The sequence below is a fragment of the Vibrio sp. D401a genome, from assembly GCF_030248515.1.
Classification (GTDB): Bacteria; Pseudomonadota; Gammaproteobacteria; order Enterobacterales; family Vibrionaceae; genus Vibrio; species Vibrio rotiferianus.
In genome coordinates, this window is sequence record NZ_JAHGAI010000043.1 from 173,014 (window position 1) to 230,684 (window position 57,671).

General features: G+C 45.3%; 41 protein-coding genes and 1 pseudogene (2 of these 42 only partly in view). 19 read left to right on the top strand and 23 right to left on the bottom strand.

The window, feature by feature from the left end:
• Together KIV41_RS18190 and KIV41_RS18195 are read right to left on the bottom strand one after the other, a co-directional pair.
• Positions 1 to 1,619 carry the 5' portion of a multiheme c-type cytochrome gene (locus KIV41_RS18190; protein WP_285337282.1) on the bottom strand. It extends 688 nt beyond the left edge of the window, so the window shows 1,619 of its 2,307 coding nt (coding positions 1-1,619); its start codon is at positions 1,617 to 1,619; the stop codon falls past the left edge of the window.
• A gap of 147 nt (positions 1,620 to 1,766) precedes the next feature.
• Positions 1,767 to 3,314: an arylsulfatase gene (locus KIV41_RS18195; protein ID WP_114320983.1), complete on the bottom strand. Its 1,548-nt coding sequence runs from the start codon at positions 3,312 to 3,314 to the stop codon at positions 1,767 to 1,769.
• A gap of 345 nt (positions 3,315 to 3,659) precedes the next feature.
• Between KIV41_RS18195 and KIV41_RS18200 the strand changes: the two genes are divergently transcribed.
• The 4 genes from KIV41_RS18200 to KIV41_RS18215 all read left to right on the top strand — a co-directional run bounded on the left by KIV41_RS18200 (position 3,660) and on the right by KIV41_RS18215 (position 9,620).
• On the top strand, positions 3,660 to 5,225 hold the full coding sequence (locus KIV41_RS18200) for an arylsulfatase (RefSeq protein ID WP_285337283.1): 1,566 nt from the start codon (positions 3,660 to 3,662) through the stop codon (positions 5,223 to 5,225).
• A gap of 265 nt (positions 5,226 to 5,490) precedes the next feature.
• Positions 5,491 to 6,249, top strand: a complete 759-nt coding sequence (locus tag KIV41_RS18205) for a response regulator transcription factor (RefSeq protein WP_285337285.1) — start codon at positions 5,491 to 5,493, stop codon at positions 6,247 to 6,249.
• Positions 6,246 to 7,586, top strand: coding sequence for a sensor histidine kinase (locus KIV41_RS18210; RefSeq protein WP_285337286.1), 1,341 nt, complete (start codon positions 6,246 to 6,248; stop codon positions 7,584 to 7,586). The genes KIV41_RS18205 and KIV41_RS18210 overlap by 4 nt, the downstream gene beginning before the upstream one ends.
• Positions 7,587 to 7,694: 108 nt before the next feature.
• Entirely contained in the window at positions 7,695 to 9,620 is a 1,926-nt protein-coding gene (locus tag KIV41_RS18215) for a TonB-dependent receptor domain-containing protein (protein ID WP_285337288.1), read from the top strand.
• Positions 9,621 to 9,779: 159 nt separating this feature from the next.
• Here KIV41_RS18215 and KIV41_RS18220 read toward each other — a convergent pair whose 3' ends face one another.
• Positions 9,780 to 11,021, bottom strand: a complete 1,242-nt coding sequence (locus KIV41_RS18220; RefSeq protein ID WP_045386969.1) for a HAMP domain-containing sensor histidine kinase — start codon at positions 11,019 to 11,021, stop codon at positions 9,780 to 9,782.
• Positions 10,993 to 11,661 (bottom strand): response regulator transcription factor, encoded by a 669-nt coding sequence (locus KIV41_RS18225; RefSeq protein ID WP_038886411.1) that lies wholly within the window; start codon positions 11,659 to 11,661, stop codon positions 10,993 to 10,995. Before KIV41_RS18225 ends, KIV41_RS18220 begins: the two co-directional genes overlap by 29 nt.
• Before the next feature lie 90 nt (positions 11,662 to 11,751).
• Here KIV41_RS18225 and KIV41_RS18230 point away from each other — a divergent pair, with 90 nt between their 5' ends.
• A complete protein-coding gene (locus KIV41_RS18230) occupies positions 11,752 to 12,975 on the top strand; it encodes a DUF5666 domain-containing protein (protein ID WP_045386967.1) in 1,224 nt (407 codons plus the stop codon).
• Positions 12,976 to 13,099: 124 nt separating this feature from the next.
• Positions 13,100 to 13,435 (top strand): hypothetical protein, encoded by a 336-nt coding sequence (locus tag KIV41_RS18235; RefSeq protein WP_010452232.1) that lies wholly within the window; start codon positions 13,100 to 13,102, stop codon positions 13,433 to 13,435.
• 157 nt (positions 13,436 to 13,592) lie between these two features.
• Here KIV41_RS18235 and KIV41_RS18240 read toward each other — a convergent pair whose 3' ends face one another.
• The 6 genes from KIV41_RS18240 to KIV41_RS18265 form a co-directional block, all read right to left on the bottom strand.
• Positions 13,593 to 14,633, bottom strand: a complete 1,041-nt coding sequence (locus tag KIV41_RS18240) for a hypothetical protein (RefSeq protein ID WP_045386964.1) — start codon at positions 14,631 to 14,633, stop codon at positions 13,593 to 13,595.
• A gap of 270 nt (positions 14,634 to 14,903) precedes the next feature.
• Positions 14,904 to 16,256 carry a molecular chaperone gene (gene yegD, locus KIV41_RS18245; RefSeq protein ID WP_010452234.1) on the bottom strand — a complete coding sequence of 451 codons (1,353 nt, stop codon included), beginning with the start codon at positions 16,254 to 16,256 and terminating at the stop codon, positions 14,904 to 14,906.
• Positions 16,257 to 16,372: 116 nt separating this feature from the next.
• Positions 16,373 to 16,993 carry a hypothetical protein gene (locus KIV41_RS18250; protein ID WP_038886420.1) on the bottom strand — a complete coding sequence of 207 codons (621 nt, stop codon included), beginning with the start codon at positions 16,991 to 16,993 and terminating at the stop codon, positions 16,373 to 16,375.
• Positions 16,994 to 17,207: 214 nt separating this feature from the next.
• The gene (locus tag KIV41_RS18255) at positions 17,208 to 17,528 is read right to left on the bottom strand and encodes a DOPA 4,5-dioxygenase family protein (RefSeq protein WP_010452236.1); all 321 of its coding nucleotides are present in this window, start codon (positions 17,526 to 17,528) and stop codon (positions 17,208 to 17,210) included.
• Positions 17,529 to 17,680: 152 nt separating this feature from the next.
• On the bottom strand, positions 17,681 to 18,886 hold the full coding sequence (locus KIV41_RS18260) for a NupC/NupG family nucleoside CNT transporter (RefSeq protein ID WP_038886423.1): 1,206 nt from the start codon (positions 18,884 to 18,886) through the stop codon (positions 17,681 to 17,683).
• A gap of 6 nt (positions 18,887 to 18,892) precedes the next feature.
• The gene (locus KIV41_RS18265) at positions 18,893 to 19,435 is read right to left on the bottom strand and encodes an NAD(P)H-dependent oxidoreductase (RefSeq protein ID WP_010452238.1); all 543 of its coding nucleotides are present in this window, start codon (positions 19,433 to 19,435) and stop codon (positions 18,893 to 18,895) included.
• A 637-nt stretch (positions 19,436 to 20,072) separates the two neighbouring features.
• Between KIV41_RS18265 and pdhA the strand changes: the two genes are divergently transcribed.
• The 3 genes from pdhA to KIV41_RS18280 are packed head-to-tail and all read left to right on the top strand — an operon-like array spanning position 20,073 to position 23,282.
• Positions 20,073 to 21,167 (top strand): pyruvate dehydrogenase (acetyl-transferring) E1 component subunit alpha, encoded by a 1,095-nt coding sequence (gene pdhA, locus KIV41_RS18270; RefSeq protein ID WP_285337291.1) that lies wholly within the window; start codon positions 20,073 to 20,075, stop codon positions 21,165 to 21,167.
• Positions 21,160 to 22,143 carry an alpha-ketoacid dehydrogenase subunit beta gene (locus tag KIV41_RS18275; RefSeq protein WP_009696326.1) on the top strand — a complete coding sequence of 328 codons (984 nt, stop codon included), beginning with the start codon at positions 21,160 to 21,162 and terminating at the stop codon, positions 22,141 to 22,143. The genes pdhA and KIV41_RS18275 overlap by 8 nt, the downstream gene beginning before the upstream one ends.
• Complete coding sequence (locus tag KIV41_RS18280) at positions 22,140 to 23,282, top strand: dihydrolipoamide acetyltransferase family protein (RefSeq protein ID WP_252042929.1); 1,143 nt, start codon at positions 22,140 to 22,142, stop codon at positions 23,280 to 23,282. The genes KIV41_RS18275 and KIV41_RS18280 overlap by 4 nt, the downstream gene beginning before the upstream one ends.
• A gap of 128 nt (positions 23,283 to 23,410) precedes the next feature.
• On the opposite strand, the gene KIV41_RS18285 is transcribed toward KIV41_RS18280, so the two are convergent.
• Positions 23,411 to 24,376 (bottom strand): electron transfer flavoprotein subunit alpha/FixB family protein, encoded by a 966-nt coding sequence (locus KIV41_RS18285; RefSeq protein WP_285337293.1) that lies wholly within the window; start codon positions 24,374 to 24,376, stop codon positions 23,411 to 23,413.
• An 11-nt stretch (positions 24,377 to 24,387) separates the two neighbouring features.
• Complete coding sequence (locus tag KIV41_RS18290) at positions 24,388 to 25,137, bottom strand: electron transfer flavoprotein subunit beta/FixA family protein (protein WP_132697406.1); 750 nt, start codon at positions 25,135 to 25,137, stop codon at positions 24,388 to 24,390.
• Between the two features lie 278 nt (positions 25,138 to 25,415).
• Here KIV41_RS18290 and KIV41_RS18295 point away from each other — a divergent pair, with 278 nt between their 5' ends.
• Positions 25,416 to 27,077 carry an electron transfer flavoprotein-ubiquinone oxidoreductase gene (locus tag KIV41_RS18295; RefSeq protein ID WP_285337296.1) on the top strand — a complete coding sequence of 554 codons (1,662 nt, stop codon included), beginning with the start codon at positions 25,416 to 25,418 and terminating at the stop codon, positions 27,075 to 27,077.
• A 59-nt stretch (positions 27,078 to 27,136) separates the two neighbouring features.
• Here the strand turns inward: KIV41_RS18295 and KIV41_RS18300 are convergent, their stop codons facing one another.
• The gene (locus KIV41_RS18300; protein ID WP_285337298.1) at positions 27,137 to 28,021 is read right to left on the bottom strand and encodes a LysR family transcriptional regulator; all 885 of its coding nucleotides are present in this window, start codon (positions 28,019 to 28,021) and stop codon (positions 27,137 to 27,139) included.
• 117 nt (positions 28,022 to 28,138) lie between these two features.
• On the opposite strand from KIV41_RS18300, the gene KIV41_RS18305 reads away from it, so the two are divergent.
• The 3 genes from KIV41_RS18305 to KIV41_RS18315 all read left to right on the top strand — a co-directional run bounded on the left by KIV41_RS18305 (position 28,139) and on the right by KIV41_RS18315 (position 30,174).
• On the top strand, positions 28,139 to 28,810 hold the full coding sequence (locus KIV41_RS18305) for a type 1 glutamine amidotransferase domain-containing protein (protein WP_285337299.1): 672 nt from the start codon (positions 28,139 to 28,141) through the stop codon (positions 28,808 to 28,810).
• Positions 28,811 to 29,064: 254 nt separating this feature from the next.
• Positions 29,065 to 29,940 carry an alpha/beta fold hydrolase gene (locus KIV41_RS18310; protein WP_285337301.1) on the top strand — a complete coding sequence of 292 codons (876 nt, stop codon included), beginning with the start codon at positions 29,065 to 29,067 and terminating at the stop codon, positions 29,938 to 29,940.
• A 66-nt stretch (positions 29,941 to 30,006) separates the two neighbouring features.
• Positions 30,007 to 30,174 (top strand): hypothetical protein, encoded by a 168-nt coding sequence (locus KIV41_RS18315; RefSeq protein ID WP_153303268.1) that lies wholly within the window; start codon positions 30,007 to 30,009, stop codon positions 30,172 to 30,174.
• A 52-nt stretch (positions 30,175 to 30,226) separates the two neighbouring features.
• Here the strand turns inward: KIV41_RS18315 and KIV41_RS18320 are convergent, their stop codons facing one another.
• The 3 genes from KIV41_RS18320 to KIV41_RS18330 all read right to left on the bottom strand — a co-directional run bounded on the left by KIV41_RS18320 (position 30,227) and on the right by KIV41_RS18330 (position 42,824).
• Positions 30,227 to 31,198, bottom strand: a complete 972-nt coding sequence (locus KIV41_RS18320; protein WP_285337303.1) for an FAD:protein FMN transferase — start codon at positions 31,196 to 31,198, stop codon at positions 30,227 to 30,229.
• A gap of 95 nt (positions 31,199 to 31,293) precedes the next feature.
• Positions 31,294 to 34,308 (bottom strand): flavocytochrome c, encoded by a 3,015-nt coding sequence (locus KIV41_RS18325; protein ID WP_285337304.1) that lies wholly within the window; start codon positions 34,306 to 34,308, stop codon positions 31,294 to 31,296.
• A 458-nt stretch (positions 34,309 to 34,766) separates the two neighbouring features.
• Positions 34,767 to 42,824 (bottom strand): VCBS domain-containing protein, encoded by an 8,058-nt coding sequence (locus KIV41_RS18330; RefSeq protein WP_285337306.1) that lies wholly within the window; start codon positions 42,822 to 42,824, stop codon positions 34,767 to 34,769.
• 372 nt (positions 42,825 to 43,196) lie between these two features.
• Between KIV41_RS18330 and KIV41_RS18335 the strand changes: the two genes are divergently transcribed.
• The 3 genes from KIV41_RS18335 to KIV41_RS18345 all read left to right on the top strand — a co-directional run bounded on the left by KIV41_RS18335 (position 43,197) and on the right by KIV41_RS18345 (position 47,169).
• Entirely contained in the window at positions 43,197 to 44,504 is a 1,308-nt protein-coding gene (locus KIV41_RS18335; RefSeq protein WP_252042940.1) for a TolC family outer membrane protein, read from the top strand.
• Positions 44,505 to 44,509: 5 nt separating this feature from the next.
• Positions 44,510 to 45,127, top strand: a complete 618-nt coding sequence (locus KIV41_RS18340) for an OmpA family protein (RefSeq protein ID WP_071234357.1) — start codon at positions 44,510 to 44,512, stop codon at positions 45,125 to 45,127.
• 386 nt (positions 45,128 to 45,513) lie between these two features.
• A complete protein-coding gene (locus KIV41_RS18345) occupies positions 45,514 to 47,169 on the top strand; it encodes an ABC transporter substrate-binding protein (RefSeq protein ID WP_045386917.1) in 1,656 nt (551 codons plus the stop codon).
• A gap of 92 nt (positions 47,170 to 47,261) precedes the next feature.
• Here the strand turns inward: KIV41_RS18345 and KIV41_RS18350 are convergent, their stop codons facing one another.
• Positions 47,262 to 47,909 carry a glutathione S-transferase family protein gene (locus KIV41_RS18350; RefSeq protein WP_252042942.1) on the bottom strand — a complete coding sequence of 216 codons (648 nt, stop codon included), beginning with the start codon at positions 47,907 to 47,909 and terminating at the stop codon, positions 47,262 to 47,264.
• A gap of 118 nt (positions 47,910 to 48,027) precedes the next feature.
• Here KIV41_RS18350 and KIV41_RS18355 point away from each other — a divergent pair, with 118 nt between their 5' ends.
• Positions 48,028 to 48,858: a LysR family transcriptional regulator gene (locus KIV41_RS18355; RefSeq protein ID WP_285337310.1), complete on the top strand. Its 831-nt coding sequence runs from the start codon at positions 48,028 to 48,030 to the stop codon at positions 48,856 to 48,858.
• 9 nt (positions 48,859 to 48,867) lie between these two features.
• On the opposite strand, the gene KIV41_RS18360 is transcribed toward KIV41_RS18355, so the two are convergent.
• The 6 genes from KIV41_RS18360 to KIV41_RS18385 all read right to left on the bottom strand — a co-directional run bounded on the left by KIV41_RS18360 (position 48,868) and on the right by KIV41_RS18385 (position 54,647).
• Positions 48,868 to 49,440, bottom strand: a complete 573-nt coding sequence (locus KIV41_RS18360) for a protocatechuate 3,4-dioxygenase (protein WP_285337312.1) — start codon at positions 49,438 to 49,440, stop codon at positions 48,868 to 48,870.
• Positions 49,441 to 49,572: 132 nt separating this feature from the next.
• Positions 49,573 to 50,241: an arginine ABC transporter permease ArtM gene (artM, locus tag KIV41_RS18365; RefSeq protein ID WP_010451575.1), complete on the bottom strand. Its 669-nt coding sequence runs from the start codon at positions 50,239 to 50,241 to the stop codon at positions 49,573 to 49,575.
• Positions 50,238 to 50,927: an arginine ABC transporter permease ArtQ gene (gene artQ, locus KIV41_RS18370; RefSeq protein WP_005431570.1), complete on the bottom strand. Its 690-nt coding sequence runs from the start codon at positions 50,925 to 50,927 to the stop codon at positions 50,238 to 50,240. The genes artM and artQ overlap by 4 nt, the downstream gene beginning before the upstream one ends.
• A gap of 1 nt (position 50,928) precedes the next feature.
• On the bottom strand, positions 50,929 to 51,672 hold the full coding sequence (locus KIV41_RS18375) for an arginine ABC transporter substrate-binding protein (RefSeq protein ID WP_252042946.1): 744 nt from the start codon (positions 51,670 to 51,672) through the stop codon (positions 50,929 to 50,931).
• An 88-nt stretch (positions 51,673 to 51,760) separates the two neighbouring features.
• Positions 51,761 to 52,489 (bottom strand): arginine ABC transporter ATP-binding protein ArtP, encoded by a 729-nt coding sequence (gene artP / locus KIV41_RS18380; protein WP_285337329.1) that lies wholly within the window; start codon positions 52,487 to 52,489, stop codon positions 51,761 to 51,763.
• Between the two features lie 265 nt (positions 52,490 to 52,754).
• A complete protein-coding gene (locus KIV41_RS18385; protein ID WP_285337317.1) occupies positions 52,755 to 54,647 on the bottom strand; it encodes a methyl-accepting chemotaxis protein in 1,893 nt (630 codons plus the stop codon).
• A gap of 624 nt (positions 54,648 to 55,271) precedes the next feature.
• Between KIV41_RS18385 and KIV41_RS18390 the strand changes: the two genes are divergently transcribed.
• Together KIV41_RS18390 and KIV41_RS18395 are read left to right on the top strand one after the other, a co-directional pair.
• Positions 55,272 to 57,500 (top strand): hypothetical protein, encoded by a 2,229-nt coding sequence (locus KIV41_RS18390; RefSeq protein WP_285337318.1) that lies wholly within the window; start codon positions 55,272 to 55,274, stop codon positions 57,498 to 57,500.
• Positions 57,501 to 57,524: 24 nt separating this feature from the next.
• Positions 57,525 to 57,671 (top strand): annotated as a pseudogene (locus KIV41_RS18395) (glycine betaine ABC transporter substrate-binding protein) (its annotated part continues 414 nt past the right edge of the window); the annotation flags it as partial.

The window sequence follows — 57,671 nt, forward strand, 5'->3', positions numbered from 1 at the left end:
TCGCTCAATAATGGTTCGAGGATTTGCCAGCGGTCACTGAACTCATAACCAGAAGACCCAGCAACAGCCCCGAGGCGAATCATGTCACTTTCATGCTTCACCGCGCGAGCCAGAGATACCAAGGTATTTTGACCGGTATTGCCACCCATACGCTCCAGTGCGGAGGCACGAATAATGTCACTCAACGATGAGTCTTGAGCGGAATACGCTAACGCATCAGGCGCACCACGATGACCAATAGAATCCGCGTAAAATGCGACCGCGAAGTGTTGTTGATTTCGGTATTTTGAATTCGGGAACCATTCGCCTATTTTCGTATCTGCCCATTGATTGGTTTCGTCTTCATGACAAGACGTACAGACGTTTGGCGTATTAATATGCATACTCAAATCTGGGCGCGGCACATGCCAACTGTGATCACGACGCGGGTCCACTTGCATGTAAGTCGTTTCTGGCATGTGACAAGTTGTGCATTGCGATGCCTCAGTATTTGCCTCATGGAAAGTGTGATTTTCCGGCATGTAGTCAGACGCAATATGGCACTGAGCACAAACCGCTTCTTCTGGGATCTTCAATTCTGCGGTATGCGGATCATGGCAGTTAGTACAAGTAACGCCTTTTTCTGCCATGGCAGATTGCAAAAATGAACCGTAGACGTAATCTTCGTCATAGATTTGACCATCGTGATAATAGAGCTCTGGTGTGATTAAGCTAAGACGATATTTATCTAGGAACGAACCTTTTGCGTGATCTTCAGTTTCATTGAGCTGCGTACGACGACTATGGCACTGCGCGCACGTTTGAACTTGGTGCGTCATCGCTATTTCTTTTGGCTGGAGCGTACTGCGCCCTTCTTCGTAGACCCATTCTTTTACAGCCAGACCTAAATCTCGATCAAAACCATAGTGATTCGCTGAGACGATGGTATTTCCAGATTTTTCCGCTTGTTTGGCAAGCTCTACATGTTCGCTGGCAGGACCATGGCACGCTTCACAACCCACATTGATCTCAGACCACGTGGTTGAATACGTATTAGTTTTGGCGTCGTAGTTCTTTTCTAGATTCGTTGAGTGGCAATCGGCACACATGAAGTTCCAATTTTGCCCCGTATTCGTCCAGTAGAATTCATCTTTTGGCGTGGTATCTGGATATAGGTGAAACCAGCGCTGACCACCTTGTTGCTTGGTTCTCGAATCCCAAGCAAAAGGAATGAGTTGGACTCGCCCATCTTCAAACTCCACCATGTATTGTTGAAGCGGTTCCCATGCAAAGGTGTAGCTAATTTTGTAGTCGTGCCACTCTCCATCTGGACCTTGGATATTGACCCAATACTCGTCCCCTTTTCGATAAAAACGGTTTGGCTTTCCTTCGAATGTAAATGTGTGCTCGTTAAAGTCACCCAATATGGACTGTGCATCAGCATGCCTCATCGCCATATCATGATGAGATCCTTGCCACGCTTTGGTTTCTTTTTGGTGACAATCTACGCAAGCTTCACTGCCTACGTAAGTGAGCGTTGATGATGCGGTTGATTGCGGTGTTTCCTGTGCAAACAGAGAAAAACTGACGAGCGCTGCAAGACCAATTAAGGTCTGCTTCCAACTTGCCCACTGAGTCATAACTGTCCTTGTGTGATTCTTTTTATTCTCTGATCAAAGATAGAAGTGTTTTTTTTTTAGACAAGCAATTACATATGTTTTAAGAAAAACTCAAACGAGGCGCAAAAAAAGAGGCTCCGAAGAGCCCCACATTTGGTTGCAATCAATCTATTTATTGTGACTTTCTTGCAGTTTCTCCATCACCTGATCAAGTGAGAAGCTCGCAGCTTTCTGCCTTGGAGGGAATTCTTGGAATGTTTCTAAGAACTTGCCCACATAAGCCTGTGCAGGAACAAGCATGTACGCATGGTCGATCAACCAATCGTAATACGTGTTCGACGTAATATCTGCGACTTCGTATGGGTCCATGCGTAGATTGAAGATCTTAGGCACACGCAACGGTGTAAACGGTTCAGCCCAAATTTGCAACGTACCTTTCGCGCGCTGCTCTAGGAATACGATCTTCCAGTTGCGGAAACGCAGTGAGCTCAAATCACCATCGTCTGTAAAGTAGAAGATTTCTTCACGTGGTCCTTTGTCCTCTTTACCAGTTAGGTAAGGCAGGAAGTTGTAACCATCAAGATGGTTTTTGAACGTCTTATCTCCTGCTTTATAGCCTTTTAGGAGTTTCTCTTTGATTTGATCATCGCCTGCTGCCGCTAGGAATGTTGGCATCCAGTCCATATGATGCATGATCTCGTTAGACACGCTTCCCGGCTCAATTTTACCCGGCCAACGAACCATCGCGGGAACGCGGAATGCGCCTTCCCAGTTAGTGTTTTTCTCACCACGGAATGGCGTTGTACCTGCATCTGGCCAGGAGTTCATGTGTGGACCGTTATCAGTGGAGTAAAATACGATGGTGTTATCTTGAATGCCAAGATCATCCACTTTCTTCAATAGCTGACCAACATGGTTATCGTGCTCAACCATGCCGTCGGCATAAAAACTGATGCCAGTTTTGCCCAAGTTGTCTTCTTTGACGTGAGTGCGGAAATGCATGCGTGTGGCATTCCACCAAACGAAGAACGGTTTGTCGGCTTTCACCGCCCGATCTATAAAATCAAGTGCCGCATCTAGCGTTTCTTCATCTACGGTTTCCATTCGCTTACGAGTGAGCGGTCCCGTATCTTCAATTTTGCCATCAGCAAAGGATTTAATGACACCACGAGGACCAAATTTCTTACGGAATTCTGGGTCTTTCGGGTAATCAACATTTTCCGGTTCTTCCTCGGCGTTCAAGTGATAAAGGTTGCCAAAAAATTCGTCGAAGCCATGATTTGTTGGAAGATGTTCGTCTTTATCGCCTAAGTGGTTTTTACCAAATTGCCCCGTCATATAACCTAAAGGTTTAAGCATTTCTGCAATCGTTGCATCTTCTGCTTGCAAGCCTAGGTCAGCCCCCGGAAGACCAACTTTACTCAAGCCGGTTCGCAGCACTGTTTGACCCGTAATAAAGGTGGAGCGACCTGCGGTACATGATTGTTCGCCATAGTAGTCGGTGAACATCATACCTTCTTTTGCGATTCTATCGATGTTTGGGGTTTTGTAGCCCATGAGGCCGAACGTATAGGCGCTGATATTCGACTGACCAATATCATCACCCCAGATAACCAGAATGTTCGGTTTTTCTGCTGCGATACTGCTACTTGTCGCGCCGATAAAAGCAGCGGCAAGAATCGCTAATCGGCGTTTAACGCCATAATTCGCTGTCATATAAACCTCTGTCTGTATTAGAAAAGTGCATCCTGCACACAAACATATAGTTCACAAATTAGACTAATGCGAATCCAATGGCATAAATAAACTTTGGCTAAAACTAAGGTCGATAGACACTCATTGTAAACAAGATTAACGTGACCCAAGTCTCGCTTCAGTTTTCCATACAAAGAGCAAGGTTTGAATATTAAACTTATAAAACAATGAGTTAATTACCTGCATAACTTATGGTTATAAACACTATAAAGCGACATTCTTCAATTGCATCATTAACTTAATAGCCAACGAAGCGTAGGTAGTACCTGTGCTTCTCTTCCAACTTTCAACCAATTTGGAGTTATTATGGCTAACCAAATGAGCAAGCTGGCTGTCGGTCTCGGCGTACTGGCAACCTCAAGCGCAGCAGTGGCGGCAGACAAACCAAACATCCTTGCGATTTTTGGTGATGACGTTGGTTACTGGAACATCAGTGCGTACAACCAAGGTATGATGGGTTACGAAACCCCGAATATCGACCGTATCGCAAACGAAGGTGCACTATTTACTGATCACTACGGTCAGCAATCTTGTACTGCCGGCCGTGCAGCATTCATCACAGGCCAAGAACCGTTCCGTACTGGCTTGCTTACAATCGGTATGCCAGGCTCAACTCATGGTATCCCAGATTGGGCACCAACCATTGCCGACCTTCTAAAAGGACAAGGCTACATGACGGCTCAGTTCGGTAAGAACCACTTGGGTGACCAAGACCAGCACTTACCAACTAATCATGGTTTCGACGAGTTCTTTGGTAACCTTTACCACCTAAACGCTGAAGAAGAGCCAGAAACATATTACTACCCGAAAGACCCTGAATTCCGTAAAAACTACGGCCCTCGCGGTGTAATCAAGTCATTTGCTGACGGTAAGATCGAAGACACAGGTCCTATGACGCGTAAGCGTATGGAGCATGCCGATGAAGAATTCCTAGAAACGTCATTGGCGTTCATGGAAAAAGCCGTAAAAGCGGACAAGCCTTTCTTCATCTGGCATAACACAACACGCATGCACGTATGGACTCGCCTTCAAGAGAAATACCAAGGTAAATCTGGCATCAGTATCTACGCTGACGGCATGCTTGAGCATGATGATCAAGTGGGTATTCTACTGGACAAATTGGATGAGCTAGGCGTCGCAGACAACACCATCGTTATCTACTCAACCGATAACGGTGCAGAGACTGTATCGTGGCCTGACGGCGGTGCAACACCATTCCACGGTGAAAAAGGCACGACATGGGAAGGCGGTATGCGTGTTCCTCAGCTCGTTCGTTGGCCTGGCGTAATCGAACCAGGTACTAAGATCAACGAAATGATGGCGCACCAAGACTGGTTACCAACACTGATGGCAGCAGCAGGCGTTCCTGACGTGAAAGAGAAACTGGCTAAAGGCTACAAAGCAAATGGCAAAGACTGGCGCGTACATATTGATGGCTACAACTTCATGCCTTACTTCCAAGGTAAAGAAGAGAAAGGTCCGCGTGAATCACTACTATACTTCACAGCAAACGGTGAGCTAAACGCAGTTCGCTGGAACGATTGGAAACTGCATTTCGCAACACTAGAAGGTAACATTACGGACGCGGTACGCTTCGCACCAAACTGGCCGAAGATCATCCACCTACGTGCTGACCCATTCGAGAAAGCGCCTCACGAGTCTGGTATGTACTTGCGCTGGATGGCTGACAACATGTGGTTGTTTGTACCTATCCAAGACGTGCTAGGTGAGTTCTTCAAGACACTACCGGATTACCCAATGCAGCAAGGTCAAATGATGAACCCTGCATCAATTAGCTACCAATCTCTTGGTCTACAAGGGAAAATGAAACAGCTAGAACAACTTCAGCAAGAAGTTAAGAAAATGAAATAGTTTCTTTTGCTACTACCGAAAAAACCCGCCAGCCTGGTGGGTTTTCTTTTTTCACTTTTAGCCGTTGGTCGCTTGTTCTTTACTAATTGACCGCCCTATATCACACGTTCGCATCACCTCCCTCTCAGATAACGAAACTTCTAATTAGGTCGCACTTTGACGCTCTATTACTAATAACTGATAGCTTTCTCATTCAGCACATTGATTTTCACCAGTTGATTTTTGATAATAGTTCGCATTATCAAGTAATGAGTAATGCATCAACATGTTCAGTCCAACGTCAGCCACTAGCACTTCTCATCAAAACTGGTCTTCTAGTGCTCCCTCAACTGCTCCTTCTATTTTGTTAGTTGAAGATGATCCCGACCTCAACCTTCAACTCACAGAACTACTCAAAGAGCAAGGTTACAACGTGAGTTCTATGTACAGTGGTGACGATGGAGTAAGCGCATTTCATCAACAAACGTTCGACTTGGTGATTTTAGATGTGAACCTACCTAACCTTGATGGATTTGAAGTGCTCAATGTGATTCGATCGCAGTCGCAAACCCCCGTTGTCATGCTCACCGCTTACGGTGCGGAAGAATATCGGATTCAAGGTCTTAAATGTGGTGCTGATGATTACATTACTAAACCCTGTAACTTCACCGAGGTTAGCTTGCGTGTAGAATCGATACTGCGCCGAACCCAACTGATTCAACAACCTAACTCTGCTACAAAACTCAGTGATAGAGAGCTTCTTCTCAGTAAGCAGACGCATTCCGTTACGCTTCATTACCGCCCAGAAATGGAACCTGTTCAACTCACACCGATTCAGTTCAAGTTACTTTGGACTTTAATCGAACATCGCGGTGAAGTATTAAGTAAACCCTTTCTCTATCAAACCGTTCTAGAGCGTCAGTTCAGCCAATACGACCGTGCTCTTGATATGCACTTAAGCCGAGTACGCAAGCGCCTCATCGCAGAGGGAATGTCTAACGATCGCATCCAAACCGTTCATGGCAAGGGATACATTTTTAAATGAAAAAAATGCTGTTTTGGCGGCTATTTATCGTCTTATCCCTCGGAGTGGTGATCTTTTTCTCTCTGATTCATAGTGCTGCCATCCTCTCTAACGAGAAAATGAGCTATTTAAAGAAGTCTCATCGTCAACAAATTTTAGATTGGGGCAATACCGCACAAACCTTCATTGACCAACAAGATTGGCACGGGCTTGATGTATGGCTAGAAGAGCTTGCTATCAAAGAATCAACTTGGGCAACCGTGTTGCAATCCCATCTTGACGTGAAAGGAGGGAACCCGCTCAACCAACGTTTTTGGCAAGGTTATGGAATTGGTCGAAGTGTAGAGTGGAAGATTCACCTCGATTTCCCAGACAACCCAATTATGGAAGTCCCACTCTCTCCATTCGGATACCACTTTTTGATTCTGCTACCAGATCGAATGCGACCGGGAACCTACATGTCTCACGCGTTTTGGTTGTTTCGCTTTGTGATTCCCTTTCTTTCTCTACTAGCACTTACTGTGTATTTGTACCGCTATGTTATGCGCCCCTTACAGCAGTTTCATCGTGCCAGCCAAGCCTTCAGTCAGGGCGATTACTCTGCTCGTATTGGGCATACAATGAAACTAGGCAGCGACGAGATTAGCCAAGTCGCTCGTACTTTCGACAAAATGGCGGAACGAACGTCAGATGTGATTCAGCACAACCGCAACCTTATTGCGGACATGTCACATGAGATACGTACCCCACTCGCTCGAATTGAGATGGCAATTGACTGCGTAGATAAAAATATCGAACGCGAGCAAATGCTAGAACGAATCAAAAGCGATACTCAAAAAATGCGAGCGACCGCCGAAGACACACTGACCCTTGCGTGGATTGAAAATGAGCAACCAAACTTAAGAACCGAGTCGTTTGATCTCGCCGAGCTAATTGAAATCATCGTAGAAGATGCGCGTTTTGAATACCCGGATAAACAGGTTTCATTGCTGCAAGATCATTCTCTTCCTCTACAAGATTCGAACCAAATGGCGCTCAGCCAATCTTTGGAGAACATCATTCGTAACGGTCTGCGATACACACAAACAAAAGAAACGTTAGACATTCGTGTTCTCACCAAATCCAATCATTATCAAATCTTGATTACTGATTCAGGTCTGGGTATCGACCCTAGTCTGTATCGACAAATCTTCAAACCCTTCTTTAAAGCAAATAACCAAGTCACATCCCGAAAAGGCTTTGGTGTAGGTCTTGCGCTCGCCAAGCGCCACATCGAAGCAGTAGGCGGCAAGATCACCGCTTACAACGCAGAACCAAAGGGATTGACGATGGATATTTCATTACCTAAACGACGCTAACTCCAGCTCACTGCAAGGATTGTAACAGTTGTAAAAGTCGTTTACTCAGAGTGTAAGAATCACCAAAATCTCACTCGATAATAATTCTCATTAACAATGGAGGTTACGGTGTCTGCTTCAACCGTATTTAAGCTAAGCCCACTTACCATCGCGCTTTTGGTTGCATCACAAGCGACATACGCCAAGGATGATATCGAAATTGTCGAAGTTACTGGGCACACGCCTGAAGGCGTCGATATCACAATCGATTCCGATCAGCTCGCTAAATCCCAAGCGCAAGACTTGAACGACATTTTCCGTAAAGATGCAGAAGTTAGCGTCGGTGGCTCTTCTGGCGTTTCTCAAAAGGTCTATGTCCGTGGTCTGGAAGATACCATGTTGAATGTATCTATCGACGGTGCGGAGCAATCCGGTAACCTATTCCACCATCAAGGTCGACTCTCTATTGAACCTGAACTTCTCAAGCAAGTTGATGTGAGTGCAGGTACAGGTCGAGCAACAGATGGTCCTGGAGCCTTGGGTGGCGCGATTAAGTTCACCACTAAAGACGCACATGATCTTCTTGCCGCGGGTGAGACCTATGGTGCGATGCTAAAGGGCGGTTATTACACCAATAATAAGGGTTACAAGGTTTCAGCAAGTTTATACGGAGAAGTCGCTGATCAGCTTGGTCTTCTGGCTTCATTTGGTTACGTCGACGGTGATAACATCGAAGACGGCAAAGGTCAGGAACAACCATACACTGCGTTAGAACAGCAAATCGCATTGCTCAAACTATCCGGTCAGTTGAATGACGAACATTACTTATCTGTCAGTTACGATTACCGCAATGATGATGGTCGACGTTTAAATCGCCCTCACTTCCAGCCAAGCTTTAAAAACGCGCCTCTCGACCAAGAAACCGATCGTTCTACTTTTACTCTGAATCACAAATACGCAGCAAGCGAACTATTTAATTTAGACACGACTTTCTACTACACCGATAGCCGCTTAGCCCATAAAGATCATCCTCGTTGGGGCACCAGTGATGGTTCGATCCAGACTACTGGCGTAAAGATCTTCAACACGAGTAAATTTACCGACCACACCTTGGTCTATGGCTTGGATTACAAGAAAGACAAATCTGAGTTTGAAACCAACTACGCCGGAAAAAAGGATGATGAAGAAAAAGGCACAGTCTATGGTCTGTTTGTCCAAGATGATTGGATGCTAACAGAAACCATCATCCTTACCGCGGGAGCTCGTTATGACTGGTATGAGCTTACTGATAACATGGATCAAGATTTTGATTCGAGCGGCTTTAGCCCTAACGTGGGTATTAATTACTATGCGTTGGAAGGTTTGAACCTATTTGCTAGTTATGCAGAAGCATTCCGTGGTCAACAAATCAAAGAACTGTTTGTTATCGACTACCGCGAAAACGACCCAAACCGTAAGCCTGAAGAAGCACGTAACTTAGAGCTGGGGGCAAATTACCAATACGATGATTTCTTTGCTGGCGTCACCTTCTTCGATAGCACCATCAAAGACGTGGTAACAAACCAAGGTGCGGTTTACACCAATGTGGGTGATTTAGATAACCAAGGTATTACCGCTTACTTAGGTTATGCGATTACTGATGTGTCTGCCCGACTGAGTTACAACCAATCCCGTCCAGAGCTAAACGGTACTCCGCTTTCAGATGAAGACTCTACATTAGGAACATCGATTGGTGATACTTGGGTGCTTGATTTGATCTACCAACCAATGGAAACCCTTGAGTTTGGCTGGAACGCACGATTTGTTGAACGCTTGACCGATGTAGCGGATCCAGCCGTTCACCCAGAAAAGCCAGGCTATGGTGTGCACGATGTTTACGCATACTGGATGCCACTAGCTGATGAAGAACTGTCCTTAACCCTATCGGTGAAGAACGTCTTTGATAAGTACTACTTCGACCATGCCTCATACATGGCATACATCGGAAGCCCAGTAGCACAAGGTTATGCGAGCCCGGGGCGTGATTTCCGATTCAATATTACCTATGCATTTTAAGAGCGAAGAATAAAAAGGAGAGGTTACCCTCTTAATGCCGCTAAGATAAGTTAGCGGCATCATTTTTTTGGGTTATGAACGCGCATTCTCTTTATACGTCAAGATAGGGTCACCCAGATTTATAGACCTGAGTTGAAAGGAGTACAATTAAAGGATAAGTTAGGAAACAAAGCCCACTCTCGCGGTAAACCTAACTCCATCGTCTTCTAGCTCAAAGTGCCAATCCATTCGCTCACAGATACGCTGCACAATCACTAAGCCACACCCATATCCAGCGTTGTATGTTTCATTGCCATCGTGACGATTTGTCACAACTAACTCTGTACTATCTAGCTCGATCTCGATGTCACCCACACTGTAGCTGAACGCGTTCTTAATCAGGTTATTAATCACAATGGTGACAAAGCTTTCCGGAGCATGTGCTACACCACTGGCGCTCTCTTTTAGCTGATACTCCGCACCTTGTTTAGCAAACAGAGGGGCTAGCTCATCCAACTGTCTATTAAGGCATGAGAGCAATTCATGGTCGCCGTAATGTTGTGGCTCAATTTTCTCTTTGCCTAGTAAAAGGAACGCCTCTGTCAGCACTCGCATTTCTTCACCAGCCGACTGCATTCGTGTTATTGCTTTCTGTGCCACCCGCGGCTGCTCTGGTACCCGACTGAGAATATCAGCAGAGCCTTTGATTACCATGATTGGGGTACGCAACTCATGCGATGCAAAACGGCTGAACTCCTGCTCACGGCGAAAATAACCCGCGATTTCATTCTTACTGTCCAGTAGTGTCTGTTCTATATGGCGTGTTTCGCTAAAATTGGTATCCACTTCAAACATTGGCTGATCTGGCGGCATATAAGCAATTTTATCTTCAATCTTAGTCAGTGGACGAGACAGAATGCGCACCATATAAACGCCATATCCCACCATGATTATTGAAAACACCCCGCCTAACAGGAAGGTAAATTGATGTAACGAGCTTTCGTATTCATCAAGATAATCATCGGAGTCATCTTGAAAAACAATGTACATCACCCCTTTTCCTGAAGGATGGTCAAACACCACAAAGTGCTTGTCTTCATCGCCTAGCAAATACTCATAAAACCCAGGGAACTTAAACGATAATAACCAACTTGGTGTGGGAGCTTCACTCCAATAGGTATCAAACTCCATTACATTAGGTAGCGGTGCATCCCAGCCCATTTTTTGGTAATTGTCTTTGTAGAGTTCAACTTCAGTATCAAGCCAGTGGTGTAGACTCAATACTTCAAGCTTATTTTCAGCAACGTAAATCAATGACCAAAACAATGTAAACATTGCAAAGGTCATTAAGCCAAAGCCCCAACGGATTTTACGATATATGCTCGGATATTCTTTATGCTTTGAGTCGGTAGCCTTGTCCATGAATTGTCTCTAATCTGGAATCATCAAAACCTTTATCAAGTGCCGTTCTCAAACCGTAAATATGGCTTCTTAATGCATCACTACCAGGCGGCTCATCACCCCATACGTTATCAATAACTTCTGAACGCGATACCGCGGCAGGGGCACGCTTAAGCAGTAATTTAAGAATGGTCGTTTGGATACGACTCAGTTTAATGTATTTGCCCATTCGGGTGACTTCATCAGTCCTCACATCCAGCGCTATGTCCGCAAATTTTAGAGTGCCGATATCTTGCCTAGGCCCTCTATTAGCCAATGCATGAACTCTTAAGCTCAGCTCTTGCATGGCAAAAGGCTTCATCAAATAGTCATCGCCACCCGCATTAAATGCTGCCACTTTATCGTCTAAGGTATCTTTCGCAGTTAAGAATAGAATGGGTGTACCGCACAAGAATTCACAACGAAGTTTCTCGACCGTACTGATGCCATCAAGCTTCGGCATCATGATGTCCATAATGATGACATCGTAATGATTATCTCGGATTAGATTTAGCGCCGCCTCTCCATGGTATGCGCAATCAATAGTCATTCCCTCGAGTTCCAAATAATCAGCAATGGTCTCTGAGACATTGTGATTATCGTCGACAATTAAAATTTTCATAGGGCTCACGTTTCTTCACGATCACTTCACAATACGCGCCATAAGATACAACCAAATTCATAAAGAAGCTTTCAAAAATAGGTCCAAATAATGAAAAAATTAGCGCTTGTAGCAGCAGTGGGGTTGGTATTATCAGGTTGTGGTGGTTCGGGAGACAGCAGTAACTCTTCTACCCAGCCTACTGCAAAACCGAGTACCGCTATCGGTACGGTAGAGTCTGTGAACAGTGAAAACGATTCAATCACCGTAAATGGTTACACTTACCGCGTATCAGAAGTGATGTATGGCGGGAAGCAAACCAACCTGGCTTCGATTAAGCCTAATATGATGGTACAAGTCGGTTCTGGCAAAGAAAAATCCTCTAACGCACCCGTAATTGTCACACTAGAGCCAACCATGACGGGTCACATTCAGATCATTGATAAAACCACTGGCAAGTTCACCATTAACGGTTTTGAGCTCGTCTATCCAGAACTTAATAAGTCAGATATCGAAAGTGGTGACTGGGTAATGGTTTCTTCTCTACCTGCAGCGAACGACCAATATAAAGTTCTTTCAGTAGTGAAATTTGACTCCGATTTTTCTGAAAAAGATGAAATCGAAGGTCGCATTACAAGCATTGATCTCAATAAGAAAGAGTTCAAACTTGGCGCAAATGTCACCGTCGCTTATGACCGCATTGCAGACCTACAAGTAGGTCAATGGGTTGAAGCGGAAGGTTCTTTCAATGGAAATGTCTTCGATGCTTCTTATGTAGAGATTGAAAACTACAACCAATTAGCTGGTGATAATGATGTTGAAGGTATCGTTACTTGGGTAAACCAAGACCAGAGTGCATTTGAACTGAACTACCGTGGTACATTTGTAATTGATAGCAAAACCTGCTTCCAAAGTGATGATGACGCACCTTGTAATCCGTCGTTGATTTCAAACTTGGCAGTAGGTGCTGAGATTGAAGTCACCTCTGTATTGGGAACCGCAAACACACCTGTTGCAACTCACGTAGAATTTGAGAAACCAGACTGGGCAGACGATAACGATGATGACTGGAACGTTAATGAGTTTGAATGTTCTGGCTGGGTATCCAACTACAAAGTAAACGGTGTGGATAAAGCAACTTTCGATATCGACCACTGTTGGAATGACCTAAACCAAACCATAGATAACTCAAGCGTGGTCGTGAATGGCAAAACAATGTATGAAGATGGTCTGTCGTTTTCAAACATCGCCAATAAACACGTAGAAGTGGAAGGTACTATCATCAACAACACTAATGTTGCACTTGAGATTGAACCTTGGGAAGCCGAGGATTAAAAAGCCACTAAGCCCAAAAACACAACCAGAAGCACTGCGCCCGTGGTGCTTCTCCCTCTTACTCGTATCAACTTTTCTTTTCAATCTTTAATACAGATACGTATGACCAAATGAGGGAATAATAATGCGTAAAATGACACTGCCTTTAATTATGCTTTTCGGCGCTTTTGCTTCAGCAAGCAGCTTTGCTGCAACAGATAACAATGATACGCCTGAGAGATTAGAATCTTTTGAGTGTACAGGCTTAGTAAACAGCTACGATGCCAGCTCCCGAACTTTTGTCCTTGCCTGTCAAAATGACCACGGGCCAGAATTCCAGACCAAAACCGTGCTGATTGATACCAACACTCAACTTGATGGTATTCAGGAAGCCAACTTAGATGGTGCAACCATTGAGGTCGATGGCGTTGTAATGAATGATCAGAATATCGCAAGAGAAATTGACCTCGCCAACGACTAATCTTCTGAAATGACAAAAGAAACCGCTTCAAAACACCACCAAGAAGGTCATCTCGGATTAATCTCAGAACGATATGAATAGGCTGGGTGAATATCGGTTTAAAATAAACAAAAAAGAGCGTCCATCTGGACGCTCTCTCATTCTTAATTCACGGTGCTTAAGCCGCTTCAGCCTGACCAATCCAATGATAATGGTGATTGGCTTTCTTTCCGACTAAACCGAGTTCGCTTAGCTCTTCAAACACCTTATCGACTTCTTCAGCTGAGAGTCTGAAATGTTTCGCTACAGCCTTCTTGGTACACGTAATTTGTTGATTCTTAAGTGATTCACTCACCTGCTCTAATAGTGTTTTTGGCTCTTCTGGCTCTAGTGAATCGTTCGCTTCAGATTCACCCTCTTCTTTAATGTGAGGCAAATATCCCGCTGGTTCTGGTTCAATGTCTTTTATAGCTTCCAGAGTAACTCCATTATAACGTCTGAAATAATGGCGGAAACGTTGTTCCTCACCAATCAAGCCAACAAAGAACGCTGCAAAAAAATCCAACAAGATAGACAAGAACACAACTAAGCCCAACTGCGCTTGTGATGATGTCGTACCAAATGCTTTTGCCAAGCTGTCAATCAAACCAATCACTGAGCCTTGTGCGACTGGAGGCAAGCTGTCACGCTCTGTAGCTAATCGCTGTTGCTCTTCACGCAGCTTATTGTTTTGCTCTTGAATGCGCGCAACACCTGTTGCGATACGTTCCATCTGAATATATTTCTCAGCAGCCAAATTATTCAATTCAATCTGCTGATCTATCGAAGCGATTTGACGGTTGTACGCGTCTACTTTTGCTTGCTCTACCGATATATGACTTTGCGCTGTATTAGTCGCACTGTTAATACCACCAATACTGCCTCCAATCGAAATAGCAGCAAGTACCAGATAAAAGACTAAAGCAGTCAGGGCACCAGAAAAATTCCTGTGTGCTCTACGCTCCCCATATTCATACCAAGCGTAGAACTTACCCGCTTCAAAGATAATTGCCAAACCGCCAAACAATGCTTGCATCATCGGGTTTTCATCAATAGACAAAAACAAGAGAAGAGAAAAAATGGTCGATGCTAAAATGGCTGCACCAGTGAACGCGTAAACACTCACCATCGCAAATCGACCTTTAGGATATCGATATCCGATTTGTTGTTCGTATTTCATTATCAGAAATTCTTATTTTTCCGCAGAGCCCTTATTTTTCGGGCGCTACGAGCGATATAAAGGTGCGAGAGAGTAACGTATCCTAAACGAAATTACTGTCATAATTCAGTAAACGAGAACCAACCGAAGATTAGTTATTCACTTTGCACTATTTACCAACAAATTAAGGATAATGTGCAGCCACCCTTTTAGGGAAATGTGTGCCATTTACAAGAAATAGAAACGCCTCAAAGAAGCGAGGCGTTTGCATAGAAAGGAAGTAAGAAGTAACTACTTAAAACAAACGTCAGCCCAACGCGCCAAACCTGCGGTTACGGAACCGAAGTAGTTGCCACTAACAACAGGAATATTTGGCAACACGGTTTGTACTGCTTCACGCAATATTGGCGAGCGTGCCGATCCCCCGGTCATGAAGATTGCATCTGGAGTTACCCCTGCGAGGTTTACTGCTTCTGCTACAAGCTCAGTCATTTTTGTTTTTGGAGACTCAATAGCGTCAATCATCTCATCACGTAACACATCAACTTCAATCAGCTCAGATAGCAAATTAATGCCAGCTCGATAGGATGGCTCTTCAGACAAAGCAACCTTTGCCTCTTCTGCTCGGCGGACAATGTTGTAACCTAGCGATTCATGGTAGACCTCCAATAAACGAGCAAGCTTTTGTGGCTCTTGCGCTTGTTTGTGGAGCAGTTTCAGCGCGGCTAGATTTTCACGCGAGTAGAAGTCATTTTGAGCTTCAACATTGTTAATCGCAATTGGGTTCCAGAACTGAGTCGTTGGCATAACAATTCCTGACTCCATCTTGCTTTCCATACCAAATGGGAACATCAGCTTTTTAAACGCCAACGCAATGTCTAAGTCATTTCCACCAATACGTTGCCCACTATGTGATAACAAGCTTGCTGTACGATCAGCCTTTCCGCGCCAAGATGGGCCCATTTGGATAAGTGAACAGTCTGTAGTACCCCCGCCAATATCGACCACTAAAACAGTTTTGTCTTCAGTAAGCGTAGCTTCATATTCCAGACCAGCAGCAACTGGTTCAAACTGAAACTCAACATTCCGAAAACCAGCTCGTTTCGCCGCACGTAACAGGATATTTTCAGCTTGAATATTGGCAGCCTCTCCTCCACGGCCGTGGAAGTTTATTGGACGACCAATCACAGCATCAGTAATTGACTGTTGTGCATCGTTCTCAGCCTGAGACTTAATGTTATCCATCATGGCACATACTAAGTCCTCAAAAAAACTGAGCTGTACGTCGCGTAAACCCGATGCGCCCAAAAATGATTTTGGCGATTTCACATAATAAATGTCTTGAGGATCTGCAAGATAACGCTCTAATGCAGCTTGACCAAAAGCCATATCTTCAAGTTCAAGATCTATGCTTTCTTCACGATTGAAGTTAATTGCACGACGTAACACCTGCTCCCCGACCTGATCAAAAGGCTTGATGTCTCGATGTCGGAAAAGGTGTTCAGAAACCGACTCACGAGTCGGTGCAGAAAGGGTGGAAGGAATGTAGGGATTCGCTCCCTCAAGCTTGAGCAACTTAGGCTCACCCTGTTCCATTTTCGCCACCGAACAGTTTGCGGTGCCGTAGTCAAAGCCGATGTACATAAATCCTCCCACTGACGAAAAAGGTCGGCAATGCTACATCAATGCTAATACAAATGCTACAGGCGAATAGCTCCGCTTCCTGTCCACTCCCCTTTAATTCTCTGCAACTTCATCATTTATTTGGAAGGCTTACGCTTCATTGAGGGTAAACCAAACGCAAGCAAAAGCGCCAGAATGAGAAATACCGGGGATAGTTTTAGACCATCCCAAATAGAATAACGTTCTTGAAACAACCAAAAGATACCGACGGTCAGTAGGTAAGCAAAATAACTGCAAAACACCAGACTAATCGCGACAAAGCGTGTGCGATTAATAATTAAGACTCTTACAAGGAACTGGCTAAGAATACCTGCACAATGAACAGCAAGTTGCCAATTGATAATAAAAATAGCTAATGCAACAAAGCCTGAGGTAAGCAACGCATCATGTGTTGACAGGATAAAATAGCTGCCAAAACGACTTATGATAACTGGGTAATCCCCTTCGTAGACCGTAGACCATGAAATCGCATTCGCGGCAGCAACAAAATTCGCAAAGTAGGCAATGGCATAAAACGACGTTTGAGAACTAAACGGTTGGACAACATTATGACAATAGCCGCGCCACTCTTCTATGTTGCTTGTTGGCCCAACCCAGCTTTTATCACTCTTGGGCTCATGCTCAGCAAAGGCTGGTCCATTCCTAAACAGTAACCAAAAGATATAAAGTGCAAGTACGACTAGAAGTAGTGTTAGCATACCCCTCCCCCTCAGAAAACGTCACTTTCATTGCCAATAGCGTTGGGGTCGTAAACTGCACTTCCCTAAAAATTAAGAGTTAAATTAACCTTAACGCCTGATTAAGCACTAATGATTATCTCTATTTATGAGGTGGCAAAATAACTACCGCCTCATATTTAGGTTTAGCACACATTGCTTAAGCACGCTTACCGAGAGAGGGAGACTTTACCGCTTAAGCGTCTAACTTATCTTCAAAAATACCAAGCTCACGGCCAAGCCATATGGCGCGAACAGTATGATCAATAAGCTCTTCTTCACTGACGGGATGAATTAACACGGAGAAGTCGCCACGATGTGCATCTAACCACGATACAAACTCATCGCTTACCGACTCCATGTGTAGTTCAAACATAGGCATTTTATGAGGACCTACAAGTCTGTTCACCAGCGGGAATACTCGAAGTACATCTTGTCTTTGCTCGCGGATGAGGTCACTCAGTTGCTGCGCTTTCTGTTCATGGATTAAAGGATAATAGATATGAGCGTGATACATCGTCTCTCCAACTGGTTGTTCGTTTTAGGTAAATACCCCTAAGTGCATCGCTTAGCACCCAAGAAACATCGGTATAACATAACCAATAAAAAACGCCACCCGTAAATAATACAAGGTGGCGTTTTAGAGCAACTCGACTCAATTTTAAATGTCTAAACGAACAAACCAACAATTGCAGCGTTCATCAGGTTTGCAAGAGTTGCAGCAAGTAGTACTTTCATGCCTAGCTTACCGATAACACCCGCTCTATCTGGGATCATGCTGCTTAGTGCACCACAAACCATTGCAACCGAGCCAATGTTAGCAAAGCCACATAAAGCAATGGTCATGATCGCTGTTGTACGATCGCTCAGTTCTACCCCACCCATACTTGCGAACGCAACGAACTCATTAAGGGCAATTTTCTGGCCCAAAAATGCCCCTGCACTCATGGCTTCGCCCCAAGGAACACCAATCAGCCAAGCAACAGGAGAGAATAGAACGCCAAGGATGACATCAACCGTTAAGCCATTAAACCCAAAGAACTCTCCTATCGCACCCAAGCCGCCATTTAACATCGCCATTAAGCCAATACATGAGATAATGACCGCACCCACAATTGCCGCAATCGAGGTGCCTGCGATCGCGCCCTTCGCTACCGCATCAATAAAGCTCGTCGGCTTTTCATTATCTGGCAGTTCTGGCACTTCATCGATCGTTTCTTCTGTCTCAGGGATGATCAACTTTGCGAACATCAATCCTGCGGGTGCAGACATAAAACACGCCATGATTAAGTAATTGAGATCAACACCCATGCCTGCAAGACCTGCCAGAATTGAGCCTGCAATAGACGACAAGCCACCCACCATAATAGCGAAGATCTGTGCTCGTGTTAGTACGCGATGGTATGGCTTCACCAGCAACGGAGCTTCTGTTTGACCTAATACAATGTTACCAGCGGCGTTCATTGACTCTGCACGAGATGTTCCCAGCACTCGCTGCAATCCACCACCAATGATTCGAACGAACCACTGCATGATGCCTAAGTAGTAAAGAAGGGAGGTCAGTGACGCTGTGAAAATGATTTGTGGAAGAACCTGTAGCGCCCAAATAAACCCTATACCATCAACGCTGAAGTTCACTAAGCTACCAAACGCAAACTTAATGCCTTCCGTGCCATAGCTAAACACCTTGCCGACTGCACTAGACACTGATAGCAATACATCTGCACCAATATCTGTTGCCAACACAAAGCCCGCAACAACCAAGATGATTCCAAACGCGCCAGAAACCGCACGCCAACTAATTTGTTTTCTGTTTTCTGAGCATAGGAAGCCCACACCGAGTAATACGGCGATACCAAGTAATGACTGAAGCATAATGTTTTATCCGTTGTGAGAATCTACGACTTTGATAACCTGACTTGCGTGCTGGTGAGCTAACTCGATGGTTTTTTCTACATCACCACCTTCCTCTGGAATGGCATTCATTTCAAATGTAACGACGGTGTCGACAATATTCATTTCAGCAGCTTTAAATGCATGTTCAAACGCTCGCTGATAACACTCTAGAGGCATAAAGTTAAAACCAGATTCAGAGTATGATTCTGCTGTCGCCCCGGCCGTGATTGAAAACAACACTTTTTTGTTTTTTAACTGGCTTCCATTTGGGCCAAAAGCAAATCCATAGGTAAATACTTGATCGATCCACTCTTTTAATACTGATGGAAACGTACTCCAGTAAAGTGGGAACTGAATAACAACCAGATCAGAACTAAGAAGACGTTGCTGCTCAGATTTTATATCTCCAGTAAAATCTGTGGCATTTGCAATCTGCCAACTCGTGTTCTGAGAGAAATGGGATAGGATTTCAGAGTTTGCGTAAGAACGGTCCAAATTTGGATGACCATTAATAACGAGTACGTTCATGGCGTTGCCCTATAATTATTAGTGCGCTCATTTTCCCACTGCCAGTAAGAACAAGGAAGAGCAAAGCACCTTTCTGATGTATTGATAATTTTCGTGTTTATGGTAACGCCGTCTTGGCGAAATCTAGAGGACAAATGTCCCTCCCTTGACGAGAGAGCTCAAAAGTTCTTACATAAACCCTGCAGATTAAAACGAATCCTCTGTGAAATTTCACAACACAATTTTATTACAATTTTCATGTCAAGCTCAGTGAATCCCTTCAACTTTGAAAACGTAAAATTCTAAAAAGCAGTGTTTATCCTAGAAAAGTGCGGTGTAAGCGAAACTTTACTGATGAAGATAACTCAAATCAAAGCACAATTTAACAATTTGTTTACACTTACTGTATCTGGTTATACCAAGATTCATCACTGGATTAGGCGGTGTAAACAGCAGTAATAAATGACGCCTTGTGTTTTACCAGAACACACTTTTGTTAGAGAGACGAGCACCAAAAGCGTCGATAACTATCAAAACAACTGCAATCCTAGGTATGACCTTTTGCGCTGATATCAAAGCCTGAGTACCCATACAGGCTGAGATCGAAATAATGAGCAGCTGCAGTCCAAAAGACCCGCAGCGTCAAAAGGAGCTTGAGATGAACGTTCAGGCATTACCCATGCATCGGTTTATCGACCATGATGGGAACCTCGTCAGCCAACTACCCAACTGGGCTGATCTCGAAACATTGGTCGGGTTTTACCAAGACATGGTATTAACTCGCACCTACGATAACAAAGCCGTTGCCCTGCAACGCACTGGTAAATTAGGCACCTACCCATCACACCTTGGCTCGGAAGCCGTTGGGATAGCGGTAGGCAGAGCGCTAAAAGCCAGTGATGTGTTTGTTCCTTATTATCGCGACATGCCCGCCATGTGGTGTCGTGGCATAGGAATGGAAAAGAACCTGCAATACTGGGGAGGCGATGAACGCGGCAGCGACTTCGCTCCTGAAGGCAGCCCTTTCCCCAGCAAAGACCTCCCCTTCTGCGTCCCAATCGCAACCCAGTGTACCCATGCCGTTGGTGTTGCAGCAGCACTGAAAATCCAAGGCAATCACGATGCGGCTTTGGTGATGTGCGGCGATGGCGGCACTTCCAAAGGCGACTTCCTTGAATCCATTAACTGTGCGGGCGCATGGAACATCCCATTAGTCTTTGTGGTGAACAATAACCAATGGGCGATCTCCGTACCGCGCAGTTTGCAATGTGCTGCGGAATTTCTCTCAGAGAAAGCCAAAGGTGCTGGCATCCCCGGTATTACGGTGGATGGCAACGATGTCGTCGCGGTGTTTGATGCAACAATGACTGCCCTCGAACGAGCCAGAAAAGGCAAAGGCGCAACGTTAATTGAAGCAATAAGTTACCGCCTGAGCGATCACACCACCGCCGACGACGCGACTCGCTATCGTAACGAGGACGAGGTTCAAACGGCTTGGCAATATGAGCCCGTTCGTCGCCTTAAAACCTTTCTCACTAATCAAGGCGTTTGGAATAACGAGAAAGAGCAAGAGTGGCAAACCCACTGTAAAGAACAAGTTGAACTCGCCGTTGAACGTTATCTCAACATGCCGAATCAAGCGCCTGAAACGGGCTTCGATTTCCTTTATGAATCCCTACCCCAAGAGTTTCATGCGCAAAGGGATGAGCTAATCAACAAAGCAATGCGAATGCAGGGAGGGAAACATGGCTGAACTCACGTTAGTTGAAGCAGTGAACCTCGCGCTTCACCATGAAATGGAACACGATCCGAATGTCATCGTCCTTGGCGAAGATGTGGGTGACAACGGCGGTGTATTCCGCGCCACTGTTGGACTCAAGCAAAAGTACGGTCTTAAGCGCGTTATAGACACACCTCTTGCTGAAGCGCTTATTGGCGGTGTCACTGTCGGTATGGCAACGCAAGGTCTACGACCTGTGGCAGAGTTTCAATTCCAAGGCTTTGTCTTTCCTGCATTAGAACATTTAATGTGCCATGCGGCGCGAATGCGTAACCGTACTCGTGGTCGACTTACCTGCCCTGCGGTATTCCGCGCGCCCTTTGGTGGCGGTATTCATGCACCAGAGCACCATTCTGAAAGTGTGGAAGCTTTGTTTGCTCACACAGCAGGCTTTAAGGTTGTGATTCCTTCCTCACCGCAACGCGCTTATGGTTTGCTCCTAGCAGCAATTCGTAGCAACGATCCGGTGATGTTCTTTGAGCCAAAACGTATCTATCGCACAGTGAAATCTGAAGTGGTAGATAACGGAGAAGCGCTACCTCTCGACACTTGCTTTACCCTTCGCAAAGGTCGCGACATTACGTTAGTGACTTGGGGAGCATGTGTTGTCGAATCACTGCAAGCGGCTCAAACGCTGTCCAATCAAGGCATCGAAGTTGAGGTGATTGATTTAGCCAGCATCAAACCCATTGATACCGCGACCATCTTCCGTTCACTTGAGAAAACCGGACGCCTCTTGGTGGTACATGAAGCAAGTAAAACCTGTGGTGTCGGCTCAGAACTGCTAGCCAGAACCGCAGAACATGCGATGTGCCTACTCAAAGCGCCACCAAAACGCGTCACGGGCATGGATACCATCATGCCGTACTACCGCAACGAAGATTATTACATGATTCAGGAAGAAGACATTGTGCTCGCCGCGCGCGAACTCGTGGAGGATTGGAAATGAAGACGTTTAACTTACCCGATCTCGGCGAAGGTCTCGCTGAGTCAGAAATTGTGAAATGGCATATTAGTGTCGGTGATATGGTCAAGCTCGATCAAGTGGTGCTTACTGTCGAAACCGCAAAGGCGACCGTAGACGTCCCTGCTCCTTATGGCGGCCGTATCGTGAGTCGTCATGGCGAAGAAGGCGACGTAATCAACATTGGTGCTCTACTTCTGGAAATCGATGAAACGGGAGCAGAACAAACCGTCTCAGAGCAGAAACAAACTGCCGATGCAGCAACGGTGGTTGGTAATGTATCCCAACATGCACACAGCGTAAATGTAGACGATTTCTGGATTGGTGGTGAACACAATCCATCGCCAGATAACCTCATCACTGCGCTTCCTTCTGCTCGCCTATTAGCGAAGAAACTGGGTGTTGATTTAGACTTGGTCAAAGGCAGCGGCCCAGATGGTTTGATCGTCGATGCCGATATCTACGATGAAGCAGGCAAACAACGTCCCGGTACAGAAGTACTCAAAGGCGCACGCCGAACCATGGTGTCGACCATGGCGGAATCCCACCATAATGTCGCGGCAGTGACCATTACTGAGGAAGCTGTCTTAGATGGCTGGAAGCAAGGTGAAGACATCAGTATTCGTCTGGTCCAAGCGATTGTACATGCGTGTCAGGAAGAGCCTGCTATGAATGCGTGGTTTGATGCCGAAACCATGACGCGTTGTGTCCACAGTACGGTGAACATCGGTATCGCCGTAGACAGTCGACACGGTTTATACGTGCCTGTTCTGCGACATGCTGATGAATACGAGCCTCAAGAGGTACGCCGTTGGTTGGACCAAACCGTACAAGGCATACGTGAACGTAAGATTGGTCGTGAGCAGTTGCAGCACGCCACCATTACGCTTTCAAACTTTGGCGCAATTGCAGGCATTTACGCAACGCCTGTGGTTACGCCGCCACAAGTCGCTATTGTCGGTGCAGGTCGAATCATTGAGAAGGTTGTAATTCGAGACGGGCAAGCTGTAGCAGTGAAAGCCATGCCGCTGTCGATTACGTTTGACCACCGAGCATGTACCGGCGGCGAAGCGGCAAGGTTCACAAAAGTACTGGCAGAGCATTTGAGAAAACCGAGTGTTTAGAGAACGTTTGTCATGAATAATAAAGGGCTTCCGATTGGAAGCCCTTTTGTTTTGAGGATGAATTTAAAGAGAGATTCCCTACTCCCTCATTCTTCGCTCTAGGGAATGACGCCCGAAAAATAGCGAACTTAAACCTTATCCAACAACTCCGGCATAATCTCAAACAAATCACCAACCAAACCATAGTCTGCGACTTGGAAGATTGGCGCTTCAGGATCACTGTTGATCGCCACAATCACCTTGGAATCCTTCATCCCAGCCAAATGCTGAATCGCCCCAGAAATACCCACTGCAATGTACAGTTGAGGCGCAACAATCTTACCCGTTTGCCCAACTTGCAAATCGTTAGAGACAAAGCCTGCGTCTACCGCAGCGCGCGATGCTCCAATTGCGCCCCCAAGCTTGTCGGCAAGCTGTTCCACCAGCGCGAAATTCTCTTTGCTGCCTAATCCACGACCTCCAGAGACCACGACGTTTGCCGCCGGTAGTTCTGGTCTTTCGCTTTCCGCTTTTTGCTGTGAAACAAACTCACTGTGCTCTGCCTTAATGACGGTTTCTAACGCCACGACATTCTCCACTACTGGTGAATCAGACACAGCAATTGCGTCAAACGCTGAACTTCGAACCGTCATCACTTTGGTAGCATCGTCCGAACGAACTCTGGCTAACGCGTTACCGGCATAGATGGGGCGAACAGCCGTATCGAGCGATTCAATTGCAATCACATCTGACAGTTGCCCGACATCCAATAAGGCAGCGACACGGGGCATCAGGTTCTTGCCGAAGGTACTCGCGGGAGCTAGGATATGCGAATAGTCCCGACCAACTTCGGCAATCAAGGTAGACAAGTTTTCTGCCAATGCATGCTGATATTCAGCAGTATCAATCGTAATGATCTGTGAGATGCCCTCTGCACACTTCAACTCATTCAATACCGAGTTGAACTGGTGTCCGACTAACAAGGCGGTGACAGGCAAAGAGGCACCGTTTTGTTGAATTTGAGAAGCCGCGCTCAACGCACGTAATGTATCGGCTGAAAGTGATTGGTTATCGTGTTCTACAACGACCAAGGTTGCTAACGGTTTGTTTTCCATGGTTATGCCTCCTAAATCACTTTCGCTTCATTTTTGAGCTTGTCGACTAACTCGCTCACACTGCCAACCATCTCACCGGCTTTACGGGCAGGCGGTGTCATGACTTCCAGCACTTGCTGAGAGCGTTCAACACTCACACCAAAGAAGTCTGGCGTCATTACCGATAACGGCTTCTTCTTCGCTTTCATGATGTTCGGTAGCGAGGCATAACGCGGTTCATTCAATCGCAAATCCGTACTGATGATTGCAGGCAGATCCAGTTTCAGAGTTTCTAAGCCACCGTCGATTTCTCTAGTAACCAGAACCGTTTCCCCTTCGACTTTCACTTCCGAAGCAAATGTCCCCTGCGGACGATTCGTCAGTGCTGCTAACATTTGCGCGACTTGGTTGTTATCCGTATCGATTGACTGTTTACCCAGCAGCACCAATTGAGCCTGCTCTTGTTCCATCACAGCTTTGAGTAACTTCGCGACCGCAAGCGGTTCTGGTGACTGTTCAACATCAATATGAATCGCACGATCCGCACCTAATGCGAGCGCTGAGCGCAATTGTTCCTGACAACTGGCGTCACCAATCGACACCACTAACACCTCTTCTGCTACCCCAGCTTCTTTAAGGCGAACAGCCTCTTCCACCGCAATTTCACAGAATGGGTTCATCGTCATTTTCACGTTGTTGGTTTCCACACCGGAACCATCAGATTTCACTCTTACTTTAACGTAAGGGTCAATTACACGTTTAATCGCAACCAGTACTTTCACATTCCCTCCTAGCAGATCGCAAAGCGATACGCGTCCTAGCAATTGGGTCATGCGTGACAAAGATTGGTGTTAAAGCTCAGCTTTTTCATTACCTTGATAACAAAAAATGCATTGTGACATTGTCACTCAAAATCTTTATCACGCCTTATGACGTTACCATTTGAGCTTAGTTTAGTTTACGTTTACGTCAACTGGACTATAGTTCTTTATACGAGCACTGCGTAATAGAAGAAGCACCTGAAACACAAAGAAAGATTTCGCATAAAGGAAGCAAGAAGATGGAAAGAGAATGCATGGAATTTGATGTGGTGATTGTCGGCGCCGGACCTGCAGGTTTGAGTGCAGCATGCCGCTTAGCGCAACTCAACCAAGAGCGTGAAGGCGAACCGCTATCTATTTGTGTGGTAGAGAAAGGCTCAGAAGTTGGTGCACATATCTTATCTGGCGCGGTTTTCGAAACGCGCGCATTAGGCGAACTCTTTCCTGATTGGCAAAACATGGGCGCACCGCTTTCCGCCGCGGTAAAAAACGATGCCTTCTTGTACCTAACCACAGAGCTTAATCACGTTCGTGTTCCCCATTTCCTTACTCCCAACCCAATGCACAATGACGAAAACAACTACGTCATCAGCTTAGCGAACTTGTGTCGTTGGTTAGCAGAACAAGCAGAATCACTTGGTGTTGAGGTCTATCCCGGTTTCGCCGCATCCACAATTAACTACGATGCATTTGGCGCAGTTACAGGGGTAAACACCAGCGATATGGGCTTGGACAAGAACGGAGAAGCCAAACCCAACTTTGAAGCCGGTATTGAGCTAAAAGCCAAATACACCGTATTCGCCGAGGGGTGCCGAGGTCATTTAGGTAAAGAGCTCATCCAACGATTTGGTTTAGACGACGATAAACAACCGCAACATTATGCGCTTGGGCTTAAAGAGATTTGGGAGTTACCTGCCGATGCTAGAGACCAATCAGGCAGCGTGATTCATTCTGCAGGGTATCCTTTGAGTGAATCCAACACCACGGGGGGCGGTTTTCTCTATCACATGGAGAACAACCAAATCGCCGTCGGGCTTATTGTCGACCTAAATTACAGCAATCCTTACTTGAGTCCGTTTGACGAATTTCAACGCTTTAAGCACCACCCTGCAATCGAACAACATTTGAAAGGCGCCCAACGCATCGCTTATGGCGCAAGAGCCATTGCGAAAGGTGGGTTATCTTCTCTGCCGAGACAGCAATTCCCCGGCGGTTTATTGATTGGTTGTGATGCGGGCACCTTAAACGTCGCTAAAATCAAAGGCAGCCATACTGCGATGAAATCCGGTTTGTTTGCCGCAGAAGCCATTGCTGAAGCATTCACACAATCCAATTCGGAACCGGATTACCAAACCAAGTTTGAAGATTCATGGTTGTATGAAGAGCTTAGTGACACACGCAACTTTGGTGCGAACATTCACAAATTCGGCAGCATACTCGGCGGCGCACTTTCCACCTTCGAACACAATCTGTGGCAGCCTCTGGTTAAGAAACCAATACCGTGGACAATCACAGATCCTTCGAACGATCATGAACAGCTGAAACCAATTGATGAGTGCCAACCTATTCAATACTCGAAACCAGATGGTGTAATCAGCTTCGATAAACCCTCATCGGTATTTTTGTCTGGAACACAACACGAAGAAAATCAGCCTTGCCACTTGCAGCTCGCCTATCCTCATATTCCGATTCAAGTCCATTTGAAGAAGTTTGATGAGCCGAGCCAACGTTACTGCCCTGCTGGCGTGTATGAAGTGGTAGAAGTAGAAGGCGAGCGAACATTTCAAATTAATGCCGCAAACTGTGTGCATTGCAAAACCTGTGACATCAAAGATCCTTCGCAAAACATCACATGGAAAGTACCTGAAGGTGGCGGCGGACCGAGCTATCAAAACATGTAGAAACGTTAGTATGTTGACGGTCTAATGAATGGATAAACAAACCGATTGGCAGAGCATCATTACTCCTGCCAATCGGCAAAATGATCAAGTAGAAAATCGATAGCTAATCGCGCTCGTAGAGGCAAAAAGTGACGATTCTGATACACAATCCAGCTGCTGTTGCCACTTCCCCAATAGGCCTCTAGGATTGGCACCAAAAGACCGGACGAAATAGCATCGTTAAAGCTGCTCTTCGGTAAGTACGCCACACCTAACCCTTCTGCACAGGCGTGCAAAACCGTATGTGCGTTATTGCTCTTCCATCTGCCCTGCACTTTTACGCCATCTAACGGCTTGCCGTCTTTTTCAAACAACCAAACGTCTTTGTTGGCAATAATGCAGCTATGACGCTTGAGTTGCTCGGGGTGCGTTGGCAAACCATGTTCATCGAGATAACGCTGACTGGCTGCCGCTGCCATCGGACGATCCACCAGCTTTCTCGCAACCAAGCCTGAATCACTCAACCTGCCATAACGAATGGCAAAATCGAAACCATCTTCAATAAAGTTGACCATGCTGGTATTGAAGTTGATCTCTACCGTGAGATTAGGATGTTGCTTGGCAAACGCCATCAAGGCAGGCGCTACATGGTTCTCAGAAAACGCACCAGCGACGCTCACACGTAACGTACCGCTCAATTGAGTTTGCTGCGTGGTGAGCTGTTCATTGGCTTGCTGAAGCCCAATCACCAACTCTTTACACTGCTGATAATACGCTTGCCCTGCTTCGGTTAGACTCACCATTCTTGTCGAACGTGCTAACAAAGCGACACCTAGTCGCTCTTCTAATCTTGTGACTTGGCGACTGACGTGACTGGTACTGCAACCTAACTGTTTTGCCGCTGCAGAAAACCCTAAGCTCTCAGCAACCGTAACAAACTCATTGATGCCTTCAAAACTGTCCATACTTACCTTTGCTATATAGCAATAATGTTTTGCCAATTAGTCGTATTATCACTTATTTGTTTAGCAATTAGTATGAGGGTGTTCAACAAATACACGTAAGCCAAAAAGGAAACCATCATGAAGAAAGTACTCATCATTGTGACGAACCATGCGACCCTTGGTGAAACTGACCAAGCAAACGGAACTTACGCGCCAGAGCTCACTCATGCACTTAGCGAACTACTGGGTGCAGGCTTAGCTTACGACATTGCTTCTATCAAAGGTGGGCAAGCACCACTGTACGGAACCGACATCGAAGGTGACGCAGTAAACGAGAAAATCTTGGCGGATGATGATTTCCAGAACCGCATCAACAACACGATTCCAGTGTCACAAATCAACGGTGACAACTACGATGCGATCTTCTATCCGGGTGGCTTTGGTCTTCTTTCAGACTTAGCAAGCAACGAAGATTTTGCCAAGATTTCTGCAAAACACTATGAAGATGGCGGTATTGTGGCAGCAGTTTGTCATGGTCCGGGCGCTCTTCTCCCTATCACGCTTAGCAATGGCGAAAAGCTACTTTCGTCTAAATCAGTAACAGGTTTCACTCGCGAAGAAGAGATCGACTTCGGCACCATCAACGACATCCCATTCCTATTGGAAGAGTCTCTTGCTCGTGGCGCAGCGCGCTACTCTAAAGTGCAACCATGGCAAGAGCTTGTGATTGTGGATGACCGAGTCATCACAGGTCAAAACCCAACGAGCGCACACGGCGTAGGTAAAGCAATCGTGGATCTATTGAGCTAGTCCCTAGACACTCTGCCCACGAAGAACAAGGGAAAGCCGCCTTCATGTCGCTTTCCTTTTTGTTTGTCGTCTATTTCACTATTCAGCCAAGACCGTTCAGTTCCCTCGCCCCTTCCCAATACAATAACGAGTGATGCCTCGCAAAACTTGAGTTACTTCAAACTCATCCGCTTGTATTTCTTTGATTCATTGAAACTCACCAAAGATTGAATCAAGGTAAGTTAACAATTCAATAACAACAAGTCAGGACGACAATGAATAATGAATTAGTACTTAAAACGCCTGATGCGCTCTCCATCCATGCCAGAGTTTTCCATCCTGAAAGCGAGGTAAAAGCTGGCATCATCATCAACGCAGCTACCGCAGTTAAGCAAAGTTATTATCAACGTTTTGCTCAATTCCTCGCGCAAAATGGTTATTTGGTGGTGACCTATGACTATCGCGGTATTGGTCAATCCGCCATTCAAGATACGCGCGATCCTCGCTTAACAATGCAAGCATGGGGAGAAAAGGACTTGGCAACCGTCATTGATTGGGCAACAACCCATCACCCTGCACTCGATTGGCACTGTATTGGGCACAGCGTTGGCGGTCAGATCTTAGGTTTAGCGGCAAACAACACGGTATTTAAAAGCGTTTACTGTGTTTCCTCTCAAAGCGGATATTGGGCAAATTGGGAAGGCATTGCTAAACCGCGCATGTTTGCCATGTGGTATTTCGCCGTTCCAGTGTTATCAACGCTGTTTGGCAAAGTTCCGGGAGTCTTTCTTGGTGGCGAAGCTCTACCAGAATGCATTGCCAAACAATGGGCATACTGGGGACGCGATCCGCACTACATCATTGATGAAAACGCCACACCAATCCGCGAAAATTTCGAGAAAATGACCTGTGATATTAAGTTCAAACTGATCGATGATGATATGGACTTTGCACCGCCAAAATCCGTCCATCAGCTTGCCAGCTTTTACAGCAACGCGAACGTCGAAATAGAGACAGTGAAAACTAAACAACTAGGTACCAAAGTGGGACACTTTGGCTTCTTCCGTAAGAAACATGAAGACGATCTCTGGCTAGATGCCTTAGCTTGGCTGAACAACCAATATCCGAGTGAGATAGAGTCGGTGGCGTAATGCGATATTATCGCCATTCCTCATCAATTCCGGATATAATACCACCCTTGTACCAACTGATGAATCATGACAATGCGAAAATACTACGTAACTGAAGGCGACACGACGTCTAAGAAAGAGAAAATTGCCTACCCAAAACTGGCGCTATGTGACCAATGTGTGGGTAGTTATGTTGTGATCAGTGAAGGCGAACGCACGTACGAAGAGTGCGCTAAATGCGGTGCGGACGATTAACGCTAACGCGATAAGTTAATGATATGAGGCAGGTTTGAATCTCTGCCTCATATTACTCTCCCAGAGCTGACTCTTCGCGCAATAAAATACAGCCTTTATAGTCCATCAGCCCTTGTGTGACGTGCACTTCACCTTGCTTTGAAACAACCACTGCCTCGATACCCTGTTGCTGATTTAGGTACGACATCGATTCTTCTACGCTTGATAAAAAGCCGGCGGTACTCCAAATTTCACCATCGACAGACAGGCGAGAGATAATCGTCAAACTGGCGATATCGGTTGAGATTGGCATCCCCGTTTTGGCATCCAACAAGTGATGATAACGCTGCCCGTTTGATTCAAAAAATCGCTCATTGATACCCGATGTCACCATCGACATGCCTTGTAAAGGTACGACGCGAAGGACGTCACCACGCTCTGATAATGGGTTCTGAATGCCCACATTCCATGCTTTGTTGCTGTTATCTGGCGAATGACCAATGGTCAGTACGTTCCCACCCAAACTGATAAAACCGCTTGGTACGCCTGCTTCAACCAGTTTGTTCTTTACCTGATCAGCGAAGTAACCTTTAGCAATCGCGCCCAAGTCTATCTCCATCCCCTTCTGACTTAAGAACACCGAGTGGTCATCTTCATTCAAAATGATCTTGGTAGGATCAACCAAGGATAACTTGTCGGCAATCAAGTCATGAGACGGCACTTTGGCATCCTTAAAACCAATTCGCCAAGCTTTTACAAGCGGACCAACTGCAACGTTAAACGGGTTTCTTGTGTCTTCACTGTGCTGTTTAGCAAGCTTAATCAGGTCAAATAGATCCTGCGCTACCACCACCGGTGTAATACCCGCATTTTGGTTGACGCACATCAGCTCAGAGTCTGGTTGATTGACCGTAAATCGCTCTGCGTAATCGGCGAGTTGCGCGTAGGCTTCTCTTATCAGTTGCTCACCGTTCGAGTGATACACCACCACATCGATAAAGGTGCCCATCATCTGAAATCTGGCGCTGTATTTATTGGTGCTCATCGATTTCTCCAAACACTAAATACGGAAAAAGAGGGAAGCATCACTCCCCTCTTATTGATTACTTATCTTGCTCTGTTTCGCTCTTGAATGAGTGCTTAAACAAGATCAGATGCACTCTCACCAGCGATACGACCATAAGTGAAGATATCGATCAGCGCGTTACCTCCGAGACGGTTACCCGCGTGGATGCCTCCCGTAACTTCGCCCGCTGCGTACAGACCTTGAATAACTTCGCCGTCTTTACCAATCACTCGCGCCTTAGTATCAATCTTCAAGCCGCCCATTGTATGGTGAACTGAAGGCTGACGTGGCGTCGCGTAGAACGGTGCTTTTTCCACTTTCAAACCGAATGCACTCTTATGGAACTCAGGATCCTGTCCTGCATCCACACAAGCGTTGTATTGTGCGATGGTGTTAGTGAGCTCTTGCGTCGGAACGCCAATTTTCTCTGCCAACTCTTCTAGCGTGTCAGCTTGAATAATGATGCCTTCTTTGATTTCGCGCTCGATGGTTTCATCTGACGTATTCGCTGCGGTTTGACGAATGTTCTCGTCCGCAATCATGTAAATCAGACCACCGTTATCGAAGAACGCCTCAGAAAGCACGTCACGGCTACCACACTCATCAACAAAGCGCTTACCTTGCTTGTTCACGAATACAAAGTTCTCTGGTGGCACAATCAGACCAGTTAACAGCGCACCTGATTTAGGGTCACCAACTGGCATTAATTGCACAAAGCCCATACCAACTAATTCTGCGCCCGCTTTCTCACCAATTTCGATGCCGTCACCAACCAATGCTGGTGAGTTTGTGGTCTTGATGTCGTCCGCGATTTCTTTCCAGTATGTGTTGTACTTTTTGATCATCTGAGTGTTTGCGCCGAAACCACCAGAAGCCAACACCACACCATGATTCACATGTAGGATAAGCTCAGTACCGTCCGCTTGAACCGCTTTGATGCCCACCACTTTACCGTTATCAACCATCAAATCCGTCGCTCGTGTATCTGTAATGATGCGACCGTTTTGCTCTTGGATGCGTTTTGATAGTTTGTCGACAAACTCTACGCCTTTTGGACGTTTAGGTTTGTGTGCACGACGCCACAAGGCACCAACAGGAATCTCAACAAAGCTACGGTCAAAATCAATGCCCTTTTCACTCAACCAATCAATGGATTCCATAGAGCGAGATGTTAGGGTTTCAACCAAATCGTATTGACCGTAAATCGATTCACCGTTCAGGTCAGTACGTTTGCCGCCAAGGTAGGTTTGAATGCGGTGTAATTCGACAGAATCAAACAAGTACTGCTTGCCGTTCTCAAGGTCCGTAAAGTAACCGTCCAGTTGCGCTTTAAGTACTTTGAAATCTTCAAGGTACTCACCCTCAAACTCGGATTCCGCTGTTTTCGCTAGCAGCATCAAGGTTTCTTTTTCGCCAGGAAGTGCTGGGAAATCACCTTGCCATTTTGGTTCTGCCGCGTTCACCCAACCGCCAGTACGCACCGTGTTACCACCGATTGCAGGGAACTTCTCAAGCAAAATAACCGACTTGCCTTTGTCTAGTGCCGTCAACGTTGCACTCAAGCCAGCACCGCCGCCGCCAACAACCACGATATCCACGGTTTCTTCGATGGTTTTCGATGACCATGCAACCGCTTCTTTGGCTTTGCAGCGCAGCGCTTCTGAGTTGCCGCCCGCTAGATCAACCGCGTTCGATACGCCGTCCAGTACTGCTTGGCTGCTGACTGTCGCGCCTGAAATCACGTCGATATTCAGTGTTTGACCATCAAGAATTTGTTGAGGAATACGTTCAAATGCTGGGTTTGCGATGCCGTCCGATTCTTTTGAAGAGTCCACCACAATGTCGAGGATCTTATCTTCAGAGAAAGTAACGGTAACAGGTAAATCACCATTGTGACCACGACCATACGCCGTGTATTCACCTGAGTTAAATTTGATTGGAACGTTCTGCAGCTCTTTGATGCGTTGGTGCTTCAATGCTTCTGCTGCACTGTCCACAATCATGTAATCCATGATTTCCCAAAGTGGCGTTGGAATTTGCAGCGCTTCTTGTTGCGCAATGTCCGCAAACTCAGCACAAGTTTCATCGTTAAGCGCTTTGTTTGCCCAAGTTGGTTCAACCAAATAACCTTTACCGACACTGACCATATCGTAACCTTGCTCAAGTGCGTTTTCTGCATCTTTGCGTTGAGCAATACCACCAACACCAATCACTGGTACTTTCGCCACACTTTCAGATTGAAGCTTGCGGTATTTGTCGATTAGCGGCTCTTGGTCCTCAGGCGTAACGATTGAGTTACGTAACCAGCTACCCATAGAGAAATGGAAGTAATCCAAGCCATGAGTCGCAAGCTTGTCTAATAGGAACATAGTGTCATCAAAGCGGATGCCCGGTTGTTCAATCTCTTCAGGAGAGAAGCGGTAACCGATGATGAAATCAGATTTGTTATGTTGCTCAGCCACTTGCTTAGTTTTTGCAAGTACAGCTAATGGGAAAGAAGTACGTCTTTCAATGTTGCCACCCCATTTATCGTTACGACGGTTTGAGTGTGGCGAGAAGAATTGCTGAATCAGGTATGTGTTTGCGCCGTGAATTTCTACGCCATCGAAACCAGCAAGGATTGCACGGTTTACTGCATCACCAAAGCGCTCGATCATCTCTTCGATTTGCTCTTTGGTCATCTCAAGTGGTGTTTCAGCATTGTCACGTAGCGCAGCGACAGGGCTTGCCGAAATCGGTTGGTGTCCGCCATTGAACTCAGGGTTTGCCATACGACCGGCATGGTAGATCTGCAGAATCGCTTTGGAGCCTTTGGCTTTAATCGCATCGGCAAGTTTGGTTAAACCTGCGATTTTGCTGTCGGTATCAATACCAAGCGCACCAGGGAAAGCACGACCGTAATTCTCGACAAACGCACTCTCGACAATGATAGCCCCTGCATCACCAGAACGTGCCGCGTAGTAGTTGATCATCTCTTGCGTTACGCCGCCATCAAAGAATGCAGACTGAATCGTCATCGGTGCCATCACGATACGATTATGCAGTTTGACCCCTGATTGAAATACAATTTCATCGACTAACTGAGCCATAAATAGTTTCCTTTAACAGATTAATTCTCATATCAAAGGCACCTCCAGTTCGGCCAGCGCACCACAAGTGTTTTTGATATGAAAACCAACGTCCTCATTCGATAACCACAAAAATATTATTGATTTGACCGTATGAGTAAAATGAATACTTTGCATTTTAAACATGACTACTGCGCATAGATAAGTTCAAACTACAATTCTTGGCTTTGATAAAATTAACTTATATACACAACAAAGATGATGCTTGAGATAAGGCCTACCCACCTTATTAAAACCAGACAAAGCCATATAAAATCAATAACTTATAAATTTCATTGCGGGAAGTAAAATAAAATAGGAAATATAGATTGGATCAAGAGACTGTAATCAAAATGGACAATGAAAAAATCAAAAAAAGCGGCACCTGAAATATCTCAGATGCCGCTCAAAATATTGGTTTCTAACTGGATAAGATTGCGTTATTCAGAAGTAAAAACGTGATGCTGGAACAACTGGTCAACAATTTCATGCGAGGTCGCTGATGCGCCCAGTTCTAGGCCAGACATGTCGAAATGCTCCAGTGCGACCGATGTAGATTGGCCTGTCTCATTCGTAATCGTTAGGTTGAGGGTATCCTGTTCACCATCAAAACTAGCGCTGACGTGATCCAACAAGGCTTCCATGGCCGCCACATCATCATCTGCTGGTGAAACAATATCACTCAAGTCTAATTTATCTTCACCGAGATTAAAGTCTTTGATGACATCCATAGATGTTTCAGAACTTAAAGACTCATTGGTGAAAGTAAACGTATCGCTCCCTTCACCTCCCGTTAGGATATCATTCCCTAAACCTCCGATGAGAATGTCATTGCCAAGACCACCCACTAGGATGTCATCGCCTGCAGCGCCATTTAAGGTATCTGCACCGTCTTGTCCCAGCATGATATCAATAGTCTCACTACCATCAAGCAAGTTGGCTAGGTCATTCCCCATGACAGCATGACGCTCAGTAGAAGCGACGTCTGCACCTGATTCACTAAGTGTTAGAGTAAAGACGTTGTCACTCACCCCGCCTCTTCCGTCTGACACTTTAAAGAGAAAGTTAAGATCAACTTGTTGGTTACCTTCTAAGGTAAAGCTATCACTTTGTGTAAAGCTGTAACTGCCGTTTGACTCGACCTCTAACAAGCCAAATGCCGTTTCTACATGTAAGCTCCCATCGACTTGGCTCGTCGAAGAAACAAGGTCTTGGTCGACGGTGACATCATGCAAATCAGCACTTAAAAGAGTGAAATCCCCATCAGCCAAAGAGACTGTCATGATGTCGCCATCTGCATCTTGGCTTCCTGACAGCAACTCACCAGCAATTGGTTCAGGTGAAAAATGATTTAGGAATTGGCCTAACTGCTCGCCAGAATCGATAAATACAACTTGGTCGCTCAATTCTTCCAGTGCTTGGGCTGCACTTTCATTGTCTGACGTTGCAATACCAATACCATAAACTTTGGCATCATGCGTTTGCTTATAGTCTTCCCATCGTTCATTCAAATCTGGAGCTGCTGTTTCACCTTCTTTAGGGTTTGGTGCGCCGTCAGAGATAAAGAAAATCGTATCTTTACTCTCCGTCGGTTTCTCTGGTCCGAAGAAGTCAAAGCCATCTTGCCATGGGTAGACAGCATTGCTTGCATCCCCAGAATCCATCACGGCTTCTAACGCTTTGCTGTAATCGGTGTTGGTACCATAGTCTATATCACACCAGTTACGGACATATTCTGCCACATCATTACGATAACTCAGGTCATCAACATTGCGCCCATTTAACTCCGGTGGGCGTGTCATTCGCTCAACCTCATCAAGCGTCAACCAACTTTGTGTTGATGTATCGCCATCAAAGCGAACCAAACGAATGTAAGTATTGGATTGCCCACCCTCTTCAATCATGTTCTCAACCATTGAGTGAAGGGCTTCCGCAGCTTTGTAAGCTCTTGATTCTGTCTTGGGTGCAGTAGCCTCACTACCGACGGTATTTTGCCCATCAAATGTGCGAGTCATACTGTTTGATTCATCAAACACAACCGTCACTTTGTTAATCGGCAAGTCTTCCATTTCAGCAAAGCCATGTACTGGCGATGAAGTTGGGGCATGGTTTTCAGTTACATTTAGAGTGACCTGAGTTGTGTCTTTATCCGTACCATCCGTCGCCGTGACTTCCAACTGATAACTATCCTGAACAGAGTGGTCTAGCTTAACTCCGTCTTTAAGCCAAATCTCACCGCTATTTGAATCTACGCGGAACAAATCGGCATCACCGCCACTTAGCTCGTATTTAATCGTATCTGCACCATCAGGGTCGAAAGCTCTAACCTTACCGACCAGCAATCCAGCTTCCTGCTCTGCAACGTTAAATGTTGCATTATCCGCAGTTGGCATACCGCTGACATCGGTTCCATGAGTCTGATCTGCATCAGTATTGCTAATAAACTCAGGAGCGCGATCTCGAATATCGATTGTCACTTCACCAGTCGCTGTATCGCCGTCTGCATCGAGAACGGTGATATTGAATTTTTCTTGTTGATGACCCTTAACATTCGTCGCTTTGTAGTCATAGCGACCATTTTCAAAGTTAAGAGTTAGCGTACCATGCTCAGTGTCGATCTCTGCTAACGAGTGTAGAGAGATAATTGCCCCGTTACTGGCACTTACTGTGCCATCAGCTTTATTGTAATGATAGGTTTCACCATCAACTTCAATTTGATCCACCCATTGGCTATCGCCATTAATATCATCTAGAAGATTGCTCTGAAGCTGCCCTGATACTGTTTTGTTCAGAAGCCCCTCTATTTGTGAGTCGTCAGTTACTACCAGTGCAGAGCCTTTATCGGTTGCAACTGGTTCTAGATATTTCATATCCGCACCAGCGCCAATACCAATTGACCAGATGTTCTCTAAAGATGCACCACTCGAACCGATACTGCGATCCATCGCATTTTCAAGAATGATGCTTTGCTCAGCTTCTGTCGGTTGATCCCAACCATTAGCCAAGTACTCGTAGCGCTGCTCACTTTCAAAATCGTCTGCTGTAGACCACTTCATTAAGCTCTCGCGCAACTCTGTATATGCCGGATCTGACGTATTTGTCCATGAATTGAAGTCGCTTGGCGCACCATCCGAAATAAAGTAAAGCTGATGATTGCTAGTGTCATCTGTTTCTTGACTAAGGTCGGTTAAGGCAGCATTTACTTGGTCAATCGCTTGGCTATATGGCGTCCAACCACCACGACCAATCGAATCCAAGTAAGCATCAATATCATCTACCGATTCCAGCCATTCAGACGTTTGACCATCTGGATAACCTGAGTGCGTCGCAATCTTAAATCGAACGTCACCAAGATCATCATACTTTTCAAACATGGTCTTAATTGCACTGCGTGCTAGGTCCCAGCGGGTAACTTCAACGCCTTGCTCGTTTTTAACCATGTCATCCCACATTGAACCCGATGCATCTAACGCGATAACAACACTGTTGTTTTGTGGGTCAACATCCATGATTTCATGGTGCTCTGAATTAACTGAAGGTAAAGAGTCAACAACACCAAGGTGCAAAGTTGCATTTTCAACTCGGCCACCCGCATCCACTTGAACGCTAACAGGGATATCTAACGTGTCAGCACCGAGTTCCGAGTGATCTACTGGCTCATATTGCTCGACGGTGTAATGCCCAGTTTTACCATCAATGCTCGCTTCAATGACTTTGACCTTATCATCACCTGAGCCAACATATCCGGTTAAAGTACCGCGATCATCACTAACTTCAAACAAAACTGGCTTGCCTTCACTGGTAACGTTCTCCAGATTCTGTTCAGAATCAAATCGGAACTCAGCATCTGATGCAGAACCAAGGCTGGCAACTAAATCACCTTCAGCATGTACGCTAGAGTTCGCACCAACTGCAGACTCATCGAGCGTGATATGCGAATCATCCAATGAAATAGGCTCACCTACCACATGCACTGTCACTTCAGCTTTATCAGTCAGGCCATCCGCATCTTCAATGACGTATTCAAATGAGTATTCCTTTATTTCCCCAGTCTTAATCGTGCGCTGATCTTCTGGCAATGACTCAAGATACTTGGCTGCATCAAACACCAATTTGCCATCTACTAGGTTTAGATATTCTGTTTGTGGGTAGTCGATAATGGTCAGTTCATCACCGTCTGGATCGCTATCATTCGCTAACACATCCAACTCTAGAATACCGGCTCCTGTTGTTTGATAGTCGTCATCAAAGCTCGTCAAATCGGCGGAAACTTGTGTTACAAAGTACTCCGAACCCTTAGGATCAACCACACCATCTTTGTAACCCACAGCTGACATTTCAATGCTATCGAAATATCGACCGTCCGCATCAATACTTACAACTTGCTTACCATTGCCAGTACCTTCAAATACCCCCGAAGCGACAACCTCACCTTTGTAGTAAGCCTTCCAAACACCGCGCTCAACTCCAGGCTCCCAAGAGCTCCAAAGATTGTTAACTTGTACTTCAGCATGATCTGCGACTTGTCCATCAGCGAAAGTGAAACGCATAGCCTCACTGTGTGAAGTAGCGTCATCGAACCCAATTTGACCATCTTTTACCTGATCTGTACCGCCATCTAAGGAAGAGCTAACCCCAAACTTATGCGTACCACCGTCACCGGTGTAATCCGCCTTGTTAGCGTCACCGACTTTGTTACCAGTGTTGGTATCAACGATGTAGTAATCCACACTAATATCGGTACTGTCATCCCAGTTCGTGTGATCTAAAACCTTAGTCTCTTTCTCAATACCTTTGTCATCTTCAGCGATCGGAGCTTCGTTAATATCATTTATCACGACATTGACGTTGGCAATGTCCTTTGCCCCAGACTGGTCTTCAGCTTCTACCAATAGTTGGTAGCTATCTGACGTTTCATGGTCAAAGACTACGCCACTTTTAACGCTGATCTCACCTGTGTGACTATTTATTTCAAAAAGGTCAGTATGATTGGTTAACTGATAAGTTACATTGCTGCCTTTATCGACATCAAATGCCTCAACCTTCCCAATTATGCCTGCAACAGCATTCTCATTAATGCTAAATTGGTAACTATCGGTATCAGCTTTACCGTCTTCATCAAGGCCGTGGTTATCATTTGTTCCACTAATAAATTCTGGAGCATCGTTGTTACCAGTAATAGTCACAACCACGTCATGAGTCGTGCCATCCGCAGAAGTCACGGTCATAGTTCGAATCACCGGATCGCTATCAGCATCTAGCGCTTGCACGTCTGGGTGACTGTTGTTCAGCTCATAGGTCCATTTACCATTCTCATCGATCGAGAAAGTACCCCAATCACCATCTTGAACGTTGGTTTGTGGTTGGAATACCGCTTCACCTGAATCAGGGTCGTCCACATTTAGGTTACCGCCAGTGGTCAGCGTAACGTCTTCTTGGACTGCGCCTTTGTCATCACCCGCTTGGTCTGGCGTAATGACCGCTTTGTCGTCTGAGCCAGTGATTGTCACGACCACTTCATGAGTGGTGCCATCCGCAGACGTCACTGTCATAGTGCGAATAACCGGATCGCTATCAGCATCTAGCGCTTGCACATCTGGGTGGTTGTTGTTCAGCTCATACGTCCATTTACCAGTCTCATCGATCGAGAACATACCCCAATCGCCGTCTTGAACGTTGGTTTGAGGTTGGAATATCGCTTCACCCGCATCAGTATCCTCCACGTTTAACTTACCACCCGTGGTCAAGGTTACATCTTCTTGAACCGCACCTTTATCATCACTCGGTTGGTCTGGCGTAATGACCGCTTTGTCGTTTGAACCAGTAATCGTCACAACTACATTATGAGTCGTGCCATCCGCAGACATCACCATCATGTTACGAATAACTGGATCGCTATCGGCACCTAACGCTTGTACATCTGGGTGATTATTGTTCAGCTCATACGTCCATTTACCAGTCTCATCGATAGAGAAGGTACCCCAATTACCGTCTTGAACGTCTGTCTGGGGTTGGAAAACCGCTTCACCTGCATCAGGGTCGTCCACGTTTAGGTTGCCGCCAGTGGTCAGCGTTACGTCTTCTTGAACCGCGCCTTTATCATCACCCGGTTGATCAGGTGTGATGATCGCTTTGTCGTCCGAGCCCGTGATTGTCACAACCACGTCATGAGTCGTGCCGTCCGAAGACGTCACTGTCATGGTACGAATCACCGGATCGCTATCGGCGTCCAACGCTTGCACGTCTGGATGATTATTATTCAGCTCATATGTCCAGCTACCTTGCTCATCGATCGAGAACGTACCCCAGTTGCCATCTTGAACGTTGGCCTGTGGTTGGAAGACAGCTTCACCTACATCAGGGTCGTCAACATTCAAATTACCGCCAGTAGTCAGCGTTACGTCTTCTTGAACCGCACCTTTATCGTCACCCGGTTGATCCGGTGTGATGATCGCTTTATCGTCTGAGCCCGTGATCGTCACGAACACGTCATGAGTGGTACCGTCCGCAGACGTCACTGTCATGGTTCGAATCACCGGATCGCTATCGGCATCTAGCGCTTGCACGTCTGGATGATTATTATTCAGCTCATACGTCCACTTACCTTGCTCATCGATAGAGAAAGTACCCCAATTACCGTCTTGAACGTCTATTTGGGGCTGAAAGACGGCTTCACCTGCATCAGGGTCGTCCACGTTTAGGTTACCGCCAGTGGTCAGCGTTACGTCTTCTTGGACTGCGCCTTTATCATCACCCGGTTGATCTGGTGTGATGATCGCTTTGTCGTCTGAGCCCGTAATCGTCACTACAATTTGATGTGCTCCCCCTCCGACAGACTGCACAGCTATAGTACGAACAACTGGTTCACTATCGGCGTCTAACGCTTGCACGTCTGCGTGACTGTTGTTCAACTCATACGTCCAGTTACCATCTGCATCGATAGAGAAGGTGCCCCAATTGCCGTCTTGAACGTTAGTTTGAGGCTGAAACGCTGCTTCACCCACATCAGGGTCATCAACATTTAAATTACCGCCAGTGGCTAGCGTTACGTCTTCTTGAACCGCGCCCTTATCATCACCCGGTTGATCTGGCGTAATAATGGAGTTGTCGTCTGAACCAGTAATGGTGACTACAACGTCATGAGTCGTGCCATCCGCAGACGTCACTGTCATGGTGCGAATAACCGGGTCGCTATCAGCGTCTAACGCCTGTACATCTGGGTGACTGTTGTTCAGCGTATACGTCCAGTTACCTTGCTCATCGATAGAGAAAGTACCCCAATTACCATCTTGAACGTTGGTTTGTGGTTGGAATACCGCTTCACCTGCGTCAGGGTCGTCCACATTTAAATTGCCGCCAGTGGTCAGCGTTACGTCTTCTTGAACCGCGCCTTTATCATCACCCGGTTGATCTGGCGTAATGACCGCTTTGTCGTCTGAACCGGTGATCGTCACAACCACGTCATGAGTGGTGCCATCCGCAGACGTCACTGTCATGGTGCGAATAACCGGTTCGCTATCAGCATCTAACGCTTGCACGTCTGGGTGACTGTTGTTCAGCGTATACGTCCAGTTACCTTGCTCATCGATAGAGAAGGTACCCCAGTTGCCATCTTGAACGCCTGTTTGCGGTTGAAAGACAGCTTCACCTGCATCAGGGTCGTCCACGTTTAGGTTGCCGCCAGTGCTCAACGTTACGTCTTCTTGAACCGCGCCTTTGTCATCGCCCGGTTGATCTGGCGTGATGATCGCTTTGTCGTCTGAGCCCGTAATTGTCACAACCACGTCATGAGTCGTGCCATCCGCAGATGTTACTGTCATGGTACGAATAATCGGATCACTATCGGCGTCTAACGCTTGCACGTCTGGGTGGCTATTGTTCAGCTCATACGTCCAGTTACCTTGCTCATCGATAGAGAAAGCACCCCAGTTACCATCTTGAATGTCCGTTTGGGGTTGGAAGACCGCTTCACCTGCATCAGGGTCATCCACGTTTAGGTTGCCACCTGTGGTAAGCGTTACGTCTTCTCTTACTGCCCCCACGTCGTCACCATCAATTAACGCCGTGGAATTACTACTATCTATTTCAGTAGAACGATGCACGTCAGGCAAAACATTGGTATCGCTCTGCTCACTGTCTAAACCTGAAGTTTCAAAAAACGTACTTGCCAAAAGTTCAGCCCCTAAACGTTCAATCGTTCCGGAATTGGTTAAGCTAGAACTTAATTGCTCACCTGCAGCAGTAGCGTATTCTTCTCCTAATTCTGTAGGGTCATCACCTTGCGCAACGGCTTTAATGATTTCCTCAACTTCAGGAGATATATCTGAATTTGTATCACTGCGCTCTAATGAGGCATGCGCAGGTAGAGAATCACCATTCAACGTCTCCACAACAATCTCACCCGGAAGTAGGCTATCTTTAGATTCAACCACCCTAATATGACCATCTTTACCGATTACAACATACTTTTCCGTAGCTGAACTTGACTTTCCAACCAAAGTTATTTCCCCATTTAGCAGACGAAATAGGCCTTCCCCCCACGGTTAAACCAGGAAATGAGAACTATTTCAGGCAGTGATACATTTAGTTAATAATTTATCATTAATTACTCAACGTAAAACATGCACTTTTTCCATCAATAAGTTTCATGTTTTAAATTTGTTTTATTTTCCCTAAGAAAGTCATATGTTATGCGGCTTATTTTTAGGGACTTTGTTCCAAGAGATTACTTTTTTAGAAAAGATGGCTTAAATTAAACAAGCCAGATTTTACACAAACGTTTTCTTTAATATATCCAGTTCTTAAAGTTTCATTATTGAGACAGTAAATTAAAGATAATTAGCGTTGCGAATTATTTGGGGAGACTTCCTTTGAAGCTTAGTAGTATTAGTATTTGTTGTTTTGGGTTGTTAATACCTCTTCATTCCAGTGCCCAAACATTGGAGCAGGCCGTAGCGGTTACATTTGCAACCAACCCAGAAATCAAAAGTGCGTTCAATGAATATATGAGTAAGCGCTACATCATTGAACAATCCACTGGTGCATACAAACCGACCATCGATTTAGACGCAGGTATCGGTTATGAGGGCATAGATCCTGCGAACTCCGCAGATAGAACCGACATGACCCGTAAAGAAGCCGCAATTACATTTAACCAGCTAATTTGGGATGGCTCTAAAACTCTTTACGATATCGATCGCACATCAGCAGATGCAGAATCGGTACGTTATCAATTGCTTGCTGATGCTCAAAATATTGCCCTACAAGTTGCTAAAGCGTATCTGGACGTAATTAAGGCACAGCAGTTCATTACTCTTTCAGAAAGCAACTTAAATACGCACGAGCGTATTTATACTGATATCAAAAAACGCACAGAATCGGGAATAGGCTCAGTCGCCGATTTGACTCAAGTTGAAGGTCGCCTAGCAAAAGCTCACAGCAATTTACTAGCTGCACAAAATAACTACAAAGATGCGCAAACCACATTTATTCGATTAGTGGGTGAAAACCCTCAGGATCTGATCTTTCCACGCGCAGACCAAAACTTTATTCCTAGCTCCTTGGATGAGGCCAAAAATCAGGCTTTTGAAAACCACCCAGTAATAAAGATAGCTTTAGCAGATGTCGACTCTGCAAGATTCCAGTACCAGCAAGCAGATGCGAACCACTATCCAGTAGTTTCCGTTGAAGCAGCACAAAACTGGCGTGATGATGCAGGAGGTATTGAAGGTAACAGTTCTGAAACCACTGCTATGCTTCGCGTCCGCTATAACCTATATAATGGCGGCAGAGATTCAGCAAACACTGATAGTATGGCCTACCAGCTCAACAAAGCGAAAGACCTACGTGAACGTGCCTACCGAAGTGTTGAGCAAGAGCTTAGTCTCTCATGGAGTGCTTTAGAATTGACTGGCAAGCAAAAAACCTTTCTAAGCCAACATGTTGATTCAATGTCAGACACCGTTGTTGCTTATCAAAAGCAGTACCGTATTGGTAAACGTACATTGCTTGATTTGCTCAATACTGAAAATGAGCTATTTGAATCCCGCAAAAACTACCTCGAAACGCAGTTCGATCAACAATACGCTAAATACCGAACTCTAACTTCTACAGGAAAACTTCTTGATGCATTGCGCGTCGATATTCCGCAAGAATGGACTCAGCCAGTAGAGTACTAAACACGATGAAAAACAATACCTTAATATTTCTAGCTCTATCAACAATGAGCCTAAATAGTGCATTTGCGACTGATAAGTTCGATTACATCCCTACTCCGGAGCACATTCAAGTTGCTGACCTTCATGACGTAGATAACGATGGCGTAATCAATGCTCGTGATCTATGTGCGAATACCCCTGTTGGTGCCGAAGTAGATAATGATGGCTGCGAAACCTACCTAAACAAAGAAGAACAGTATCAACTTAAGATTTTGTTTGCTAATGATTCAGACAGCATTAATCCAGTATTCCAACGTAAGATCACTGAATTAGCAGCATTCCTTAAGAAGTACCCTACGACTTCTATCGAAATACAGGGTTACGCAAGTAAAGTTGGTACCGCGACTTACAACCTTGAGCTATCACGCCGCCGAGCAAGTAACGTACGCAACCTATTAATTAAGCAAGGCATTTCAGAGGAAAGGTTAACTATTGTTGGCTTTGGTGATACCCATTTAGCTAAATTGGGGACAGATGATGTCAGCCACGCTTTAAACCGTCGTGTAACCGCTACCGTCATTGGCCACAAAGGCATGGTTAAAGATGAGTGGACGATATTTACTACCTTTCCCAAGGTAGACTAACACCCCTGCCTCTGGCCAGTTTTCATCAATGGCTAGAGGCATCTCCTTTGTACTCAATAAAACAGATATCAGTACATTTTACTGACTTAAACTAGAGGTAATCACCACTATTCATTTAGAGAATTGAGCTCCGTACGAAATTAAGAACTATCTAATTAATATAGTTGTAACTTACTTTAGAAAATATTATTAACTTATTTAATTATAAAAAATAAAAGCTGTCAGATAAAAATAGTAGTAACATATTTCACTTAAACAAGTGATTGCACTTTTTCGAACGAGTTACAGTGAGAAGTCTTAGCTAATCCAAAACTAGTGGTTGGTTATTTTACATACTAAAGTCGAGTGTCGCATTCCTATCTATTTACAAACTATGGCGCTGCAAAATGACCGAAACATGCCTTCGCAGATTGAGTCAGTTATTAAATCATTATAATCATTCGCAATTGCATCAAGTAAGCTTAGATGAGTTAGAAACCGTATTCGCAACTTCTCGGCGTAATACTTCCAACGTTATAAAAATGCTACATGACTATGGTTGGATAAGCTGGACACCAGGTCGTGGCCGTGGAAAAGCTAGTACTCTCAAGGTTATGATTTCTATGCACCAAGCCCTGTATAGAACTATCCACCATGAAATTAGCACTGGTAACTTCGATGCTATCCCTAAATACCTAGAAACGTATAAAACGGTTGCAGCAAGTGCACTCAGCCAAGCAATGGCTGAAGCAGCACAAGAAAATCAGAACGCAAATTCTCTTATCATTAGCCAATACCCTTGGGTAAATGAACTCAATCCATCAGTGACATATCGCTTTTCAGAGCTCCAAGTCATACGAAGCATTTATGATACCCTATTCACTATTGATTCTAATGGTCAATTAAAACCCCACCTAGCCTGTGATTACCAAGCTGAAGGTAAGTATATCTATATTTGGCTTCGTCCGGATATCCTAAGCCACGACGGTCTCATACTCGAAGCTAAAGATGTCATCATTGCACTGAAGCAGTTAGTAACAACTGACGGTCCTGTAAAAAGGTTGTTTCAACAAGTCACCAAAATTAGCTTTGATGACATAAAACAAGCTATCTGCATCGAGCTTGTTCAGGAGAACCCCTTATTTATCTACTGCCTCGCTACCGCGAATGCATCTATCGCTTCCAGACGCCACAAAGCCTTTAGTCATCAAAGAAGTGTGGCAATTGGCACAGGCCCATTTAAGCTAGAGTACTGGGAAGAAGATAAGATAGTGATGAAAAAGCACCATCATTACTTCGCTAAGAAAGCACTATTGGACCAAATTACCCTCTCCCATCAGGGAGAAGATCTCGATAAGCACCTTAGTTACAACCAAGACTCTGATGATAATGAAAGTTACACGATCCAAGCTTTTTCTTATTTGGCACATAACCGTCGTTCCAGCTGTTCAATTAGCGATCAAACGTGGCAACAGTTATTTACCTTTATAGAAAGTCGCCGATTTGAATTTGCTGCCAATAGTGACTTAGACGTAATGGAGATGCTTGGAGCGTCAGCACCAACGAGTGATGTGCCAAAGTTGACAGGCACTGTTGTGTTAGCGCACCCAAAATGGACCATCAAATACCTAGAAAAAATGAGCAATTGGCTAGTAGCTTTGATTCGTCAAACAGGGTTAAACGTAGAGTTCGTAGAATTATCTGATGCAAGTAAACCCCAGCTCGTAAAAGAAAGTGCAGATCTGCTGATGATTGAAGATCTCATTGAGCCGCCATTAGAATACGGTGCATACGAATGGTTGCTTACAGGCACTGGTATTCGTTTTATCTTTGACCCAGATGAGTTTGATCAACACTTTGATGCTGTACACACTGCTATCTCTCAAGGAGCACACAAAGGACGATTAGTAGAAGTACTGGCCACATTGAGGCATAGCGCTAGCATCTTGCCGCTATTTTGGGGCCAAGAACAAGTGACCTGTCAAAAAGGAGTGTCTGGCATACAAATACGTAAGTCTGGATACAGTGATTTCTATAAGCTAAGGATAAATTCCCCTAGTTAAATCTAACTATTTGAGTATAAAAGCTGGGTGCGATTGGACTCATCCTTCACATCCAGCTTCAACATACAACATTTAAGCATTCAGAACTGGCACTAGACCTCTACCCCTGCTTCATCTTCTTCTACGATATCCGTTTCTAGGCTCGCCTCTTCGAGCCATTGCTTTAGAGATTCACTTGCTAGCACCTTCTGTTGGTAAGCTTTGGCACCTTCCGATAACTCGATACCGTAAGTTAGGAAACGCAATGCCACAGGTGCATACATGGCATCTGCAATCGACCATTCTCCAAATAACCACCCGTTCGGATACAGCTTGGCTTGTTCTGCCCAAATAGCGTCAATGCGTACAATATCTTTCCGTGCACCTTCAGTTAAATCGACTTTTCTGCGTGCGCGGATGTTCATTGGGAGTTCGTTTCTTAAGTCAAAGAAACCCGAATGCATTTCTGAGGCAATAGCGCGTGCTTTAGCTCGTTCTGCGGAGTTGCTTGGCCATGCTTTGCCTTGTAAGTATTGCTCGTTAACGTATTCCAAAATCGCTAATGAATCCCACACGGTTGCGTCACCATCCACCAAGGTAGGTGCTTTCGCCGTTGGTGTAATACCTTCCAAGGTCTTGTAAAAATCTTCCGTGAATAACTTGAGCTTGGTGACTTTCACATCCAGTTTGAATTGAGAAAAGATCAGCCATGCGCGCAGTGACCAACTTGAGTAGTTTTGATTAGCAATAAACAGTTTCATGACGCCTCCATGCGGTTCGTGTTTTGAGTACCCATTCACAATATCTGATTGTATTTAAGGGGACTAACGGATAGTTTTGATGGAACACTTCAACAAAAACGATGGATGAGTTTTAGATATGGATATCGATGCGTTACGCAGCTTTCTGGCTTTTGTCGAAACGGGAAGTTTCACTCGTGCAGCCAAGCAGATCAATCGCACCCAATCAGCGTTCAGTGCACAGATGCGTAAGCTGGAAGATGAACTCAGCGTCAGCTTGTTTGAAAAAGAAGGTCGCAACCTAGTATTGAGTGAAGCAGGGCTGGCACTGCGCTCTCACGCCGAGCAATTGGTCAGCTTGCACAATCAAGCACTGAAACAAGTGAAACGTTATGAAAACAAGCGCCCTCTTCGCTTAGGTTGCCCAGAAGATTACAACGACAATATCCTGCCTAAAGTCATCCGCGTATTGCAGCAATCTGAACCCACATGTTCTATTCAAGTCTTCAGTGAGCCAAGCATCACCTTGAGAGAAAAACTCGATGAAGGAAAGCTAGACGCGGCGATTGTGACAAGAGCACCGGACAGTGAAGAAGGTTACTGGCTAGCAAGCGACAAAGGCGTGTGGATTGCTCATCCTGATTTTGATATCAAGAACGCCCAAACTCTCCCTCTCGCCCTATTCCAAACCGACTGCAAATACCACGCGGCAGCGGTAGACGGGTTAACCAAACGTGGCACTCCTTATCAACTACTGGCATGTTGCAATACGGCCTCTGCACAAAGAGCGATTGTACGTTCAGGCATGGCTATCGGTGCTATGGGCAATATTAGCGTTAGCGAGGATCTTAAGATCTTAGACGATATGCCATCGCTGCCTTCCGTGGATATTGTGCTGGTAACGGGCGTCGAGCCTCATCCAATACTGGATAAAGACTGCTTGGAGCAATTGGTTGAGTTAATGGCTTAACCGGATTCGCTAACCAATCACAAAGTTAAATTCGCCCGTTAATCGCCCGTCGATTCGTATAGTCTCAAACTGTAGATAATCACGGGCTTTGCCTCCCCACCATTCATCACCCGTATTGCCTTTCAAGTACAACTGAGTGGTCAGAAGTTCTTGATTTTCTCGCCACAACTTAACGTGAATGTGCGGCGGACGAGAGGCATAAGGTACAGGGTACAAGGTCTGAAACAAGTAGCGACCATCCGATTGAGTTTCGACTGCGCCAAAGCCAGCAAAGTGAGCATCAAACTTATCGTTATTTGGCTGCTTGGGATGATCGTAAATACCCTGCCCATCGCATTGCCAGATTTCTACTTTGATGCCAGAGACAGGGTCTCCTGTTGTATCCAGTACTTTCCCTTGCAATATGAGGGGCTCCCCGATTAATCCTTGAGTCTGAATAACTAAATTTGATCGAAGAGGAATCCGAACAACCGGATAAAATGGACCTTCTGCTTGTTCAGGAGTTGGTTGCATTGGCGTTTTCGCTTTTAAACTGGGTGCAAAGATCAGAGTCCAAAGCGCCAAAAAGTGTCGTCGTTTCATCGTGTCACCAATTCAAATACACTGAGTTAAGTTTGGTGAAACTTGAGCGATTTGCCACGACCAATATAAAAAAAGCCCCTGCGAGAGAATCATCCACAGAGGCGAAGTGAAATCAAATTTATAAGGACAGTCTTATGCAGATTCGAACGCTAACGCTTTCTTCTCTACCTGACGGAATATCAGTGTAAGGATACCATTCACACCTAAATAGAACGCTCCTGCAATACCAAATACTGTCAACGTATCGTAGGTTTGTGCATTAATACGCTGCGCATAACCCATCAAATCCATAATCGTGATGGTACTAGCCAGTGACGTGCCTTTGAACACCAAAATCACTTCGTTAGAGTAAGCAGGAACGGCGCGACGAATTGCGTATGGCAACAATACTTTCAGTGTCGCCGTTCTGTTCATACCCAGAGCACGGCAAGCTTGCCATTGACCAGACGGGATCGCGTTAAATGCACCTTTGAACAACTGAGTACTGTACGCCGCAGTATTAAGCGCTAACGCTAACATCGCGCAAAACCAAGGTTGGCTCAACCAAGTCCAAAATACGCTTTCTCTTACCGCATCAAACTGACCCGGACCGTAGTACACCAAAAAGATCTGTACCAACAAAGGCGTACCAGTGAACAAGGTGATGATGCCACGACTTACCCAATGCAAACCCGGAGTACGTAAGATCAGAGTTAGCGTCATCATCAAAGCAAGAATACACCCCACAACCAAAGAGGCCGCTGTCAATTGAAGGCTAGTGCCTAAGCCATCCAGCATTTGCCAAACGTGTTGTTCGTTCATGCGGTTGCCTCCTGTCCCATGCTCATACCTTGAATTGAGAACTTCTTATCAATCAGTTTGACGGCACGTTGTGTAATGAGTGTAATGACCAAATAAATTGCCGCAGCTGTTGCGTACCAAGTGAAAGCCTCGTGCGTAGCTGCTGAAGTTAGCTGCGCTTGTTTCAGCAAGTCCGTCACACCAATCAGTGATACAAGTGCGGTATCTTTCAGCAGAACCAACCATTGGTTAGTTAAGCCTGGTAGTGCGTGTCTTACAGCTTGAGGCAAAACAATGCGAACAAAAGCGTGTGCTTGACTGATGCCGAGTGCACTTGCTGCTTCTCTCTGTCCTCTTCCTACGGCTTTCAATGCGCCACGTAGAGTTTGAGAAGCGTAGGAAGCGAAGATCAATGACAACGCCACCACGCCAGACAAGAACGGGCTAACTTCAATAAAGTCGCCGGTGATTAAAAACAGAACCTGTGTCGAACCAAAATAGATAAACAACACGACAAGGATTTCTGGCAAGCCGCGCACAATCGTCACAAACGCCGTCATTGGCCATTTAACGAAAACGCGGCGAGACATTTCACCACTGGCGAATACCACTGCCAGAATCAAACCGACTAAAAGGCTTGTGAATGCTAGCTGGACAGTCATCCAACTAGCTTGAACAAGCGATAAAGAGTAACCCGTTAGTGCCATATTACTTACCGAAGTACTTGTTGTAGATTACGTCGTATTCGCCGTTCGCTTTCACTGTTTTCAGTGCCGTGTTCAGCTTGTTCACTAACTCGTCGTTACCCTTATTTACCGCGATACCGAAACCGTTACCGAAGTATTTAGGGTTAGTGACGTGTTCACCCACGTACGCTAGGTTGTCTTCTTTCTTGAACCATTCTGCTACGACAGCTGTGTCACCGAATACAGAATCAATACGGCCATTTTTCATATCGATGAACGCGTCTTGGTAGCTTGAGTAAGGAACTGCGGTTACGCCCGGCATTTGCTCAATCAGGTAGCTTTGGTGTGTTGAACCATTTTGAACACCAACACGCTTACCTTCTAAACCTTTTTGGTCTGCCACTTTTTCCTTAATAGATACAAACGCTGCTGAGTTGTCGTAGTAAGGGTCAGAAAAGTTCACTTGCTCCAAACGCGCGTCAGTAATATCCATTGCAGAGATAGCCGCATCGTAACGCTTGAATTTTAATGCAGGGATCAGGCTGTCAAAAGATTGGTTGTGGAAGGTACATTTTGCTTCCATTTCTTTACATAGTGCGTTCGCCAGATCCACATCAAAACCTTGGATTTGGTTGTTTTCATCCATGTATTCGAACGGTGCGTAAGTCGCTTCCATCGCGAATTTGATCTCTTCTTGTGCTGCTGCGTTTGCTGCCATGGTTGCAGAAGAAAGGCCGATTAGTGAAGCTAGTAGAATCTTTTTCATTGCAATACTCCGTGTGTACTTAGTGGGCTGACACTCGCAATGACAGCCGAGCTTATCTGTTAAATAGACTGAACTTTAAAAACGTAATTTAGTGATTTAGGTAATCAGCAAACTGAGTGGTTTGCGGATTAACAAATGCGTCGTGCGTGCCGTGTTCTACGATGTGTCCTTGTTCTAGGTATAGAACATGGCTAGCGATTTTCTTGGCGAAATCCACCTCGTGGGTCACAACGACTTGTGTAATTCCGGTTTCGCTTAAATCATTAATGATTTTGACCACTTGGTTCGTAATTTCAGGGTCAAGCGCCGCGGTAGGCTCATCAAAAAGCAAGACTTCTGGTTTCATCATCAGTGCGCGGGCAATCGCCACACGTTGTTGCTGACCGCCAGAAAGTTGCATCGGCCATGCATCCGCTTTGTCTGCCAAATGCAGCGTTGCGAGAATTTGCATTGCCTGCTTCTTCGCTTCTTCTTTATCCATGCCAGAGACTTTTATCGGAGCCTCAATCAGGTTCTCCACCACTGTCATGTGTGGCCATAGGTTGTACTGTTGGAACACCATGCCCACTTTACGACGAAGCGCTAAGCCTTGCTTCTCTTTGATTTCAGTTGAAAAGTCGAATGCGCCATCAGCGATGTTTAACTGGCCGTTATCCGCCCCTTCAAGAAGGTTAAGAACACGTAGCAGAGAGCTCTTCCCTGCACCACTTGGACCGAGTAACACCAGCGTTTCACCGCTTTCACAATTAAAACTGACATCGTGTAGAACTTGGGTATCGCCGTAAGACTTATTGATACTTTTAACTTGAATACTCATGCTGCCATACTGCATTAATTGTCACCTGGGACTTATACTAGCAAGAAAGAGATTTTATGCAATAAAAATGTATAAAAATTTATATTGTTAATTTTTTGTATAAGAAACAACCAGCCAAGCAGAGTATCTGACTGGTGCAATGAGTTCAGGTTTTAACGAGATTTGTTGAATGTTCTAATGGAAATGAAGTCAATGAAAGGCAATAAAAAGAGAGGCATGTGCCTCTCTTTCGTTGGTGTTAAGTCTCAATCTTGAACGAAATTACTTAGTTCAACTTAAACATGCTGACACTATCACGAAGCTTATTCGACATCGCAATCAAGGCTTCTGATGTATCCACATTGTCTTGGACATCTACCGTCGTATCACGTGCAAGATCATTCACGTTAATCACGCTTTCGTTGATCTCATGCGCCACCTGAGACTGCTCTTCCGCCGCTGTGGCAATTTGGTGGTTCATATCTTGAATTCGCTGGATTTCATGGCGAATCTGGTCTAGAGATAACGTCGCCTCTCCTGCCTTATCAAGCGTGCGTTTTGCACTGTCCGAGTTGTCTTGCATCAGCAATACCGACTTGTTCGCTTGCTCTTGCAGGACTTCAATCATCGATTGGATCTCATTGGTGCTTTGTTGCGTTTTCGTCGCAAGAGAGCGAACTTCATCCGCTACTACAGCGAAACCACGACCATGTTCACCGGCACGGGCTGCTTCAATAGCGGCATTCAGTGCAAGCAGATTCGTTTGATCAGCGATGCCACGAATCACATCCAGAATACCGCCGACATTTTCCGTTTCTGTATGAACGTTACGTATCACCTGTTGGACTTGGTTGATGTCGTTTACAAGCGTCGTAATATCAGAGTTCATTTGAGCAACAACCGTCAGACCTTGCTCTGAGCTGTTATTTGCATCACTTGATGAACTTGATGCCTCAACCGCACTCTGAGCAACCTCAGCAACCGTTGCTGTCATCTCGTTCATTGCTGTTGCAACTTGCTCCAGTTGCATCATTTGAGATTTAGACGAACCATCGACTTTAATAGATGAACGCTCTAGCTTACTCGACGCTTCAATGAGCTCTTCCGAAGACAAGTTAATATCAGTGATCATAGTCTTCAACTTATCTGCCATTAACAATGTTGAACGAAACACACCAATGTCACTAGCTTTTGCCGAAGGAATGTCAGTCAAATCACCATTCGCAATCTTGTCGACTAGACGTTCAATTTCTTTCGGCTCACCACCGATTGGGTTGTACAACAGCTTTTGAATAAGCAATGACGCACCTAGCGTACCAATAATAATGAACACAAGGCCAGAAACTAAGTTAGTGATCACCGCTTCACGAGACGTCGCTTTAATATCTTCCCAGCTTGCGAAAGCCCAAACGGTCCAGCCAAGTGCTTTCGAACGTTCAGATACTACATAAAACTCACCACGGTCTGGAACCATGTAAGAGTGTGAACTAGATGCATCGCTCGCGTACTGCTTGTATGTAGGACGTAACTCAAACAAATCTTCGCCGACAAGTTGCTCTTCATACGCCGCCATCAAGTAACCATCTTCACGAGCAACAAAAACATTGCTGTCTTCCGCCAACCCATTAATGAAGCGAGTCAAATCGTTCATCAGTAGGCTCAGACCAACAATCGCTACGACCTCGCCGTTTCGTTTTACTGGAATAACAAGAGAAATAGACATCTGTCCCGTACTCGCTTTAAACGGCTTAGTGACAACTTGGTCCTGCCCAGACATCGCCTTTACATACCACTCCCTTTGCAGCTTTTTAGCATTAAAAGTTGGATGCAGACCTTTTGAATCTGAATCGTAAAGAGTTCCGTCAGGAAGTGCGATGAAGTAGTTGGAAACCCCTAAGCTCTTTGTACCTTGAACCAACATCTCCACCATACGGTTATCAATAGATGCAGTTTGGTTGTTGACGACGATGGCAGAAGCTGTTGCTTCTAAGCTCGTAAAGTAAGTTTGAATCTTTTGTTCAACGGCAGAAGTAATTAAATGCGTGCTGGTAGAAAGGTTCGTTTGATAAGAATTTGTAGAAGAAGAGTTGATTTGGTTGTAACTCAACACTGAAATAATAGTTACGATCGAAATTATTAAAATACCTATCGATGCTAAAAGTTTATTTTTTGCATTCATGCGACATTTACCCAAAATGGTCAATGTTTACTTATTGTAAACAAGCGATTAAATAAAATAATGATATTTTTCTATCTGACTTTTATAAGTGTATATAGACAAAAAGTTAGCTTCATATGCACTTTCAATATAAGGAGAGTGACAATGAACTGAATAAACAAAAGGCGGTTAGCCGTATGCGAGTTGTCCCGTGCTGCTTTAGAGCTCACGAACGATAGTTCAAAATGGGGTGAACTCTACAAGAACGTCATATTGCAACTCAATTCTACCTGTATTAATTGATTTTGATAATAACTTTGATGAATAACTCAACAAAGATCACTTTTCAAATATAAAACCACTCCATTTAATAAAAGCCAATAAAACCTCATTGGATTATGTAAATTTGTCATTTTGACAAAAACTAAAAACATCGAACCTTTCATTATTCAAGTATCAATTATGAGACTCAATATATTAAATTTATAAAACGATGATTAATTTGGTTTATTGTTTTGATAAATAATTTAAATCAATCATATCTTCTGATGCACTCTTGAATTGGTCTGACCGATCGCTAATACTTCCTCGTAATTTGACTCGCAATTTGAGTAATCGAAGTTTTTTGATTGGGACAACTCAATAATGAAGCCATATCGTTTTGCGCTGCTTGCGCTTGGTTCTTTGAACCTATTTTCGCCTACTACTTGGGCTGGTACTGCTGTCGTTTTACCGGGATTGCATGAGCAAGGTGTCGATTTACAAGATGCTCCGCTCTCTGCCGATGATGTGATCGATTGGGAAATTAACAATGCCGATATTGTGTTTGGTGCTTACCCAAACAAGGCTGACAACGAGCGTGTCCAAGCCATCGGTTATATGTACAACCAAAAGCTTGAGCTGAATGCGAGTTGGGTAGAAAACGATATTCGCAACGAGGCAGAGCTGAATGGGATTGATTACGAGGATTACTTTCTCCATTTTGCCGAAGACACCATCATCGCAGAGGTAGACTCTAGCCATGGTGAAAATACCTTACTCAATAGAAAACCGATGATCGTTGGCTATACCGCCAGCGCTGACCACGCCGGCTTTTGGCTATATCAACAGCCACCATGGGATGCTGACGTATTTGGTCAGGCGAATAATGGTGGCGCGCTCTATGTTTATCACTCAGAGAAGTTCGACCGCTTAACCTTTAAGTTCTCTCAGTTTGCTCAAGGTGGCAGCTTCACGATTGAATACCCTTCTGCCATCGATTCCTTTGGTAAGGTAACAGAATGGAAAAGCTTCACGATTAAAAAAGACAAAACCGAGAACATGACTAAAAACCAAACGGTAAACTGGTCTGTTCCTTCTGATTGGGTTCGCGCTACAACACACGATGGCAGCGGGCAAACCTATGGTGGTGGTCAGTACTTTGGCTCCACCTTATTACGCGATGGCGGCCGTCTTTACATTGCGAAAATTACTTGGCATGACGAAAACATCGAGAATCGCCCTCGTCTAAAAGAAGTAAAGCTCAAAAACAGCTTCCAAACCGTTAAGTTGACCGACGCTCCAGTGGCAACACCTGAAGGTCAAGCTATTCAACGCTGGCGCAAAATTCGTGGCTTCGACAAGTCTGCGGATCTAAACCGGGACAATTATCTTTCTTGGAATGAATACAAAAACCGTTCGAATAAGAATGCAACGGCACGATTTCGTTGGGAGTCACGTGTTATTCCATTTGGCCGTATGTGGAACCAAACCTCTTCTTGGGCGTTAACCAATCTCGGCAACCCCGACTTTGCCAACGCTATGCACCACTATTACCAAGCTGAATGGGCGAAGCAAGGTTTAAACGGTGCGTACAACGACGATACGAATAAGTTACTCGGAGCAAATCAGTTCTACGTTTATTCCGGTGGTACGGTGGATGAACTTGGTTTGGTGGCGGGTAGCCAAGCTGCTGACCATGCTTACAAAGCGCAATTCTCGGCTTTCTTAAACAAACTGGCGACGCTGGATGCGGATGCGTTAATTGGCCTCAACATCGGCACGGCAAACTTATTCGGTCGCAATGGACAGAACCACTTAGTTGAAGCTGGTACTCTGTACTTACGCGAGCATTACCTTTTCCCTTCTACTGGCTTTAGTGGCTATGCTGGCTTAGCTAAGTTTTGGGATAACTCGGCACTCGCCAAAGCTGGCCAGAAAGTGATTTATCAAGCGACCACGCGTTATGGTCGAGTTCAATACTTTGGCAACACTGAAGATAACTGGAAGCAGGACCAATACTCTGCACTGGCAGCGTTTTACTTAAATCATCACCCTGATGGCAGTTACTTTAATCAGTGGAACAATGGTTACCTATATGGAAGTAATAACACTACAGGTGATAACTTCTGGAAGGCTGGCGTACCAAAGAATATTGCGTATCAACCAAGTGCCTTACTTGCCATTGATTTGGGAGAGCCTGCCAATCAACTCCCCGAGGACGCAGAGGCCATCCCACTGATGATGTCCACCAGCACCCCTTACCCAGCGGATTACACGGTTATTGGTGATTCGTCGATGAACGAAGTGGTACATGCAGATCTACCAGATGGCATTACTTACGTTTCTCCTACGTTCACCTACTTTGCGTATCGCTCTGAGAACAATGTGGTGGCTCAAGGCCCTGCAGAGATGGTATTAGCGCGCGAGTTTAGCAAAGGCAGAGTGTTGTACCGCACCGACTTTTTTGGCAAGAACGTGGACTATTTCACGGCGCCTAAAATCACCGTCACGCTAGAAAAACCAATGCGACCTGTCGACAAGGACGGCTATGTTGGAGACTATGTTTCCGACATTCATATTGGTGGATACGAAGGACTGTTCTTACTGTATTGATCCGCGACTTAAGGCCCCTTTCCCGAAGCCTTGCTAGAACTGGGCTTACACTACGAACCATACGCGCTTTGAGGTGTGCCAGATTACGTGCCTGAAGAACTGGTATCAGAAGTAAGCGACCTAACGAAACCAGAAGTCGTGGCGAGGATGAAATCGGATATTCAAGGCATC

What these genes read in the sequence shown, in the direction of transcription:
- KIV41_RS18195 (WP_114320983.1), bottom strand. Translation starts at nt 3,314, where the DNA reads ATGACAGCGAATTATGGCGTTAAACGCCGATTAGCGATTCTTGCCGCT.
- KIV41_RS18200 (WP_285337283.1), top strand. Translation starts at nt 3,660, where the DNA reads ATGGCTAACCAAATGAGCAAGCTGGCTGTCGGTCTCGGCGTACTGGCA.
- KIV41_RS18205 (WP_285337285.1), top strand. Translation starts at nt 5,491, where the DNA reads ATGTTCAGTCCAACGTCAGCCACTAGCACTTCTCATCAAAACTGGTCT.
- KIV41_RS18210 (WP_285337286.1), top strand. Translation starts at nt 6,246, where the DNA reads ATGAAAAAAATGCTGTTTTGGCGGCTATTTATCGTCTTATCCCTCGGA.
- KIV41_RS18220 (WP_045386969.1), bottom strand. Translation starts at nt 11,021, where the DNA reads ATGGACAAGGCTACCGACTCAAAGCATAAAGAATATCCGAGCATATAT.
- KIV41_RS18225 (WP_038886411.1), bottom strand. Translation starts at nt 11,661, where the DNA reads ATGAAAATTTTAATTGTCGACGATAATCACAATGTCTCAGAGACCATT.
- KIV41_RS18230 (WP_045386967.1), top strand. Translation starts at nt 11,752, where the DNA reads ATGAAAAAATTAGCGCTTGTAGCAGCAGTGGGGTTGGTATTATCAGGT.
- KIV41_RS18235 (WP_010452232.1), top strand. Translation starts at nt 13,100, where the DNA reads ATGCGTAAAATGACACTGCCTTTAATTATGCTTTTCGGCGCTTTTGCT.
- KIV41_RS18240 (WP_045386964.1), bottom strand. Translation starts at nt 14,633, where the DNA reads ATGAAATACGAACAACAAATCGGATATCGATATCCTAAAGGTCGATTT.
- yegD (WP_010452234.1), bottom strand. Translation starts at nt 16,256, where the DNA reads ATGTACATCGGCTTTGACTACGGCACCGCAAACTGTTCGGTGGCGAAA.
- KIV41_RS18250 (WP_038886420.1), bottom strand. Translation starts at nt 16,993, where the DNA reads ATGCTAACACTACTTCTAGTCGTACTTGCACTTTATATCTTTTGGTTA.
- KIV41_RS18255 (WP_010452236.1), bottom strand. Translation starts at nt 17,528, where the DNA reads ATGTATCACGCTCATATCTATTATCCTTTAATCCATGAACAGAAAGCG.
- KIV41_RS18260 (WP_038886423.1), bottom strand. Translation starts at nt 18,886, where the DNA reads ATGCTTCAGTCATTACTTGGTATCGCCGTATTACTCGGTGTGGGCTTC.
- KIV41_RS18265 (WP_010452238.1), bottom strand. Translation starts at nt 19,435, where the DNA reads ATGAACGTACTCGTTATTAATGGTCATCCAAATTTGGACCGTTCTTAC.
- pdhA (WP_285337291.1), top strand. Translation starts at nt 20,073, where the DNA reads ATGAACGTTCAGGCATTACCCATGCATCGGTTTATCGACCATGATGGG.
- KIV41_RS18275 (WP_009696326.1), top strand. Translation starts at nt 21,160, where the DNA reads ATGGCTGAACTCACGTTAGTTGAAGCAGTGAACCTCGCGCTTCACCAT.
- KIV41_RS18280 (WP_252042929.1), top strand. Translation starts at nt 22,140, where the DNA reads ATGAAGACGTTTAACTTACCCGATCTCGGCGAAGGTCTCGCTGAGTCA.
- KIV41_RS18285 (WP_285337293.1), bottom strand. Translation starts at nt 24,376, where the DNA reads ATGGAAAACAAACCGTTAGCAACCTTGGTCGTTGTAGAACACGATAAC.
- KIV41_RS18295 (WP_285337296.1), top strand. Translation starts at nt 25,416, where the DNA reads ATGGAAAGAGAATGCATGGAATTTGATGTGGTGATTGTCGGCGCCGGA.
- KIV41_RS18300 (WP_285337298.1), bottom strand. Translation starts at nt 28,021, where the DNA reads ATGGACAGTTTTGAAGGCATCAATGAGTTTGTTACGGTTGCTGAGAGC.
- KIV41_RS18305 (WP_285337299.1), top strand. Translation starts at nt 28,139, where the DNA reads ATGAAGAAAGTACTCATCATTGTGACGAACCATGCGACCCTTGGTGAA.
- KIV41_RS18310 (WP_285337301.1), top strand. Translation starts at nt 29,065, where the DNA reads ATGAATAATGAATTAGTACTTAAAACGCCTGATGCGCTCTCCATCCAT.
- KIV41_RS18315 (WP_153303268.1), top strand. Translation starts at nt 30,007, where the DNA reads ATGACAATGCGAAAATACTACGTAACTGAAGGCGACACGACGTCTAAG.
- KIV41_RS18320 (WP_285337303.1), bottom strand. Translation starts at nt 31,198, where the DNA reads ATGAGCACCAATAAATACAGCGCCAGATTTCAGATGATGGGCACCTTT.
- KIV41_RS18325 (WP_285337304.1), bottom strand. Translation starts at nt 34,308, where the DNA reads ATGGCTCAGTTAGTCGATGAAATTGTATTTCAATCAGGGGTCAAACTG.
- KIV41_RS18340 (WP_071234357.1), top strand. Translation starts at nt 44,510, where the DNA reads ATGAAAAACAATACCTTAATATTTCTAGCTCTATCAACAATGAGCCTA.
- KIV41_RS18345 (WP_045386917.1), top strand. Translation starts at nt 45,514, where the DNA reads ATGACCGAAACATGCCTTCGCAGATTGAGTCAGTTATTAAATCATTAT.
- KIV41_RS18350 (WP_252042942.1), bottom strand. Translation starts at nt 47,909, where the DNA reads ATGAAACTGTTTATTGCTAATCAAAACTACTCAAGTTGGTCACTGCGC.
- KIV41_RS18355 (WP_285337310.1), top strand. Translation starts at nt 48,028, where the DNA reads ATGGATATCGATGCGTTACGCAGCTTTCTGGCTTTTGTCGAAACGGGA.
- KIV41_RS18360 (WP_285337312.1), bottom strand. Translation starts at nt 49,440, where the DNA reads ATGAAACGACGACACTTTTTGGCGCTTTGGACTCTGATCTTTGCACCC.
- artM (WP_010451575.1), bottom strand. Translation starts at nt 50,241, where the DNA reads ATGAACGAACAACACGTTTGGCAAATGCTGGATGGCTTAGGCACTAGC.
- artQ (WP_005431570.1), bottom strand. Translation starts at nt 50,927, where the DNA reads ATGGCACTAACGGGTTACTCTTTATCGCTTGTTCAAGCTAGTTGGATG.
- KIV41_RS18375 (WP_252042946.1), bottom strand. Translation starts at nt 51,672, where the DNA reads ATGAAAAAGATTCTACTAGCTTCACTAATCGGCCTTTCTTCTGCAACC.
- artP (WP_285337329.1), bottom strand. Translation starts at nt 52,489, where the DNA reads ATGAGTATTCAAGTTAAAAGTATCAATAAGTCTTACGGCGATACCCAA.
- KIV41_RS18385 (WP_285337317.1), bottom strand. Translation starts at nt 54,647, where the DNA reads ATGAATGCAAAAAATAAACTTTTAGCATCGATAGGTATTTTAATAATT.
- KIV41_RS18390 (WP_285337318.1), top strand. Translation starts at nt 55,272, where the DNA reads ATGAAGCCATATCGTTTTGCGCTGCTTGCGCTTGGTTCTTTGAACCTA.